The organism is Micromonospora sp. SL1-18 (genome assembly GCF_047921505.1).
Taxonomy (GTDB): domain Bacteria; phylum Actinomycetota; class Actinomycetes; order Mycobacteriales; family Micromonosporaceae; genus Micromonospora.
Genome location: NZ_JBLROA010000022.1, coordinates 1 through 53,830 on the forward strand (window position 1 = coordinate 1; position 53,830 = coordinate 53,830).

Sequence of the window (53,830 nt, forward strand, 5' to 3'; positions counted from 1 at the left end):
TGAGTGACCGCCTCTGGGCTGAGCGCTCCCGAACGGTTCCGATAGAGGGTTGCCGGCCCCGTCAGGTCGGCAGGTCGCCTCCGCCCGATCCACCGGTTCCGCGCCCACCTACGCCACTTCCACAACATCCGTACCTCCCTTTGTTCCGGCCTCGTCATCAACCGTAGACCTGTACGTCTATAGACGTCTAGTACGTACCGCAAGTCTAGGCCGTCCAGAACGTCAAAGAGGGTGGTGTCATGGTCGATCCGCTGTCGCCGACACCGCTGTACGTCCAGGTCGCCGATCTCGTGGCGAAGCGCATCGCGGACGGCGAATTGGCGCCACTTCGCCCGATCCCGAGCGAGTCCCAGCTACAGCAGGAGTACGGCGTAGCTCGGGGCACAGTCCGGCAGGCGGTGCGCCTACTGCGGGAGCGCGGGCTGGTGATGACGGTCCCGCAGCGGGGCACTTACGTCGCCGAGAAGCCCGGGCAGTAGCTGCGGGCAAACGCGCGTCCACCCGTCCTTCCGGTCGGGGAGGTTCCCGTACAGTCGCCCGTCATGGTCGACAACGACGATGCCGCACCCGGCTGGGACGCGATCGACGCCGCCCTCGCCCCGCTCTATCCAGGCATCGAGCCGAAGCACTATGGCACGCTGCTGAAGTGGCGCCTGGGCGGGCCCGACCCGCTGGACGGCATCAGCGCGTACCGGCGCGCCGACCACTGGCACCTGGTCAGCTACGGCATGTCCGAGCTGTACGCGAAGGAGTCCGATGACGCCGAGGAGTCGGGCTGGGGCTTCGAGTTCACCTTTCGCGTCGCCCGCTCGGCCACCGAGAACGACCCACCGATCTGGGCGCTGAACTTCCTCCAGAACCTCGCCCGGTACGTGTTCGCCTCCGGCAACCCGTTCGCTTCGGGGCACCACATCGACCTGAACGGCCCGATCTCCGACGCGTCGCCGGAGACGGCCATCCGGGCGGCGGTGTTCGCCGAGGACCCGGAACTCGGTGCCATCGACACCCCGCACGGGCGCCTGCGATTCCTCCAGGTGGTCGGGCTGGCCCTCGACGAGTACGCGGCGATCGAACGCTGGAACGCCGAGGGACTGCTGGCCGCGCTGGCGCCGACGCTTCCGCTGCTCGTCACCGATCTGGACCGCACCAGCCTGACCGACGACCCCGCCGTGACCGCAGCGGTCGAGGACGGTACCCGGCGGGAGGGCTCCGCCACCGGCTCCCTCTTCGTACAGGAGGCGGGCTGGCGTACGGATCGAAGTGGCTGGGTGCGGACGAAGCAGACCACCACGCTGACGTTCGGGGCCAGCGCGGCGGCCCGCATCGGGCGAGTCCTGCATGCTCGGCTGCCGTTCGGCCGTGACCTCCTGGTCGAGGCGCACGACGGCGGCATCGGGTTCCGCCCTGGCGTTGAGGTCAGCGTCCGCGAGGTCGGCGGTGGCATGTTGGAGGTCGAGGTTCCGCCGGCCCTGCTCGACGAGCTGACCGAGGTGCTGCGCCCGGTGACGGGGAGCCACCACCTGGCGAGCGCACCGGAGCTGGCCGTTGAAATCGTCCAGTCCCGGATCCGGGACCAAGAGGGCAACGTCGTCGCCGAGATGGGCTGAGTCGGTCACACCCGCTGCACATAGGCAGCCCGCCACTCTGGCGACGGGTCCGAGCCCAGACACGTCCAGTACTCCCGACCGTCAACGATCTTTCCGTCCCGCACCTTCCAGAACGACGCCACCCGGTGTACCCCCATCGTGTCGTGAGGGACTTCCACCTCGGACACCACCACCTCGCCGTCTGCCACGATCCGGAGCACTTTGATCGCCCACCCCTCCGGATACTCCGCGTTGATCCTCACGTAGTTCTCGCGACCCACGATCCGCTCGGCGCTGACCGGCCACTCCACCACCAGGTCATCAGCCAGCAACTCGCCGAGCCCTGCCCAGTCACGGGCCTGCATGCGATCCCACAACTCCTGAACGATCTTCGCCGGTTCCATGAGCGCATCCTGACAGGGCCCGCTGACATAACCCGCCCGAGCGCGGTCCTACAGCCACCTCACCGCACGTGCTCGGGGCGTACGCCGATGCCGGCCAGCCGGGCGGGGAGGGCCTGCAGCGTTGGGAACCGCTTCAGCAGGCGGATCGGTGCCGGGGCCTCGATCCGGCCGGTGGCGTGCAGCAGCGGGTCGACGATGCGCCGCTGCGCGGCGCGCTGGACGTTCTGGGTCACCACTGCCGGGAAGCGCCGGCGCTTCTGCACCGCGGCGAGGTCCGCGTCGGTCACCGGCTGTCCGGCGGAGAGCTTCGGGCCGAGGATCCGGGCGGTCGCGGCGGCGTCCTGAACGGCCAGGTTGATGCCGACGCCGCCGATCGGGGACATGGCGTGCGCGGCGTCGCCGATGAGCAGTGCGCCGGGTACGTGCCACCGCTCCAGCCGGTTGACCTTCACCGTCAGCAGCTTGACGTCGTCCCAGGTGGCGAGCTCGCCGACCCGGTCGGCGAGGACCGGGTGTCGCCGCGCCACCCGCTCCCGCAGCGCTTCCAGGCCGGCCGCGCGGATCTCGTCGTAGCCACCCTTGGCGATGAGGTACGCGCACTGGTAGTAGTCGCCGCGGTCGACGGCGAGCATCAGCCCTCCGGAGCCGATCCGCATCGCCAGGCCGTCGCCGTCCGTGGGCCGGCGCGAGATCCGGAACCACAGCACGTCCATGGGCGCGCCGTAGTCGACCGGCCGCAGGCCGAGCTCCCGGCGTACCACCGAATCGCGGCCGTCGCAGGCGACGGTGAGCGAGGCCTGGATCTCCAGCTCACCCTCCGGGCCCACGGCCCGCACGCCCGCGACGGCGCCGGACGCATCGCGGAGCAGGCCGGTCACGGTGGTGGAGCGGAGCAGCGTGAAGGCCGGGAACTTCGCCGCCTCGGTCGCGAGCATTTCCAGGAAATCCCATTGGGGTACGAAGTACACGTAGTTGTGCGGCGCCGGCAGGCGCGTGAAGTCCGCGATCGGGTAGGTGCCATCGTCGAAGGTGGCGTACAGCCCACGGGCCTTGCGCCCGGGCAGTGCCGCCATCCGTTCGCCGAGCCCGATCTCGTCGAGCATGTCCAGTGTGGAGGGGTGAACCGTGTCGCCACGGAAGTCCCGGAGGAAGTCCGCGTGCTTCTCCAGCACCGTGACCTCCACCCCCTGCCGGGCGAGCAGCAGCCCGAGGACGAGACCCGCGGGCCCGCCGCCGACGACACAGACGCTGGTCTTCATGAGAGCCCTCCCAATCGCCACTGTCGTTGCTTTTATCAGCCTGACATGATGGGGTGCGTAACGCAACAGCCGGTGCGATAGAGGAGGTGTCCGATGTCCGTCGGGCAGCGACCGGGCGGGCGCAGCGCCCGCGTCCGGGCGGCGGTTCTCACGGCCGCCCGGGGCCTCCTCGTCGACGGGTACGCCGAGCTGACCGTCGACCGGATCGCCCAGGCGGCCGGCGTCAACAAGACGTCGATCTACCGCCGGTGGACCGACCTGGAAGGCGTCCTCGGCGATCTGCTCAGCGAGTACGCCAGTGAGGTCGTCCCGATCCCGGACACCGGCAACCTCGACACCGACCTCGAAGAACTGGCGTTGCTGATCCGGCGCGGCATGACCGGCGAACCCGGCGAGCTGGTCACGGCCCTGGCCGCGGCCGCGCCCCGCAACCCACGCGCCGCGCAGATCGTCCGCGGCTTCTTCGCCGAACGGTTCGGACTCGCCACGGCCGTCATCGACCACGCAGTCGCCCGCGGCGAGCTACCCCAAGACACCGACGCCCGGGCCGCGATCGAAGTCCTGGGCGCGCCCTTCTTCCTGCGGCTGCTCGTCATCGACGAGCCCATCGACGAGGAGTTCGCCCGGCGTACGGCGGCCGCGGCCGCCGCAGCCCTCCGCGCCGGAGTCTTCAGCCCCCCCGCGCGGGCCTCGTCCCGCCCCGGGCGCCAGTGCGATACTCCCCGCCAGCTGACACAGACGTCGCCGCGCTGAGATCAGCCGGCAATGCCCGCATCGATTCGCCTGCTGTCCGCACCCGGCGCATTTACCTCAGCGGCCTCTAGCCGGGGAGTGTCTGCACCCGTCGCTCGGCGAGATCCGGCAGGTGTCGTGCGGCGGTAACAAAATCGTTGTCGTCATGCAGGACCACGAGCCCACGGATGGCCGCACATGCGCAGACCAGGAGATCCACGCAGGACAGCGCTCGATGCGCCCCGGCCCGCAGTAGCCGGTATTGAGCCAACTCTACCCATTGCCACGCCGTCTTCGGGACCGCGACATCGGGATACAGATCAACGAACATCTCGTTCATCTGCTCGTACTCATCAAGGCTGCGAGCCGAGCGCCGAAACTCGGTGCGCTGCGGCTGGCAGGACCCGATCGCGTGGTCGGAGATCACGTCTGCCCAGGCTGCCCGCACGGCCGGCTCACGCAGCAGACGCCAGAGGGCCGACGAGTCGGCCAGGTATCGAATCACGCAGCCTGCGCTTTGCTCGCCGCGCGCATTTCCTGCCAGCCCTCGTAATCCCAGCCTTGCGCGACCGCCGCGTAGTGATCAAGCGCCGCGATGCGGCGATGCCGAGCCGCGTACTCGCGCAATGCGAGGTTCACCGTTTCCTTCTTGCTCTTCGCGCCGGACAGCCGCATCGCCTCCGCGAGCGCGTCATCATCAAGATCAATCTGAGTCACGGCCATCGAAACTCCCGTGGGCATGTATGCGCTGCTCCAACATTGCCAACATATCACGGGCCAAGCGCGCCGCAGCCGCGTCGAAGGGCAGCGGGTCGAACTCGCTTCGGCCTGCGGGCACGTGAGCCTGGCGGGCGGCGCAAGGCACCAGAAGTCGGTCGCCAGTTGCGGCCACCGCTGCTTGACTTCAGCGGGTGATCGCTGAGGAGAAGCTGCGATCGTGTCTGGCAGACGCGTGGGGCGTTGCTGACGCGACGGTGGAGACGCACAACGGTGGCATGAACTCGGCGACCTGGTTCATCGCCGCCGGGGACGAAAGTTGGGTCGCCAAGGCGGTCGTGCCGGCTTCGCGACGATCCTTCCTGGGCGGCCTCACCGTCGCCGGCCACATCGAGGCAGCGGGAATCCCGGCGGGCGCCCCGATAGCGACCAGGCAGGGGAAGATCGCCACGGACATCGAGGGAACTCCGCTCGCGCTACTGCGCCGGGTTGACGGGGACGAACTGTCCGGCGACACCCCTGATGGGCAGCGGTTGATCGGTCAGACTCTCGGCCGGGTGCACGAGGTGCTCCGGGATGTGTCGGTCGATCCCGCTGATCGATTTCATTGGGTCGATGTCCAGGCTGCGCATCTGGCGGTCCGTCCCTGGGTCCGGCCCGCGGTTGCCGCCGCTGTGGCGGCGTACGACGCTCTTGGTTCGTCGGCTCTCTCCTGGGGCCTGTTGCACACCGATCCTGCCCCGGAGGCCTTCCGGCTGGATCGTCGGACTGGGATCTGCGGCCTGATCGACTGGAGCGTGGCGATCACCGGTCCGCTGCTCTACGACCTTGCCTCGGCGGTGATGTACGTCGGCGGCCCACAGCGGGCAGGCTGCCTGATCGAGGCATATCTGACAAGCGGAACCGTCAGGCGGGCCGAGGTGGAGCACGGGTTGCTGACCATGTTGCGGTTCCGCTGGGCGGTGCAGGCCGACTACTTCGCCCGCCGCCTGGCCATCGGTGATCTGACCGGCCTCACGAGCAATGAGGGAAACGAAAAGGGCTTGGAAGATGCACGCCAGCAGCTGAGCCACGCTCAGCCGAACCCGTGACCCCAGCCGCCGGTCCGCGCGTTGTCAGCCCTGCACTGCGCCGAAGGTGGGTGCGCCGGCGCTGTCGTAGGTCAGCATCGTCACCCCGCTGGCCGAGGTGCGGGTGTCGGTCAGCCGCAGGCCGGCCGGCGGCACCCCGTCGGCGAAGAGCCGCTGTCCGCGCCCCAGGACCACGGGGAAGAGCAACAGGTGGTACGTGTCGATCAGGCCCTCGCGCATCAGCGAGCGGGCGAGCGCGCCGCTGCCGTGCACCTGGAGCTCGCGGCCGGGGCGATTCTTCAGCTCGGTGATCGCGGTGACCAGGTCGCCGTCGAGGCGCTGCGTCCCTGACCAGGTCAGCTCGTCCGTCCGGTTGGTGGCGACGTACTTGGGCAGCCGGTTGAGCGGGTTGTCGGGCCCACCCTCGGCGGGGTCGGTGACGTGGGGCCAGTAGGCGGCCATGATGTCGTAGGTGCGGCGGCCGAGCAGGAGGGCGTCGGCCCGGTCGAGGATCTCGCCCATGTACCCGCCGACGGTCTCGTCGAAGTGCGGCGGCAGCCACCCGCCGAGGTCGAACCCACCGCTGCGGTCCTCGTCGGGCCCACCGGGGGCCTGCATGACGCCGTCCAGGGTCAGGAACGTGGTGATCGTGAGTCGCATGATTGCTGCCCTCCTCGGTGGCCGGCCCCGCGCCGGCTCTCACCGTGCCGACGGCCGGGGTGCGACCGATTCGACAGCTCCAGCGGAGTTTGTGACCCGGCCCACATTAGCGGGATGGACGCACGGCATGGTGCGGGCACCATGATCGGGCGAACCGCGGCAGGCCACGTTGTCGGCGTACGTGCCGTATGCTGCGCCCCGCACCGGGAGGTGACATGCGACGGTGGTACGGGCTGGCGGCGGTGGCCGCCGTGATCGTGGTGGCGACGAGCGGGTGTGGGACGCCGGCCGGACTTGACGGTGACCTGACCAACGACTGGCCCCCGCTCGGCCGGGCCGAGCAGTTCGCCCCGAAGGCGGGCGACTGCCACCTGAGCGTCGACAAGAGCAGCTACCTGACCAGCTACCAGCCGGTCGACTGCGGGCGGGCGCACATGGTGGAGACCATCCATCTGGGCACGTTCACCGGTTCGCTCGCCGACCGGCCCACCCCGCCGCCGGCCGGTGCCGCGTTCGATGAGTGTGACGCCAGGGCGACGGCGTTCGTCGGCGGTGACTGGCGGGGGCGCCCGCCTGACGGTCCAGGCCGTGCCGCCGTCGCCCAACGGCTGGACGGGTGGCGCGCGCTGGTTCCGGTGTGACGTGTTCGAGCTGGACGACACGGCGGACGGCGGCACCTACCGGATCCACCCCTACGACAAGTCGATCGAGCGCACCGGCAGCCTGCGGGACGCGCTGAAGGGGTCGTCACCGCTGGCGTACGGCTGCCTGAACGAGGATGGGTGGGGCAACTTCCAGCAGATTGCCTGCACCAAGGCCCACGAGTTCGAGTACGTCGGCTCGTGGAAAGCACCGGACGGCCGGTACGCGGATGCCGACCGGGACGAGGATGCCATCCACGCGAAGTGTCGGACCCTCGTCGCCCGGTACGCGACGGTCCCGGTCGACGGCATGCTCCGCTACCGCACCGGCACCTCGTACCGGCTGCCGTCGGAGGAGGCATGGGCCCGGGGCGACCGGGGGATCCGCTGCTTCCACTGGTCGAGCGGCAAGAAGCTGACCCGCTCGATCAAGGGTGGCGGCACCAAGCTGCTGCCGGTCAACTGACCGGCGTCGTATGCCATGTTCGCAGAGTAGGGAGACGCCCAATTCGGAAACCCGGATGACCTCCCCGACATCGTCGTCGACCATCGACGAATGCCACAGCATCGACCGGCCGAGCCGGACATCCGGCGCTACTACACCGAGGTCTTCGCCGAGGCGGACCGGCTGCACCGCAAGCCGCAGGGGCGCCTGGAGGCGAGGCGTACCCGGGATCTGCTCACCCGCGTGCTGCCCGCGCCTCCCGCGGCGGTGCTCGACGTGGGCGGCGGCCCCGGCGCGTACGCGGGGTGGCTCGCCGGGGCCGGCTACCGGGTGCACCTGGTCGACCTGGTACCCGCGCACGTGGCCGCCGCCCGGGCGGCGTACCCGGAGGTGGCGGCGACCGTCGGCGACGCCCGCGACCTGCCGCTGCGCGACGACTCCGCCGACGCGACGCTGCTGCTCGGCCCGCTCTACCACCTGCCCGAGCGGGCGGACCGGGTGGCCGCTCTACGCGAGGCGGCCCGGCTGACCCGGCCCGGTGGCCCGGTGGTCGCGGCGGTGATCAGCCGCAACGCCGCTCTGATGGACCTGACGGCGCAGGGCCTGTTGGACGAGCACAGTCGACCGCTCCTGCTCGGGGCGTACGCCACCGGGGTCAACGACCCGGAGACCGGCTTCACCACCGCGTACTTCCACCGGCCCGAGCAGGTGGTGGCGGAGTTCACGGCTGCCGGGCTCCCCGCGCCCCGACTGTACGGGGTGGAGGGTCCCCTCTGGCCGTTGCTGGACGCGCTGGACACCGGCCCGGACGACCGGCTCTTCCACGACGCGGTGGCCTGCGCGGCAACGTTTGAGCAGGACCCGGCGGTGCTCGGAGCCAGCGCGCACCTGCTTGCTGTCGCATCGGCCTGAGCCACCAGGACATGGATCGACACAGCGACCCACCGCATACCGAGGGTGACCGGCCGCGGCCTGCCATGTTATTCTCCGGCGTCGATCTCAGGCCGCACGGACCCGATCGGGTCGCTGCCGGAAGGACCCTCCCCCGATGCCGGTCGTCGCCGCCACGACCTCGCCGCCGACCCCGCTGGACCGGCCGGGCGGCAGCGCGTTCACCCTCGTCTTCACCAACCTGCCGGCGCTGCTCCGGCTGACCTGCGGCATGGTCGGCGCGGTGGTGGCATTGACGGTCCGCACCCCACCGGTCCGGGTCGAGCTGCTGGTGCCGGCAGTCGCCGTGCTGACCGCCTGGTCCGTCTGGTACGCCGTCCGCGCGCTGCGGCACGGGGCCACCGGCCCGATGGTGGCGGGCGACGTCGCGCTCACCACCGCGACCGGGCTGGCGATCCCGTGGCTGGTAGCGCCGGAGGTGCTGCCGGGTGAGGGGAGCTGGATCGCGGTGCTCGCCAGCACCACCGTGATCAACGCGCAGGCCACCGCCCCGGCCCGCTGGTCGGTCCCGGCCGGGTTGCTGGTCACCGTCGGCTACGCGGCCGGCGCGACCGCCGCCGGCAACCCGGTCGAGGCGCGGGCGCACGCGATGACACTGCTGGTGCAGACCGGCATCACGGCGGTGCTGACCGGGGTGATGCGGCGCCGGATCGGCCGCGCCGACGCCGGCTTCGCCGGCTACCAGCGGTTGGCCCGAAAGGCAGTGGTGGCGCGTGCCGCCCGGGAGGCCGAGCGGCGGCAGAACCGGGATCTGCACGACACCGTCCTCGGCACGCTGACCATGGTCGGGCTCGGCGCGGTCTCCGGCCCTTCGGCGACGCTGCGTGAGCGGTGCGCGGCGGACCTGCGTACCCTCGCCACCCTGGCCGACGCCAGGTCGGCGCCGGCGATCGGTCCGGTGGCGCTGGACGACCGACTGCGGGCGGCCCTGGCCCGGCTGCCCGAGCTGCCGGTGGCCGCGACGCTCGCGCCGTGCGTGGTGCCGGCGGAGGTCGCCGGGGCGCTGACCGACAGCGCCGCCGCCGCGCTGGCCAACGTGGTCCGGCACGCGCCGGGCGCCGCCGCCACGCTGCGCCTGGCCAGGGACGCGAGCACCGTCGTGGTCGAGGTGGCCGACGACGGCCCCGGCTTCGACCCGGCGAGCGTCCCCGCCCACCGGTATGGGCTGCGCGAGTCGATCATCGGACGGATGGCCACGGCGGGCGGCCGGGCAGAGGTGACTTCCGCCCCTGGCGCCGGCACTCGGATTCGGTTGGAGTGGACCGGTGTCGACTGACCTGGGCGCGGCGCTCGACGACGTCAACCGCCTGCCCGGCCGGGCGGCGAGCGCGGTGGCGAGCGCCTCCGACCGGGCCGCCCGGATCGGGGTGGTCACCATCGCGCTGGTCTGGCACCTGGCGATCGACCTGCCGGCGCTGGTCGACGCCGGGATGTCGCCCGCCGCTTCGGCGGTGGTCGCCGCGGCCTGGCTGGTGACCGCGGTGGTCGGGGTGGCCGCCGGCGTACGCCTGCTGCGCGGTGGCCTGCCGCCCGCCCGGCGCCTGGCGGCGGTGCTGCTGGTGGTCGACGCGGCGGTCTTCGCGGCGGTCGGCGGCGGGCAGTTGTTCGCCGCGGCGAACTGGGCATGGGGCGGCCTGGTCTGGTTCTTCCTGCTGGTGCTCTGGCGACGGCCGGTCTGGTGGCTGCTGGCGCTGCTGGGTGCACACGCGATGATCGCCCTCGCCGTGGTGCTCGCCTACGGTGCGACCGACTCGGCCGACCTCGCCCGCTACACGATGTACGTCTACGGCACGTCCTCGCTGCCCGTCGCCGTCTTCGTCGGCGGCACCGCGCTCGCCGCCCTGGCCTGGGACCGGGCCGGCACGGCGGCGGCGACGCTGGCGGTGGAGGCGGAACGGGTGGCGGCGGAGCAGGCCCGGGCGGAGCGGCAGGCGCGGCTCGCCCTGGTCAGCGGCACCGCCGAGGAGATGCTGGCCGCCCTCGCCGCCGGCGACGCCGACCCGGCCGACCCGGAGGTGCGCCGCCGCTGCGTACTGGCCGCGGCACGGCTGCGCCGGCTGATCGCCGAGTCGGACGACGTGCCCGATCCGCTGCTGCACGAGCTGCGGGCCGCCGCCGATCTGGCGGAACGCGACGGCCTGCCGATCGAGCTGGTCGCCGTCGGCGTCCCACCGGAGCTGCCCGTCGAGATCCGGCGGGGGCTGACGGAACCGCTCACCGCCGCGCTCGCCGACGCCCGGAGGTGGGCCCGGCTGACCGTGGTCGCCGGCCCGGACGAGGTGGTGGTCAGCCTGGTCACCCCCGACCACGACGGGCCGGACACGGCCGGCCCACCGGGCGCGGACGGCGGTGGGGACGGGCCGGTGGAACTCGAGCACGAGCGGGACGGGGAGATCAGATGGACGCAGACCCGGTGGCGCAGGACGTGACGGACGGACCGCCGATCGGTGTGGCGATCGTGGACGACCATCCGGTGGTGATCGACGGGGTACGTGCCTGGCTGGCCGACCAGCCGCGGCTGCGCGTACTCGCCACCGGGGACGATCCGGACGTGGTGCTGCGGGCCGCCCCGGAGGCCGAGGTGGTCCTCCTCGATCTGCGACTGCACGGGCGGATGATGATCGACAAGCTGGCCGAGCTGAGCGCCGCCGGACGGCGGGTGGTGGTCTACTCCGAGCACACCGACCCGACCACCATGCTCGCCGCGCTGGACGCGGGAGCGGTGGCGTTCCTCGCCAAGCACGAGGGGCGCGAGCACTGCGTGGCCACCGTGCTCGCCGCGGCGAGCGACCGCCCGTACGTGCCGCCGGCGCTGGCCGGGGCGATCGTCGGCGACCCTCGGCCGGACCGGCCGGCCCTGTCCGACAAGGAACGCGAAGCCCTGCTGCTGTGGTTCCAGTCGATGTCGAAGGCGTCGGTGGCCCGCCGGATGCGGATCAGCGAACACACGGTCAAGCAGTATGTGGACCGGGCGCGGATCAAGTACACCCGGGCGGGCCGACCGGCCGCCACCAAGGCGGCGCTGCTCGCCCGGGCGATCGAGGACGGACTCGTCCGGCCGGAAGAGATCGGCATCTACCGGTCACAGGCATCCACCGACCGGCCGACCCCCTAACGGGTGTCATGACAGCCGGCGTCGCGTCGGCCACGCTCGGATCATCGCCAGCCGTTTCCGGGGAGGTCGTGACCGTGCAGGAGGACGCCGCACCCTTCTTCATCGGGCCGCACCGCTTCGACGCGGACGACGCCACCCGTCCAGTGCTCGACCGCCGGTACGCGCTGGTCCCCGAACCGGGCGAGCGGGTGCTCGCCCAGCACCGGCTCGGCGTGGCCGGTCAGCTACTCGGCCCCACGGAGAGCGTCCGCGCCTGGGAGCTTTCCGCCCCGGCGGAGGTCACCGTGACCGACCGGCGGCTCGCCTACGCCTGCCCCGACGCCGAACTGTCCCTGGTCCCCGGGCGGGACGGCCGGACACACGCCCGGCACCGGCGCCCGGTCCGGCTGTCCCGCCTGGTCAGCGGGCAGATCCGCTGGCAGTGGCCGTCCCGGCTGGAGCTGGCCGACGGCCCGGACGGCGACCTCGAACTGCGGGTGGTCTGCGACGCCCTGCGGACCATCCGGCAGCCGACGCTCGCCCTCGCCGGCGCGGACGCGCTGATCATCGCGCTGGCCCGGCAGGTACGCCGCGCGGTGGCCGCGTTCCGGCTGGTCCGTCCCGAACTGGTGGACCTCTCCCCGCCGGAGCGGGACACGCTGCTGATCCGGGTCGGTGGCACGCCCGGCCCGGCCCGGGGTGCGGTGACCCTGCCGGGGTCCCTGCCGGTGGAGTTCCTCTCCCGGGACGACTACTACCGCCCGGCGCGGGATGTCATCCCGGCCCGGCCGCGGCAGGCGTTCCCGGCGCAGGGCCGGCCGGGCTCCGCCTGCTGACTCCCACGCGAGACGCCGTCCCGGCGATCACGGGCGGGTGCAGAAATTCCGCTCTGCCCTGAGCAGACCGGGGTCGCGGGCCAGCCAGATGTCCGGCGATCATGACCGGATGACCGAACGCGCTGTCCTGCTCTGGATCCACGGCGGCGGCTGGCGGGCCCGATACCACGAGGACGGTGCCGCGCTGGCACCGCTGGGGCTGCGGGTGGTCGCGGCGACCTACCGGTTCGTGGCCGAGGCGCGCTGGCCGGCCCAGCTCGACGATGTACGTGCGGCCGCGCGGGCGGCCCGAGCCGCGGCGGACGGGCTGCCGCTGCTGGTCGGGGGCGACTCGGCCGGCGGGATGCTGGCCCTGCACCTCGCCCTGCGCGGGGTGGACCGGCCGGGCGATGTCACGGCGGGGCTGGCGTACTGGGCGCCGCTCGACCCGCTGGACCCGCAGTACCGGCGGATGCGCGCCCACGACGACCCGTGGACGGACCTGCTCGGCCACCCGCCCGCCGCGGGTGATCCGGGCACCGTCGACGCCACAGTCGCGTCCCACCTCGGATCGGGCGTACCGGTGCTGTTGGTGCACGGGCGCGCGGACGCGGCGGTGCCGGCCGGGCAGTCGGTGGAGCTGAGCGGAAAATTGCTCGCCGCCGCTCACCCGGTGCACAGCTGGATCACCCACGGCGGGCACGCCCTCGACCTGGCCCGTCCGGACATCCGAGCCGTCACCGCCGCGTTCCTGGACACCGTCCTGCCGGCCGCCTGACCCGACTTTTCGTCAGGCGGCCAGGCTTTGCAGGTCGAGCCGGCCCCGGGCGAAGGCGTCCACCTTGCCCCACCGGCCCGGGATGTCCAGCACCTCGATCCGCCCCATGCCGACCGGCAGCCGCGGTTCGACGGACAGGTGCCCCTCGTGCGGCTCCAGCCCCAGCATGGTCCGGATCAGCAGCAGCGGCGTCCCCGTCGACCAGGCCTGCGGGCTACACGCCGTCGGATACTCCACGGGGAACTTGGTCAGCTCCCGGTGGTAGCCGCCGAACGCCTCCGGGAGCCGGCCGTCGAAGTACCGCGCCGCGTCCAGGATGCCGTTGGCGATGGTGGCGGCCTCCTCGGCGAACCCGTACCGGCGCAGACCCCAGGCGATGAAGGAGTTGTCGAACGGCCAGATGGTGCCGTTGTGGTAGCCGATCGGGTTGTAGCGCACCTCCCCCTCGGCCAGGGTGCGTACCCCCCAGCCGGAGAAGAGCCGCGGGCCGACGAGGTGCTCGGCGATCTTCGCCGCCCGTTCCTCGTCGACGATGCCGCTCCACAGCAGGTGCCCGATGTTGGAGCTGAGCACGTCGCACTGCCGGCCGTCGGGGTCCAGCCCGAGGGCGTAGAACTCGCCGTCCGCCACCCACCAGTCGCGGTTGAACCGCTCCTTGAGCGTGGCCGCCTCGCGTTCCAGTTGGTCGGCGTAGTCCGGGTCGTTCCAGAACTCCCGGGCCAGCCGGGCGGCCCGCATCTTCGCGTCGTACGCGTACCCCTGCACCTCACACGTGGCCCGCGGGAACGGCGGCAGCTTGCCGTCGGAGTACGAGATGGAGTCCCAGGAGTCCTTCCAGCACTGGTTCTCCAGGCCTGTGTCAGTGTTGCGCCGTTCGTACCAGATGTAGCCGTTACCGACCAGGTCCGCGTAGTCGTCGACCCACTTCAACGCCGCCCGGCACTCCTGTTCCAGCTCCTTGACCAGCGCGGCGTCGCCGCTCCACTTCTCGTACTCGTCGAGGAGCACCACGAACAGCGGCGTCGCGTCCACCGAGCCGTAGTACGGCGAGTGCGGCTGTTCCTCGAAGGCGGCCGTCTCGCCGTACCGCATCTCGTGCAGGATCCGGCCCGGGTCCTCGTCCCGGAAGTCGTCGAACCGGGTGCCCTGCAATGCGCCGAGGATCCGCAGCGTGGTCTTGGACAGCGCCGGCGCGAACGGCAGCGCCTGCAGACAGGTGAGGATGCTGTCCCGGCCGAACATGGTCATGAACCAGGGCAGGCCGGCCGCCGGGAGCGTCTGGCCGCCGAGGGAGATCGGCGAGAAGCGCAGCGCCGCCAGGTCGATCAGGCTGCGCCGGTACGTCGACGCCAACTCGCCGTGCTCGCTGTTGACCTTCGGCGCCCGCGCAATCCACTCCTCCAGGTCCTGGCGGATGAGCCGCTCGGTGCCGATCGGTATCCCGATGCGCAGGTCCCGGCCGCCCGGGCCGATCGCGGTGGTCCGCACGCCGATTTCGGTGTCCCACTGCTCGTTGGGTTCCAGGTGGATCGTCCAGGAGAACCCGTCGCGGTCGTACCTGGCCGGTACGGAGGCGGAGATGATCGTCTCCCGCCGGAAGTTGCCCCGCCGGTAGCCCAGCCGGAGCCGGTCCTCCTCGGCCTCGGAGTAGATCTCGCCCTTCTTGTTCACGATCTCGTCCTTCACCTGGAACAGGTCGGCGAAGTCCGAGCCGGCGTCCATTCGTACTTCCAGATCGACGGCCTTCTCGTCGTGGTTGAGGATGGTCAGCGTCTCCCGGAAGCTGCCGCACACCGCCCGCTCCCGGATGATCGACAGCTTCGCGTCGACGTAGTGCGTGGCCAGCCCCGGTACCAGGAAGAACCGGGCCTCGAAGTACTGCAGATCGTCGTACGACAGCGAGTTGAGCCGTTCCCCGTTGACGGTCAGCACCCACTTGGACAGGAACCGGGTGTCGATGGAGAAGAGACCGGTCGGCTCGCTCGGCGTCGCCTCGATGTCGCCGGTGTTCTCGGAGACCACGAACGTGTTTCCGTCGAGGATCCGGATCGTGTTGCTGCCCGCCATCAGTGCATCTCCCTCCGGAACGTGCGCCGCGGGCCCTGCGAGTCCGCCGGGCCGGGCAACAGCCGTTCGACCTGGAGCAGCAACCGCAGGTCACCCGCAACGGTCATGTCGCCGCGGAGCAGGGCCGCGATGGCGTTCTCCCGGCCCGCGACCAGCTCATCGAAGAGCCGCGGCGCGCTGCCCACGATCGTGTCGGCCTCACGGTCCTCCTGCCGGACCTGGAGGTTGCCCCGGTCGATCTGCAGCAGCCAGTGTGTCGTCTGCGCCCCTTCGCGCAGATCGAAGCGCAGGGTTCCACGGCTCTTCACCAACAGGGGTTCGAACCCCCGCCGGTCCAACTCCTCGAAGAACCTCGTGGTCGCGTCCACCATGCGGTCCACTCCTCCCGCGATCCGCGGCGTTCGACGTCGGAGGAGGGGTCCCCGCCGGGTACGGCGTCAACCTCGCCCGGATCGGGTTAGTCGCCGTCCGGCGGCGTACCCGGACGACTGGCGCGGGACGGGCCGGGACCACGCGAGCGCCGGCCCCCGGACGGGAGGCCGGCGTCACCGCGGCGGACGGGTCAGTTGTTGGGATCGTCGGCGCTGATGTCGGCGAGCACCGACTGGGGTTCCCGCTCGACGGCAAGGTCACCCATCGAGATCAGCCCGATCAGGCGGCCGTCGTCGATCACCGGCAGCCGGCGCACCGCGTACGTCCGCATCAGGTCGGCGGCGGCCACCGCGTCGTCGTACTGGCTCACCGTCACCACGTCCTTGCTGGTGATCTGGTTGAGCAACGTCGTGTTGGGGTCCAGGTTCTCGGCCACGCCGCGGACCGTGATGTCCCGGTCCGTCACGATGCCGACCACGTTGTCGCCGTCGGTCACCACCACATCGCCGATGGCTTTGTCCCGCATCTCCTGAGCGGCGGCGGTGAGGGTGTCGTTGCCGTCCATCGTCACCAACCGGGTCGTCATGAACTCTCCGACCGTTGTCATGGTGCTCCCCTCTCGGTGTCGGCACGCACCGCCGTCTACCGGTGTCGGCACGCACCGCCGTCTACCCGCCGGCCCGCCCGGGGTAACCCGGGCCGGGTTCAGCGGTGGTCAGCGACGCGGGGGCGCGCCGTGGACGCGCTCGACGTGCAGCCGCGGCACGAGCCGGCGCTCGGCGACCATGGCTCGCCGGAAGTCGCCGGAGGGGGTCAGCGGCTCTCGGCGGCGACCAACTCGGCGAGCTGGACGGCGTTGAGCGCGGCACCCTTGCGCAGGTTGTCGTTGGCGCAGAAGAGGGCCAGGCCGTGCTCGACGGTCTCGTCGGCCCGGATCCGCCCCACGTACGTCGGGTCCTGGCCGGCTGCCTCGAGCGGGGTCGGCACGTCGGCCAGCGCCACACCCGGCGCGCCGTCGAGCAGCTCGCGGGCGCGGGCCGGGGTGATCGGGCGGGCGAAGCGGGCGTTGAGCTGGAGCGAGTGCCCGGTGAAGACCGGCACCCGGACGCAGGTGCCGGAGACCTTCAGCCCGGGGATCTCCAGGATCTTGCGGCTCTCGTTGCGCAGCTTCTGCTCCTCGTCGGTCTCGAGGGAGCCGTCGTCGACGATCGAGCCCGCCAGCGGGAGCACGTTGAAGGCGATCGGCCGGGCGAACGAGCGCGGCGCGGGGAATTCGACGGCCGACCCGTCGAAGGTGAGCCCGGTGGCGTGCTCGGCGACCTTGCGGACCTGCTCGTCCAGCTCGGCCACGCCGGCCAGGCCGGCGCCGGACACCGCCTGATAGGTGGCGACGACCAGGCTGACCAGTTCGGCCTCCTGGTGCAGCGGACGCAGCACCGGCATCGCGGCCATGGTGGTGCAGTTCGGGTTGGCCACGATGCCCTTCGGCCGGTCCGCGATGGCGTGCGGGTTGACCTCGGCGACGACCAGCGGCACCTGGGGATCCATCCGGAAAGCCGACGAGTTGTCGATGACCACCGCACCGGCCTCGGCGACCCGGGACGCCAACTCCCGGGCGGTGCCCTTGCCCGCCGAGAAGAGCACGATGTCCAGCCCGCGGTAGTCGGCGGTGGCCGCGTCCTCGACGGTGACCTCGCCGTCCCGCCAGGGCAGGGTGCGCCCGGCCGACCGCGCCGAGGCGAACAACCGCACCTGCTCCGCCGGGAACTCGCGCTCCGCCAGCACCTGCCGCATCACGCCACCGACCTGGCCGGTGGCTCCCACAATGCCGATCCTCATGCCCGCGAGGCTACCCAGCCGGGCGGCCCGGCCGGCACGCCTTTCCCACCGCGCGGGCGCCACGCCTCCCGATTGCCGGCCGTACCACCTGCAGCGACAGCGCTCCGGGAGCGCTCGGCCCGGAAGATCACCCGCCGTCGGCCCGCTCCGCCGGAGCATCCGCGCACCGGCCCGGAGGCCCGCCGGCGACCGGACGCGACCGAAATCACACCCGCTGGCGCGGCCCCGGCCCGGAGGCCGTACCCGGAGCCGTGCCGGCGCGGGCGGCGGACCTTCAGGGGGTGTGGTTGACGACCTCGCCCAGGCCGGTGGCGACCAGTTCGTCCCGGATGACCGCCGAGTCGCCCTCCACCACCAGGGTGAGCGACTCCGGGTGCAGGTGCGCCGCGGCCGCCGCGGAGACCTGCTCCACGTCGGCGGCGAGCAGCGACTCGCGCAGCCGGGCGTGGTAGTCGTCCGGCAGGTCGTGTACCACCAGGGTGGTCAGCGCCGACGCGATCGCCCGCGGGGTCTGCAACTCGACCGAGAGCTGGCCGGCCCGCCACGAGCGGGCCACCGCCAGCTCCTCCTCGGTCACCCCGGTCATCTGGGTACGCGAGACCTCGCCGACCGACTCCACCAGGGCCGGCGCGGTCACCGCGGTCTGCACCCCGGAGCTGATCGCGAAGCGGCCGAACCGGCGGGACGAGGCGAAGTCGCCCCGGATGCCGTACGTGTAGCCGTGCACCTCGCGGATCAGGTGGTTGAGCCGGGAGGTGAACGCCCCGCCGAGCACCGTTCCGGCGAGCGTCGTCGGCACGTGGTCCGGGTGGGCGCGGTGCGGGGACGGGTGCCCGAGGCGGAGCGTGGACTGCACCGAGCCGGGGCGGTCGACCAGGATGATCCGCCGCTGGTCGTGCAGCGGCACCTCGATCGGGCCGCCCTTCTCCACCGGCCCGCCGGCGGTGCCGGCGAACGCCGCCGCGCCCAGCGCGTCCAGGTCGACCCGGTCCAGGTCGCCCACGACGATCAGCGTCCCCGGGCGGATGAACCACTCCGAGTGGAAGACGGTCACGTCGTCCACGTCGAGGGCGGCCACGCTGTCCGGGTCGCCGTACATCGGGCGGCCCCAGCGGTTGCCGGCGCCGAACAGGTCGGCGCGCAGCGCGGCGTCGGCCCGGGGACCGGGGTTGGCCCAGTCCATCCGCAGCGCGGTCACCTCGTCGTCGCGGACCCGAAGCACGTCGGCGGGGTCGAGCTTCGGGGTGCGTACGGCCTCGGCGAGCAGCGCCACGGCCGTGCTCAGCCGGTCCACCGGCACCTGCACGCTGACCTGGAAGGAGTCCCAGTCCAGCCCGGTCACCAGCTCGGTGCCGAGCGCCTCGATCGCCAGCGCGTACGCGGTGGCGTCGCGCTGTGCGGTGCCTTCCTCCAGGGCCTTGGCGAGCACCGCGCCCAGCCCCTCCTTGCCGACCGGCTCCCGGCCGGCGCCCCCGTCGAGGAGCAGCAGCGCGACCGCGAGGTTCTGCCCGGGCAGGTGCGCGGCGACGACCTGCCCGCCGGCGACGGCCCGGCGGACCACCTGCGGGAACCGGTACGGGCGGGCGGCACCCGGCCCGGGACGGGTGGTGATCAGCGTCATGACTTCTCCTCGGGCTGGTAGCTCAGGGTCACCCGGTCGGCGGCGCCGAGCAGCTCGGCGGCCTGCTCGGCGATCTGCTCGGCGGTGACGGCGAGCCAGGCGGGCAGCCGCTCGCCGGCCTTCGCCGGGTCACCGAACTGGGTGGCGTACCGGCCCAGCGTGTCGGCCCGTCCGTCCACCGTGGACATCTGCCGCCACCACAGGGTGCTCAGCAGCGCCTTGGCGCGGTCCAGCTCGGCAGCGGTCACCGGCACGGTGGCCAGCTCGTCGACCACCTCGGCCAACCCGTCGCGCAGCCGCTCGGCGGTTACCCCGGGACGGGCCGTGACGGTGGCGATCAGCGGGGCCGGACCGTGCGCCAGGTCCACCCCGTACGCCCCGACCAGGTCCGGCTGGGCGATCCGCTCCCCGTCGGCGAGGCGCTGGTAGAGCCGGCTGCCCCGGCCGCTGCCCAGGACGGCGGCGAGCACGGTGGTGACGTCGTACCCGGGGGTGCCGAACGGGTGGGTGCGGTGTGCGACGTACACCCGGGGGGCGGGCACGTCGGCGGTGACGGTGTCCACCGCCGGCCGCCCGGTCGCCGGCACGGTGCGTCCGTCCGGCGCGGCCGGAATCTCGGCGCGGGGCGGGACGGCGCTGAAGTATTTGTCGGCCAGCGCGAACACCTCGCTGGCCGTGGTGTCGCCGACCACGGTGAGCACCGCGTTGTTCGGCGCGTACCAGGTCGTGTGGAACGCCTGGAAGGTGGGCAGGTCGGCGGCGTTCAGGTCGGCCATCGACCCGATCGTCGCGTGGTGATAGGGGTGGCCGGGCGGGTAGAGCAGCGGCAGCAGCCGCAGCCAGGCATCGCCGTACGGAACGTTCTCGTACCGCTGGCGGCGCTCGTTCTTGACCACGTCCCGCTGGTTGTCCAGCGTCTCCTGGGTCAGCGCCGGCACCAGACCGCCCATCCGGTCGGCCTCCAGCCAGAGCGCCAGCTCCAGATGTTCGGCCGGGACGGTCTCGAAGTAGTTGGTCCGGTCCGGGTTGGTGGTGGCGTTCAGCGAACCGCCGGATCCCTGGACGAGCCGCATGTGCTCGGTCTTCGCCACGTTCACCGAGCCCTCGAACATGAGGTGCTCGAAGAGGTGGGCGAAGCCGGTCTGTCCCTCCGGTTCGTGCCGGGAGCCCACGTCGTACCAGAGGTTGACGGCGACGGCGGGGGCGGTACGGTCCTCGCTCACCACCACGCGTAGGCCGTTGTCCAGTCGGGTCGTCTCGATCGGCCAGGGGTAACCGCTGTCGGGCATGGCACGACGCTATCCGATCTCGCGGTCGGAAAGGTGACGAGCGGGGAGCATCCTCGGCCCGTGCCGCTTCGCGCCGGGCCCGCGGCGGTCCGCTCAGTCCGGCGGCTCGCTCGGGGTCACGGTCTGGTCCGACGTGCGGTGCTCCAGGGTGGTGTCCTGGGCCACGTTGGTGTCCTCCCGGATGTCGGATTCGGTGAGGATCGCGTCGGCCTGGGCCTCCGGGTTCTCGCTGCCCGCCGCGGCCTCCTCGGGCAGCAGGCGGGCGCGGGACTCGATTCGCTCCTGGTCACTCTGCTCCTGGCTCATGCCGTCCACATACCCCGCGTACCGCAATGCGGAACGGAGCGGGACTTCCCCGTCGCCGTCGGGGTACGCTGGCCCGCGTGACGTGGTCGTATCGATGGTTTAGGCAGCCGGCTGGAGGAGCCGGTGACCTCACCATGAGCTGACGTCACTCCTCTTCGAGCCGGCCGGGCAGGGATCGTTCCCTGCCCTTCGCGTACGAGCAGCCGGCTCGGCCCCGGGCGCCGGCCCCGGGCACGGTCGGCGGAAGGAACCCCACCGTGACGACCCCGGACGCCCATCGGGTCATCGACCAGCGGATCGACCGTGTCGTGCCGCTGACCACCCCGGCCCTGCTGCACCACCATCTGCCGCTGGACGCGCCGCTCGCCGAGGCCGTGGTGGCCGGCCGGCGCGCCGTCGGCCGGGTGCTGGACCGCACCGACGACCGGCTGCTGGTCGTGGTCGGCCCCTGCTCGGTGCACGACCCCGCCGCCGCGCTCGAGTACGCGGGCCGGCTGCGCGAGGCCGCCGACCGGCTCGCCGACGACCTGCTGGTGGTGATGCGGGTCTACTTCGAGAAGCCACGCTCGACGGTGGGCTGGAAGGGCCTGATCAACGACCCGGGGCTGGACGGATCGGGCGACGTCAACACCGGCCTGCGTACCGCCCGGGCGCTCCTGCTCGACGTGCTGCGCCTCGGCCTGCCTGTGGGCTGCGAGTTCCTCGACCCGATCACCCCGCAGTACATCGCCGACACGGTGGCCTGGGGGGCGATCGGCGCCCGCACGGTGGAGAGCCAGGTGCACCGACAGCTCGCCTCCGGCCTGTCCATGCCGATCGGCATGAAGAACCGCCCCGACGGCAGCATCTCCACCGCGGTGGACGCGATCCGGGCGGCCGGCGTGCCCCACGTCTTCCCCGGCATCGACGTCTCCGGCACCCCGGCGATCATGCACACCCGAGGCAACGCCGATGGGCACCTGGTGCTGCGCGGCGGGGGCGGCCGGCCGAACTACGACGCGGAGTCGGTGGGCGGCGCGCTCGACCTGCTGCGCGCGGCCGGGCTGCCCGAGCGGGTGGTGATCGACGCCAGCCACGCCAACAGCGGCAAGGACCACCGCAACCAGCCGCTGGTCGCCGCCGACGTGGCCGCGCAGCTCGCGGCCGGGCAGCGCGGCATCGTGGGCGTCATGCTGGAGAGCTTCCTTCAGCCCGGCCGCCAGGACCTCGACCCCACCCGGGAACTCGAGTACGGAAAGTCCATCACCGACGCCTGCATCGGCTGGGACGCCACCGTGCAGGTCCTCGCCGACCTGGCCCAGGCCGTCCGCACCCGCCGCGCCACCCTCCCCACCCCCGCCTGACCCCCCACCCCGCCACCCCCCACCCCCGCGGGCCACCCCCGCGGGGGCGGGGCGGCGGGGAGGGGACGTTTGACCGGTTCGGGCCCGGGTAGCTGATCGGGCGTGACCGACGACGCGCCCGTGACCGAGCAACCGGACATCCGGCTGCTCGACGAACTGCTCGACGACATCTACCACGGCCAGGAGCGGATCAGCCAGGCGGACATCTACCGCCGGGCGGTCGCCGCCGAACTCCCCGCGGAGCTGCTGGCCAGGATCGCCGCGCTCCCCCAAGGCGAGTACGCGGTCGACGAGGCGGCCGACCTGCTGGGTGGGACCGTGGGCTGATCCGTCCCCGGCCGCGGGCACGTGCGGCGGAGTGGGCCGAGCAGGGCAGTACGACGGAGAGGACACTGGGATGACCGACCGCGGCCAGAGGCAGCAGCACCACATCGAGGCGCTCGACCAGCCGCCGACGGCACCGGACCCGAACGCCAACCCGGACTTCGCCAGGGAGCACGAGGAGACGGCAGTCGCGGACGAGATCATCACCGGCGCGGACGAGGGTGAGCGGGAGCCCGAGGCGTCGCGCGGCTGGGCCGGCGAGGATCACGGCACCTGGGCGACCTGAGGCCCAGACACGGGAACGGGACCGCTGCGCCTGCGTCGCCCGTGCCCTGGTCACGTGCCGTCCGGTCCACCCTCGGCCGCCCGCTGGGCGATCGCGTACCCCATCTGCAGGAAGTCGGAGGCGCACACCGCGGTCAGCGCGGTGGCGACCAGCCGGGTCAGCCGCGGTGCCAGCACCAGCCCCCCGGTAAGCCCGGTGGCGACCCAGACCGCCAGGCAGAACGGGCAGCTCAACAGCTCACCGAGGGCGTGCCGGGTGGCGCTGCCCTGGTCGCGCACCTGCTCCATCACCTCACCGCTGCCGATCGGTCGGTCGTAGCGGGTGAACGGGGCCCGCAGCGGGCTGGTGATGGCGTCCTTGGACAGCAGCCGGCTGAGCTTGTGGGTCGCGACGCAGAGCAGCACCACGTCACCCGCCGCGGGCCGCTCCGGCACGGTGCGGCCGGTCGCCCTGACCAGGCCGACCAGTGACGCGGTGACCGTCACGTACGTGCCCATCGCCGCCAGGTAGCCGCCCAGCGGCCGGGACTCGTGCGGCGCGTACGCCTGGCGCAGGCGCGCCACCTTCTGCTTCAGCCCACTCCCGGTCACCGGGCCTCCTCGGTGCTCGTGGTGCGGCCGACCTCAGCCGGCCTGCAGGTTGTCTGCCACCTCGCGGGCGAGGTTGGTCAGGGTCTCCTCGGCCAGCCCGGCGACGTCCGCGCCGGCCAGATCCAGCCGGACCCGGGCGCCGCCGGCGTCGACCGATTCCACCCGGATCTCCGCCGACCAGTCCGGCGCCGAGTCGCTGTACCAGGTGGCCCGCATCTGCTCGATGCTGACCAGCTCCGGGCGGCGGCTGCCGTCCTGCCGGAGCGGCTCGGGCAGCCACGCCGCCGCCCGGTCCGGGTCGATGGCCGTGTTGAACACCACCTCGGGTGGTGCGGACATCCCCCGCTCGGCGTGCGCCACCATCAGGCGTCCCGCAGCCGGCTCGGGTCGACCTCCCGCCCCGGGTGCCGGGCGAGGTATTCGGTCTCCAGCTCGGCGGTGCGGCGCAGGTGGTTGGCGAGCGCCGAGTCGGTGGCGTGCCGCAGGGTGTCCAGCCGGGTCCGGTGCAGGCTCTGCATCTCCCGGATCAGGTCCTCGTCGCCCAGCTCGGCGGGGTCCACGCCGAGCATCTCGCCGTCGACGTCGCCGAGCACGGGGTCGGTCCCGGCCCGGTCGCCGCCCCACTCGGGTACCCGCTGCTCCGGGCTGGCCTCACCGGTCCGGCGTACTGATTCGGTCATCGTCGCCCCCTCGTCTCGTTCGGGCTGGCGTCTAGACGGATGCCCACCCGGGATGCCACCAAACCCCGGCACCTACGACACCGCGTCGGAGAGGGCGGCCGACCCCGGTACCCTCGATGGCATGAAACGGCTTTGGACACCGGCGTGGGTCGCCCGCCACGTGGCCATGGTCGTGCTGGTCGTGGGCTTCCTCGGGCTCGGCTGGTGGCAGGTCACCCGGGCCACCGAGGGCAACACGCTGAGCTTCGGGTACGCGATCGAGTGGCCGGTCTTCGCCGGCTTCGTGGTCTTCGTGTGGTGGCGGGAGGTGCGGCACACGCTGCGCCGCACGCGCGCGGAACGCCCGGCGCCGGCGCCGCCGGCGGCTGCCCGGTCCGAGCCGGCCACCGCCACCCCGGCGGTACGCCGACCCGTACGGGTCAGCCGCGTCCTGTCGGCGCCGGTGGCGGGTGCCGAGGACGGCGAGCTCGCCGAGTACAACCGCTACCTGTCATGGTTGAACGCCAACCCGGGCGCCAGGCCCGGCGACTATCCCGGCTGAGGGCCGGTTCGGAAGGACGGACGACGGTGGGCGGAGCCTTTACCCGGTACCGGGTGATCGCCTGGATCGTGGGCGTGGCGCTGGTGGTGCTGGTCCTGATCGGCATGCCGCTGAAGTACTTCTTCGACAACCGGAGCGTGGTGGCCGTGGTCGGCACCGCGCACGGCTGGCTCTACATGATCTATCTGGCCCTCACCTTCGACCTGTCGCGTCGGGCCGACTGGCCGCTGAAGCGGATGCTGCTGGTGATGCTGGCCGGCACCGTGCCGTTCGTCTCGTTCTACGCCGAGCGCCGGGTGACTCACTGGCTGGCCGACGCCGACCGGTCCCAGACCCCCGAGCCGGTCGCCGGCTGAGTCGGCCGGCGGGCCGCGGACCGGGCAGCTGAGCCAGCTGACCCGGCCGGTGCGAATCGGCGGCCGGCTCAGGCGTTTCCCGGCTGGCCAGGTCAGCGCCTCGGCCGCCACGGATCGGCGGAGGCCGGCGGGTCCGCCCAGCCGCCGTGGCGAGCACCCTCCCGGGCCCGCTGGAGGGCCCGGGTGACCTGGCCGAACTGCCGCTCGTCGTCGCTGCTGAACAACAGCACCTCGGCTCCCCGGTGCCGCCCCCACAGCTCGTACGCCCGGGGTCGCCAGCGGTCGCCGATCACCAGCAGCAACAGCGGCAGCAGACCGACCGCGCCCAGCGCCAGGTACGCGGTCGCGGTGAGCCGTTGCAGCCCGCCGGTGAAGCCGAGCAGCACCCCGACCGCGCCGATCAGGGCGGCGGTGACCACGACCGCCCGGCCGGCGAGCCGGTCGTGCGGCCCGCGGGTGGTCCAGAGCTGGGTGAGTTCGGCGACCGGCCAGCTGTTACGGCCGACGGTGAACCGTTCGCCGGTGACCACGATGCCCGGACGGGCGTAGAGCAGGGTCGGGGCGGTCGCCCGCGGCGGCCGGGGTGGGCGGGTGGTGGAGCCATCAGTCTGCACGGCGTCCTCCAGGGGATCGCGCGCCGGGTTCTCCGCGCCCTCGACGAGCTGCGAGGATGCTGCTTGGCGAGATTCCCGGCTCCGCGCTTCATTGTGTTGGGGCCATGCCAGCCCGGCCGGGTTTTCTGCCGCGCCCCCGCGGCGCTGCCGGCAAGGATCGCGCCGGAAACAGAGGCAATTTCTGCACTTATCGTGACTTGGCGGCGCGCTGCCTGGCGACATACGCCCAGAACGACGAATCGGGCCAGCCGTGCGATCCGCTCATTCGGCGCGGCCACCGGGATCCACGGGTGGCGAACCGGTCACAATTTGTCACCAGCATCGGCGGGCACTTCCTGACACTTTGCCAACATTCGCCCCGGCTTCAACTGCCAGTCACTTCCGCCACGGGTTACGTTGGGCAGGCCGGACCGGTTGATCGTCATCCACCCGGATGGCCCCGGCCCGGTGTCGCCGGGTGCCGTGCGCTCCCGGCGACCGTCGGAGAGGAGCTTTCCGCTCTTGTCGTCCTTACGGATCCTGCTGCGCTCGCTGGCGGTCGCCGGCCTCTCGGCCATGCTGATCGCCCCGGCGTCGGTGGCTCGGGCCGAGCCCACCCCCGCCGAGCTGACGAAGCAGATCGAGAAGTCCTCGACTGAGCTGGAGCGAATCGTCGAGTCCCACAACAAGCTCAACGAGGAGATCAAGGCCAACAAGGCCACCGCGGCCACGTTGCAGGCCCGGATCGGCCCGTTGCAGACGCGGGCCGAGCAGAGCCGCGCCGACGTCGGCGTACTCGCCGTCACCGCGTACAAGACCGGTGGGATGCGCACCGCCCGTGCCCTGCTCGAGCCGGGCGGGCAGACCTCGCTGCCGGAGCGGCTGGGCACTCTGGACCAGTTGACCCGCCAGCATCAGCAGGTCATCGACGGCTTCACCACGAGCCAGCGCAAGCTGATCAGCGAGAAGACCAGGCTCGACGCCACGCTGGCCAAGCAGGCCGCGCAGGCGAAGCAGCTCACCGCCGGCAAGAAGAAGATCGAGGCGGACCTGGCCCGCCTCTACGAGCTGCGCCGGCAGGCCTACGGGCGGGCCACCGAGGCGCCGGTGAAGGCCAGCTCCGCCGGCAGCCCCCCGGCCATCTCCGGCTCCGCGGGAGTGGCCGTGCGGTACGCGTACGGTGTGGTCGGCAAGCCGTACGTCTACGGGGCCGACGGCCCCAGCGGCTACGACTGCTCCGGGCTCACCCTCGCTGCCTGGCGGGCGGCCGGAAAGTCGTTGCCGCACAACGCGGCGATGCAGTGGGACGCCACCAGCCGGATCAGTCGCAGCTCCCTGCAACCCGGTGACCTGGTCTTCTATTCAGGCCTCGGCCACGTGGCGCTCTACGTGGGCAGCGGTCAGATCATCGACGCGCCCAGCGCGGGCCGCAACGTCAGCAAGCGGGGCATGAACATCATGTCCATCGCCGGCTACGGCCGGGTGCGCTGACCCGAAGAGCCCGCGCGGGCTCTTCGACGGCGAACGGCCGGCGTCCCCCTATCGGACGCCGGCCGTTCGTTCGTCATTACTACCAGCTCAGGCCGCCTGGAGCCCCTCGGCCCGGGCCAGCTCACGGAGCCGGCCGAGGGCCTGGATCTCCAGCTGGCGGATCCGCTCGCGGGAGAGCGAGAACCGCGAGGCGACCTCGGTCAGCGAATGCTCCCGGCCGTCCTCCAGGCCGTAGCGGGCCCGCATGATGCCGGCCGAACGGTCGTCGAGGTGGTTGAGCAGACCCTCGATCCGCTGCCGCTCCAGGCCGGTGAGGACGATGTCCTCCGGCGACGGGGCGTCGGTGTCGGCGACCAGGTCGCCGAGGTTGGTGTCCCCGTCGTCGCCCACCGGGGTGTCCAGCGAGACGGTGTCCTGCGACCAGCGGACCAGCTCGCTGACCCGCTCGACAGTGACGCCGAGCGCCGCCGCGATCTGCTCCGGCTCCGGGTCGGTGCCCAGCTCGCGGGTGAGCTGCCGGGTCACGTTCCGCATCCGGTTGACGTCCTCCACCAGGTGCACGGGCAGCCGTACGGTCCGCTCCTGCTGGGCGATCGCCCGGCTGATGGCCTGACGGATCCACCAGGTCGCGTAGGTGGAGAACTTGTAGCCGCGCTCGTAGTCGAACTTCTCGACCGCCCGGACCAGGCCGGTGTTGCCCTCCTGGATCAGGTCCAGCATGGGCATCCCGGAGCGCACGTAGCGGCGGGCGATCGAGACGACCAGTCGCAGGTTGGCGCGGATGAAGAGATCCTTCGCACGCTCACCCTCGACGACCAGCCGCTCCAGCTCCTCCCGCTCGACACCGGCCGGGACGCGGTCCTCGCCAAGCAGGTGCTCGGCGTAGAGCCCGGCCTCGATGGCCTTCGAGAGGTCGACCTCCTTGGCGGCGTCAAGCAGCGGCGTCCGGGAGATCTCGTGCAGGTAGACGCCGACCAGGTCCCGCTCCTCGGCGACCTCGTCGGTACGCATGCCGATGTTCTTGTCCACGATTGCCACGGTCCCCTCGCTCGCGCCGGTTGCCCGGTTCCTTGCCATCCCCACGTCCATCAGCCCTCCCCGTAAACCTCCGCTGTGCCCGTCGGTGCTGACACCTACACAACAGATGGGACGCGTCGGGGATTCCATGTCGTGAGTCGAAACTGTCACGAATGCCTGAGTAGTAGCTGAGAGGCCGGTCCATGTTTGCTGTCAGGACCCCTGCTCGGGCGCCTCGCGTACGCCCTGCTCAACAGGCGGCCGGAGCAGCGGACCCGCCCTCCGCCAGGGAATCGCACCATTGCGAATTCCATGAACACAGCGACCCGCGTCACCGCGACCTTGCGATCCTGGTCACTGCGAGATACGCGTCAGCGGACCGGGCGGTTCAGTCACGGGTGAGGATTACCCCACCCCCAGATGAACAATCCGCAGCGCGGAAGGCGTCCCGGCCACGGCGTGACGTGCGTCGCAGCGGGCGGCTCGCCCCGCCGGGCGGGTCAGGAGGCGAGCAGGGCCAGCGCGCCGCGTACCTGGTCGGCGGAGCGGGCCAGGGCGGCCCGGGCGGCGGCGACCTCCGCGCCCGACACCAGCGAGACCAGTGCGGTCTTGAGGTCGCCGTCGGCCTCCTGCAGCGCGGCCTGGCAGACCTCCTCGGCGCAGCCGGTGGCCTCCATCAGGATCGAGATCATCCGGCCGCGCAGCTTGGCGTTGGTGGCGACCATGTCGATCATGAGGTTCGAGTAGACCCGGCCGAGGCGCACCATCACGGCCGTGGAAAACGTGTTGAGCACCAGCTTCTGCGCGGTGCCCGCCTTCATCCGGGTCGAGCCGGTGACCACCTCGGGTCCGGTGTCCACCCCGATGAAGACGTCCACCGACGAGGCGGCGTCGGCCTCCGGATTGGCGCACAGCAGCACGGTCGAGGCGCCCTGCGCCCGGGACGCGGCGAGCGCCCCCAGAACGTACGGGGTGCGTCCGCTGGCGGCCAACCCGACCACCAGGTCGCCGGGGCGTACGCAATCGGCGGCCTCGGCGACACCGGCGCGGTCGTCGTCCTCGGCGTCCTCCACGGCCCGCCACATGGCGTCCGGGCCACCGGCGAGGTGGGCGCAGAACCAGTGCCCCGGCGAGTTGAAGGTGGGCGCGAGCTCGGCGGCGTCCAGCACGCCGAGCCGGCCGGAGGTGCCGGCCCCGAAGTAGTGCACCCGGTGCTCGCCGCGCAACGCGGCGACCGCCAGGTCGACGGTCTCCGCGATCTCGTCGAGGACGGCGGCCACCGCGGCCGGCACCCGCCGGTCCGCCTCGTTGATGACGGTCAGCACGTCCCGGGTTGACATCAGGTCGAGGTCGACGCTGTCCGGGTTGCGGCGTTCGGTGGGTGCGCCCACCCGCACCACGGGCCGCACCGCGGCTACCTCGTCCCGCTCCACCCGGCCGGTCGTCATGCCCGCCTCCGCCCGGCGCCCACCCGGTGCGACCGGACGGCCTCGGCGGTCGTCTCGAGAGCCTTCCTGGTCCTGGCCCGGCTCCGCGCGGCCACCCCGACGAAGAGGCAGTCGACCACGGTGAGCTGGGCGAGCCGGCTGGCCGTCGCGCCGGAGCGGTACGTGGTCTCCCGGGCGGCCGTCGTGAGCACGAAGTCGGCGACCTCGGTGATCGGCGAGCGCGGGAAGTTGGTCAGCGCGACAGTGGTGGCGCCCCGCGCCCGGGCCTGCTCCAGCACCTCGATGACATCCAGGGTGGTGCCGGTGTGCGAGATGCCCACCGCGACGTCGCCCCGGCCCAGCAGGGCCGCCGAGGTGAGCGCGGTGTGCACGTCGGGGAAGTAAAAGGCGGTCCGGCCGATGCGGTGCAGCTTCTGCTGGAAGTCGGAGGCGACGAAGCCGCTGGCGCCGGCGCCGTAGACGTCGATCCGGCCGGCCGCGCCGATCGCCTCGACCACCTGCTCGCAGACGGCCGGGTCGAGCTGCTCGGCCGTCTCCTCGACGGCCCGCGCGTCGTTGAACGCGATGGTCGCGATAATCTGCGCCAGGTCAGCGCCGGGCGGGATGTCCCCGCCGACCACCCGCGCGTCGGGCGGCTCGACCCGGCGGGCGGCCTCGGCGGCGAGCCGGATGCGCAGCTGTGGGTAGCCGTCCATGCCGACCGACCGGCAGAACCGGATGACGGTGGCCTCCGAGGTCTCGGCGGCGGTGGCGAGGTCGGTGATGGTGCGCCGGGCGGCGTCCGCCGGGTTGGCGACGACCAGCCGGGCGACCCGCTGTTCGGCCGGGGACAGCGACGGGAGCAGGCCACTGATGTGGACGATCAGTCCACCCGGCTCGTGACTCGCAGAAATCTTCGGACTCTTCGCCACGGATGAAACTTACTTTCACGAGGCGTGACCGTCAACCATCACGGCGCGTATCCGGAGCGTATCGGGAAAAGTACCGCCATCCGCGCGGGACGGTCACGGCGAGGGTCCCATTCCCGCAGCCCCGCCGCCTCCTCCGCACCGGTCGACTCGCCCACGCCGGCCGGCCACCTCCGCTGCCGTCGTACCGGTGGAACCGGCCGGACGGACCGGGCGGGACCACCGGACGGATGGCCCGTGACCGGCCAGCATCGACGCGGCCGGATCGCCCCGGCGATCGCGGGACGGGACGGGCGGCTAGCGTGTGCCCATGGCGGAGCGCACGGTGCTGGTAACCGGAGGCACGGGCGGGCTGGGCGGCGCGGTCACCGCGGCCTTCCTGAAGGCCGGCTGGCGGGTGGTCGTACCCGAACGGGAGCGCGGCGCGACGGCGCCCGCGCCGTCCGGACCGGTCCGGGTCACTGCGGATCTGCTGGAACCCGCCGGGGCCGCGCACGCGGTGGCGGCGGCCACCGCCGAGCCGGCGGCGCCGTTGCGCGCGGTGGTCAACCTGGTCGGGGGGTACGCCAGCGGCGGCCCGGTGCACGAGACCCCGGTCGAGGAGTTCGACCGGATGCTGCGGATCAATTTGCGCCCGACGTACCTGGTCACCCAGGCGGCGCTGCCGCACCTGGTGGCGGCCGGCGGCGGCGCGGTGGTCTGCGTCTCGGCGCGGGCCGCGGTGACGCCCTTCCCCGGCGCGGCCGGCTACGTCACGGCCAAGGCGGCGGTGCTCGCGTTCGCCAACGCGGTCGCGGTCGAGTACCGCCAGCACGGGATCCGGTGCAACACGGTGCTGCCGAGCGTCATCGACACCCCGGCCAACCGGGCCGCGCAGCCGGACGCCGACCACCAGCGCTGGGTGCCGCCCGCTGAGATCGCCGAGGTGATCCGCTTCCTGGCTTCCGACGATTCCGCCCCGACCAGCGGGGCGAGCATCCCGGTCTACGGGCGGGCCTGAGGCGACAGCGGGCCACCGCGGCCCGCGCCGCCCGGTGGCCCGGCCGTCGACGACGGCGGGTCGTCGGGGAGCCACTCGGCGAGGTGGGCGCGGATCCGCCGGGACACCTCGTCCGGCGGGCCGTTCGCGTCGACCACCACGAAGTCGGCGTACTCGGGCAGCGCCCGGTAGGCGGTGGCGGCGGAGGTGAGCCACCGCATGCTCTCGTGGTCGGTGCCGCGCCGTTCGATCCGCCGGTACGCCTCCGCCGGGTCGACGGTGAGCAGGATGGTCACCCGGGGCGCGGGGAAGACCCGGTAACCGGCCCGGGCCAGCCGCTCCCAGCGCTGCCCACCGTGTACCCGGATGCTCGCGTACTGGCAGGCGGAGTAGCGGTCCATCACCGCCGTACGGCCAGTCACCAGGCAGCTCAGCAGCGCGAGGCCGATGGCGAGCCAGCGGAGCACCGACTCGACCGCGAGCAGCCCGTTGCGCCCGACGAGACGTTGGGCGTCCGGCCGGCCGAGCCGGTGAGCGAGCCGGCCGAGCCAGCGCCGGCCGCCGGCGTTGCGGTGGTAGGCAGCCGGGTGACCGGCGGCGGTAAGCGCCTCAGCGAGCCGGTGGGCCTGGGTGGTCTTGCCCGAGCCATCGATGCCGATCAGGGCAACGGTGCGCAGCCGGGGGCTGCCGCGACGCCCCCACAGTGACCTGGCCACCCTCCCGAGGCTATCCGACGCGCCCGCCCCTCAGGGGTTTGTCCGTTTCATCCCGGCCACGCCCGGGGCGCGCCGACAACAGGTGTGGCCGAACGGCTCGCCGGGTACGCAACTTCAATCCCACCGCCATCCACGACGACGGGAGACCCAGATGGCCGAGCGCGGGGACGAGACCCTGCTGCACACGCTCAAGAAGGTCGCCGCCGTGCTCAAGCAGTCCGAGATCCCCTTCGCGCTGGGCGGGAGCTTCGCCGTGTACGCCCACGGCGGCCATTCCAGCGAACACGACGTGGACTTCCTGATCCGGGCGCAGGACGTCGACCGGGCTCTGGAGGCGCTGGTCGAGGCCGGCTTCGCCGCCGAGCGCCCGCCCGAGGACTGGCTGGTCAAGGTCTACGACGAGGGGCGGATGGTGGACCTGATCCACCGGCCGATCGAGACCCCGGTGACGGAGGAGACCTTCGCGGACACCATCGTGCGTCCGGTCGACGCGATCCACATGCCGGTGCTCTCGGCCACCCAGCTGATGGTGCACAAGCTGCTCAGCTTCTCCCAGCACTACTGCGACTTCGCCCGCGCCCTGCCGCTCGCTCGCTCGCTGCGGGAACAGATCGACTGGGAACGGGTACGGAAGGAAACGCAGCACTCGCCGTACGCCGAGGCGTTCCTGGTGCTGCTCGACCGGCTGGACGTGCTGCCTGGCGGCCCGTCCGGTGGAAGGGAGACACCGTGACCGAGCAGCAGGGCGGCACCCCGCCGGACGCATACATCGAGGCGGAGATCCACCGCCTGTTGGCCGAGGACCCCTCCGTCGCCGAGCAGGGCATCACCGCGGTCCACCGCGAACGGGGCCTGGTGCTCTACGGCGAGGTGGAGAGCCCACACCGGCGCGAGGAGATCCTGCGTCGGGTCGCCGAACGCTTCCCCGACGTGCCGATCACCAGCGACATCGGGGTGATCCGTACGCAGGCGCCCAGCCAGGCCGAGGAGCTGCCGTAAGGGAGGCACGATGATCCGGATCGCCGCCGTCGGCGACGTGCACATGGACGAGGACCTGGTCGGCCGGTTCCGGCCGGCCCTGGAGGAACTGCCCGACTGCGCCGACGCCCTGCTGCTCGCCGGGGACCTGACCCGGCACGGCACCGAGGCCGAGGCGCGCTGCGTCGCGCGGGAGTTCGGGAACCTCGGCGTGCCGGTGATCACCGTGCTCGGCAACCACGAGCACCAGTGCGACCAGGTGCCACAGGTGCTGAAGGTGCTGGAGGACGTCGGCATCACCGTGCTGGAGGGAAACGGGATCGTGCTGGAGTGCGCCGCCGGGCGGCTCGGGGTGGCCGGGGTGAAGGGCTTCGGCGGCGGGTTCGCCGGGCGGTGCGCCAGCGACTTCGGCGAACCCGAGATGAAGTCGTTCGTCCGGACCACCAACGAGAGCGCCGACGCGCTCGGCCGGGCACTGCGCGAGCTGGACTGCGACCTGCTGGTCGCGCTCACCCACTACTCCCCCGTGCCGGACACGCTGGCCGGCGAGCCGCTGGAGATCTACCCGTTCCTCGGCTGCTACCAGCTCGGCCAGGCGATCGACTCGGCGCCCACCGCGCTGGCCCTGCACGGGCACGCCCACCATGGGACCGAGCGCGGCACCACGCCCGGCGGGGTACGCGTCCGCAACGTCGCCCACCCGGTGATCAAGCAGGCGTACAGCATCTTCCACGTGGGAGATCACCTCGACCCGCACCAGGTTTCCCGGATCGGACAGTCGGGTACCGGGCCGCTATGGCGCTGATTCTCTGGATTGTCGCGGTCGTACTGGTGGTTGCCGGCGTCCTCGCGCTGTTCCGCCGGCAGATCCTGTGGGGCATCGTCCTCATCATCCTCGGCCTGCTGGTCGGTCCGGGCGGCGTCAGCGCCCTCAGCAGCTAGCCGCCGAGTCCCTACCCGCCCGTGACCCGTCGGGGTCGCGGGAAAAGGTTTGTCGATTGTGGGAGCGCGTCCACTTGCGATGAACAGGTTCCGGGATTGTTACCGGGCCGTGTCCGTTACGGGGTGGACCGTGCCGGATGCAAGCGCTTACATGTGGAAACGACCATCGGACCGGCGCAGATCGAATTCCCCCACGCGCCGGCAAGGAAGGAGATCGGCATGGCGTTTGCCAGATCGCGCCAGGCTCTCGCGATCGCCGGCGTTCTGGGGCTGGCGCTCGGCGTCACCGCCTGCGGCACCGGCAGCAGCGACAAGAAGAGCGGCAAGGCGGGCTCCGCGGAGTGTGCCGCGTACGAGAAGTACCAGGGCCACTCGGGCAAGAAGGTCTCGATCTATTCGACGAACACCGACGTCGAGGCCGACAAGCTGCAGGAATCCTGGAAGCAGTTCGTCGACTGCACCGGCATCAAGATTGACTACGAGGGCAGCCGCGAATTCGAGGCGCAGCTGCCGGTGCGGGTGGACGGTGGCAACGCGCCGGACCTTGCGACGATTCCGCAGCCCGGCCTGTTGAAGCGGTTTGCCGACGCCGGCAAGCTGAAGCCCCTCGCGGGCGACACGAAGGCGATGGCCGAGCAGAACTACTCGGCCGACTGGCTGAAGTACGCGACCGTCAACGGAACCCTCTACGGCGTGCCGCTGGATTCGAACGTCAAGTCGTTCGTGTGGTATTCGCCGAAGATGTTCAAGGAGAAGGGCTGGACCGCTCCGACCACCTGGGACGAGCTCATCAAGCTGAGCGACACGATCGCGGCGAGCGGCACGAAGCCGTGGTGCGCCGGCATCGAGTCCGGTGAGGCCACCGGCTGGCCGGCCACCGACTGGATTGAAGACCTGATGCTGCGGACGCAGGGCCCTGAGGTCTACGACCAGTGGACCACCCACGGCATCCCGTTCAACGACCCGAAGGTCGTCGAGGCCGTGGACCGGGCCGGCACCATCCTGAAGAACGAGAAGTACGTCAACGCCGGCTTCGGCGGCGTGAAGAGCATCGCCACCACCTCGTTCCAGGAGGCGGGCCTGCCGATCCTGCAGGGCAAGTGCGCGCTGCACCGGCAGGCGTCGTTCTACGCGAACAACTGGCCGCAGGGCACCAAGGTGGGCGAGGACGGGGACGTCTTCGCCTTCTACTTCCCGGCGATCGACCCGGCCAAGGGCAAGCCGGTGCTAGGCGCCGGGCAGTTCACCGTCGCCTTCGCCGACCGGCCGGAGGTGCAGGCGGTGCAGACGTTCCTGGCCTCGGGTGAGCACGCCAACGCCCGGGCCAAGCTGGGCAGCTGGGTGTCGGCGAACAACAAGCTGGACCTCGCCAACGTGGAGAGCCCCATCGACAAGCTCTCGGTCAACATCCTCCAGGACAAGAGCGCGGCCTTCCGCTTCGACGGTTCCGACCTGATGCCGGCCGCGGTCGGCGCCGGGACCTTCTGGAAGGGCATGGTCGCCTGGGTGAACGGCAAGGACACCGCGTCGGCGCTGAAGGACATCGAAGGCAGCTGGCCGAAGTGATCTGGGAAGGTGGGCCGGCCTGTGACCACGGGCCGGCCCACCGGCACAGTCGACACCCGTGGGAGGGTTGATGAACTTCGACTTCGCGGAGGAGTCGCCGAAGCTGTTCATGTTGCTCTGGGGGCTGGTGGCCTTCGTCGCGGTGGTGGGCGGCCTGCTCCTGTTGCTGGACGTGGTGCCGTCGTGGTTCGCCCGGCGCCGCGAGGCTCAACTGGTCGCCGCATCGGCCGGCGGCGCACCGCCGCCTCGGCGGCGGAAGCCCCGCGAAGGGCTTTTCGCGCTCTTCTTCCTGCTGCCGACGCTGCTGCTGCTCCTCGTCGGCCTGGTCGTCCCAGCGATCCGCACCACGCTGCTGTCGTTCATGGACGGCGGCAGCCAGAGCTGGGTGGGGCTGGCCAACTACCGGTGGATGTTCGCCGACGACGCGATCGTCCGAGTGCTGCTCAACACGCTCACCTGGGTGATCCTGGTGCCGCTGGTGGCCGCCTCGATCGGTCTGCTCTACGCGGTCATGGTCGACCGGGCCCGGTTCGAGGCCCTCGCCAAATCACTGATCTTCATGCCGATGGCGATCTCATTCGTGGGTGCCAGCATCATCTGGAAGTTCATCTACGCCTACCGGGGCGAGGACCAGGAGCAGGTCGGCCTACTCAACCAGATCCTGGTCAGCCTCGGCGGCAAACCGCAGCAGTGGCTGCTGGAGTCGCCGCTGAACACGCTGCTGCTCATCGTGATCATGATTTGGATCCAGGCCGGCTTCGCCATGGTGGTGCTCTCCGCCGCGATCAAGGCCATCCCGGCCGACATCGTCGAGGCGGCCCGCCTGGACGGGGTCACGCCGTGGCAGATGTTCTGGCAGATCACCCTGCCGAGCATCCGGCCGGCCCTGATCGTCGTGGTCGTGACCCTGTCGATCGCCACACTGAAGGTCTTCGACATCGTCCGGACCGCCACGAACGGCAACTACGACACCAGCGTGATCGCCAACGAGATGTACAACCAGGCGTTCCGGTACGGCGAGAACGGGCGGGGCTCCGCGCTGGCGGTCTTCCTCTTCGTCCTGGTCATCCCGATCGTGATCTACCAGATTCGCAACCTGCGTCAGCAGCGGGAGGGCTGAAATGACCACCAGCACGCCCACCCTCGCCACCGGCACCAAGCAGGATGAGCGCCGCGGCACCGCCCGGCGGGTCCGCAAGCGGCTGAACACCCGGACCGCCACCGTGGTCTCAATCGTCATCGCGCTGCTCTGGACCGTGCCGACCTTCGGCCTGCTCATCTCGTCCTTCCGGCCAGAGGCCCAGATCAAGACCACCGGCTGGTGGACGTTCTTCAGCGACCCCCAGTTCACGCTGGACAACTACCAGGAGGTGCTGTTCGGCACCTCCTCGTCGTCCGGGCAGTTGGCCAGCTACTTCATCAACTCACTGGCAATCACCGTCCCGGCGGTGCTGTTCCCGCTCGCGTTCGCCGCCCTGGCCGCGTACGCGCTGGCGTGGATCAACTTCCGCGGCCGGGACTGGGTCTACATCGCGATCTTCGCGATGCAGATCGTGCCGCTGCAGATGGCCCTGGTGCCGCTGCTCAGCTTCTTCTCCAAGGGAGTCAGCCTGGGCGGGTTCACCCTGCTGCCTGCCTGGGAACTCGACGGCGCCCAGAAGTTCGCCCAGGTGTGGTTCGCGCACACGTGCTTCGCGCTGCCGTTCGCGGTGTTCCTGCTGCACAACTTCGTCGCACAGCTGCCGCGGGACCTGATGGAGGCGGCCCGGGTCGACGGCGCCACCCACCCGAAGATCTTCCGTACCATCGTGCTCCCGCTGATCACGCCCGCGCTGGCCGCGTTCGGCATCTTCCAGTTCCTCTGGGTCTGGAACGACCTGCTGGTCGCGCTGATCTTCGCGGGCGGCACAAACGAGACCGCCCCGCTGACCGTCCGGCTCGCCGAGATGGCCGGCACCCGGGGCAACGAGTGGCAGCGGCTCACGTCCGGCGCGTTCGTGTCGATCGTCGTACCGCTGATCGTGTTCCTGTCCCTCCAGCGCTACTTTGTGCGGGGCCTGCTCGCCGGCAGCGTCAAGGGTTGACCCGCTGCTCCGCCGCCGCCAACTGGTCGGCGGCGGCGGACACGGGCCGGAGCGGGGAACAGCGATGACCAGGATTGACGATGTCGCCCGCCTGGCCGGGGTCTCCACGGCCACCGTCTCCCGTGCGCTGCGCGGCCTGCCCACGGTCTCGGCCGCGACCCGCCGCCGGGTCCTCGCCGCCGCCGAGCAGCTCCAGTACGCGGTCTCGCCGAGCGCCTCCCGGCTGGCCGGCGGCAAGACTGGCACGGTGGCGATCGTGGTCCCCCGGATCACCCGCTGGTTCTTCGCCACGGTCGTGGAAGCCGTCGAGGACCATCTCCACCAGAACGGCTACGACCTGCTGCTCTACAACCTCGGCGGGCGGGAGCAGACCCGGCGGCGGGTGCTGCGCACCGCCAGCCTGCACAAGCGGGTGGACGCCCTCATCCTGGTCGCCACCCCGCTGCGCCCGGCGGACGTGACCGCGCTGACCAAGCTGGACCTGCCCGGGGTAATCATCAGCTCCGGTTCCGGGGTGCCCGGCTGGCCCTGCGTCCGGATCGACGACGTGGCCGCGGCCCGGACCGCCACCCGGCACCTGCTCGACCTCGGGCACACCCGGATCGCGCACATCTCCGGCGACCCGGACGACGAACTGGCGTTCACCACCCACCTGGACCGCCGCCGCGGCTACCAGGAGGCGCTGCGCGCGGCCGGGATCCGGCCCGATCCCAGCCTGGACGTCGAGTCCGGGTTCACCGTGGCCGGCGGCACCCGGGCCACCGCCGAGCTGCTGGCCCGGGGTGAGCCGCCGACCGCGATCTTCGCCGCCTGTGACGAGATGGCGATGGGCGCGATCACCGCGCTGCGCGACGCCGGGCTCCGGGTGCCGCAGGACGTCAGCGTGATCGGCATCGACGACCACGACCTGGCCGAGGTGATCGGGTTGAGCACCATCGCCCAACCGGCGGCGGAGCAGGGGTTGCTCGCCGCCCAGATCCTGCTCGACCCGCTCGGCGTACGCAGCCCGGACCCGTACCCCGGGCTGGCGCCCCCGCCGGGCGACGCCGACGCCGGCGCCGGCGCTGAACCGCCTGCGCCGGTGATCCTGCCCACTCGACTGGTGGTACGTGAATCGACCGCACCGCCCCGGGCACACTGAACGGATCCGGTCGCCCCCGGCGGCCGGGAACGACCGCCCGGCCGGCGGACGGCCACGGCTCGACACAGGGGAGAAGGCTCTGAACACGGACACGACGCGACCGGAACCGGCCGGCGACCCCGGCACCGGCTGGTGGACCGAGGCCGTCATCTACCAGATCTACCCGCGCTCGTTCGCCGACTCGACGGGCGACGGCATCGGCGACCTCCCCGGCATCACCGCCCGCCTCGACCACCTGGCCGAGCTGGGGGTCGACGCGGTCTGGCTGTCGCCGTTCTACCCGTCCCCGCAGGCCGACGCCGGGTACGACGTGGCGGACTACCGGGACGTCGACCCGCTCTTCGGCACCCTCGCCCACGCCGACACGATGATCGCCGAGGCGAAGGCGCACGGGCTGCGGGTGATCGTCGACCTGGCCCCCAACCACACCTCGTCGGCGCACCGCTGGTTCCAGGCCGCCCTCGCCGTCGAGCCGGGCAACCCGGAACGGCAGCGTTACGTCTTCCGGGACGGCCGCGGCCCGCAGGGCGCCGAGCCCCCGAACGACTGGCAGAGCGTCTTCGGCGGCCCGGCCTGGACCCGGGTGCCGGACGGCCAGTGGTACCTGCACCTGTTCGACCCCGGTCAGCCCGACCTGAACTGGGACAACCCCGAGGTGCGCGCCGAATTCCTGGACATCCTCCGGTTCTGGCTGGACCGGGGGGTCGACGGCTTCCGGGTCGACGTGGCGCACGGCCTGATCAAGCAGGCCGACCTGGCCGACTGGCAGGAGCCGCAGGAGATCCTCTCCGGCAACGAGATCGACAAGCCGCGCCCACCGATGTGGGACCAGGACGGCGTACACGAGATCTACCGCGACTGGCGGCGGCTGCTCGACTCGTACGACGGGGAGCGCATCCTGGTCGCCGAGGCGTGGGTGGAACCGGCCGAGCGGCTGACCCGATACGTCCGGCCCGACGAGATGCACCAGGCGTTCAACTTCGAGTACCTGCTCGCCGCCTGGACCGCCCCGGCCCAGTACGCGGTGATCACCCGCTCGTTGGCGGCCACCGACACGGTCGGCGCCCCCACCACCTGGGTGCTCTCCAACCACGACGTGGTCCGGCACGCCTCCCGGCTCGGCCTGCCGGTCGGCACCCCCCGGCCCTACGGCATCGGCATCGGCGATCCGCAGCCCGACGCGGCGCTCGGCCTGCGCCGGGCCCGGGCGGCCACCCTGCTGATGCTGGCCCTGCCCGGCTCCGCATACCTCTATCAGGGCGAGGAGCTGGGGCTGCCGGAGCACACCACGCTGCCCGACGAGGCCCGGCAGGACCCGACCTGGGAGCGCAGCGGCCACACCCAGCGGGGCCGGGACGGCTGCCGGGTGCCGATCCCGTGGGCGGCCGACGATCCGTCGTACGGCTTCGGGCCGACCGACGCGAGCTGGCTACCCCAGCCCCCGATCTGGGCCGAGTACGCCCTCGACCGGCAGCGCGGTGTGCCCGGCTCGACGTACGAGCTGTACCGGACCGCGCTGCGGTTGCGCCGCGAGCACGAGCTGGGCGCCGGGGCGCTGCACTGGCTCTCCTCCGGTGACGAGGTGCTCACCTTCACCAACGGCGGCCTCACGGTGCTGACCAACTTCGGCGCCACGCCGGTCCCCCTCCCACCCGGCGCCGAGGTGCTCGTGGCCAGCGCCCCGCTCGACGAGGCCGACGCCGTCCCGACCGACGTCACGGTCTGGTACTACGTGTAAGGAAGGGCCCCTTATTAACGCCTGGCGTTGTACAGGGGCCCCTTCTTAACACCCTCGGGCCGGCACCGCGCCTGTCGTGCCTCGGAGCAGCTCGCGGTGACGCTTGTTAATAGGGGGCCCCTGCAATGCACGAGGCGTTAATAGGGGGCCCTTCCTTGCAAGCGGGCGCGGGCGTGCAGGAGGTCGTGGACCTGCGCGATGTCCCGAGGGGACGTACGGGCGGCCAGCCAGTACATGAGGCCGGTCGGGATGAAGAAGAGCTGGAACGCGGCCAGGCCGACGGCGTAGTTCAGCGGCGGTGGGAAGACTGCCCGCAGCCCGTGGAAGACCAACCCGACCAGCCCGTTGCCGGCCGCCCGGCCGGCCCCGTTCACCAGGTTGCCCAAGCTGTAGACGGTGCCCCGGTGCTCGGGCGGGTTGACGTCGGCGATCAGCGCGAACCAGTTCGGCGAGTTGGCCGAGGTGAGCGCGAGCGCCAGCACGGCGGTCAACAGGCTCAGGCCGATCGTCGGCTCGCTGACCACGCTGGCCAGCACGGCGGCGATCACCGCGCCGGAGCTGCCGCCGTTCGGCACGTCGATCCGGATCGGCACCAGGAACAGCACCAGGTAGAACGGCACGGCCGCGAGGATGCCCACCGCCGCGACCAGGGCCCGCCCGCTCGGCGTACGCCGTTGGAGCGCGTCGCCGGCCAGCCCGCCCAGGATGGAGAACACCCCGCCGAGCTGGAACAGGGTGGCGAACACGCTGCCCACCACCACGGCGGTGGCCGACGAGTAGCCCTGCGTCTGTGCCCGCTGGGCGAAGAGCACCGGCAGCCAGACCAGCGAGCCAAACGCCGCCTGCGCCGTCAACCCCTGCAGGATCAGCCAGCGGTTGGTCCGCCGGGCCAGGATCCGGGGCAGGTCGGCGCGGCTGATCCGGTAGTCGTACTCGGCGCCGGTGTCGAATGCTGCGGCCAGCTCCGGCTCGCTCTGCCCGCGCCGGATGTCGTACGTGAACAGGTAGGCCACGGTGGCGGCCAGGCCCGCCACGGTGAGCAGCAGGAACGGCCGCCGCCAGTCGGTGGCGCCGAGGAGGCCGCCGGTGAGCGTGCCGGCGAGGGTGCCGACGCCCTGCGACAGCCCCCAGAAGCTCATCACCAGGCCTCGGCGGCGAGGCGAGATCAGATCGGTGACCACCGAGAAGCCGACCGAGCCGACCGCACCCAGCCCGACCGCGGCGACCAACTGGGCGGCCAGGAACGCGGGGTAGTGGTGCGCGAGGGCGCTGCCGCCGGTGCCGGCCGCCCAGATCAGCGTGCCGACCATGAGCAGCGGCTTACGGTTGGTCCGGTCGCCCACGTACGCCCAGCCCACCGCGGCCACCGCGCTGACCAGGAAGCTGACCGCGGTGACCAGGCCGAGTAGCCGCTGCGGCACGCCCAGCGCGCCGGAGATCGGCCCGTACAGCGGGGGCACCAGGCCGATCGCCACGTTGTCCAGCGAGGCGAGCACCACGAACACGACCACGCTGTAGAACCGGTGGGCCGCGTTGCCGCGCCGGGAGATCGTCGTGCCGCTCATTCCCGGCAGCCAACCAGTTACAGATCACGGCCGGATGACAGCCCCGCCGTCGTCAGAGGTAACCGCCGATCTCGACCGGCACCGCGCCGACCGGGACCGCCCCGGCGCGCAGCGCGTACAGCTCCGCCAGCGTGGCACCCTGCGGCGGGAGACCTGCCGAGGTGCCGAGCCACTCCGTCGCCTCGGCGTACGACAGCGGGCCGACCTCGATCCGAGCCAGGCAGCGTCCAGGCCGGACGACCGCCGGATGCAGCCGGGACAGGTCCTCGTTCGTGGTGATCGCCACCAGCACGTCCCGGCCCTGCCCGAGCAGCCCGTCCGTCAGGTTGAGCAGCCGGGACAGCGCCTGCCCGGCCGCCTGCTTGGCCTCGCCGCGGATCAGCTCGTCGCAGTCCTCCAGGATCAGCAGCCGCCAGCGGCGCCCCGTACCGCCCTCCTCGTCCTCGTCGCCCACCGCGATGTCGGAGAGGTAGGCCGCGTCGTTGAAGAGGACGTCCGGATCGAGGACGGCATCGACCTGGCACCAGTCGCGCCACTCCCGGGCCAGCGCACGCAGCGCGGTGGTCTTGCCCGTGCCGGGAGCGCCGTGCAGCAGCACCAGCCGCCCCGAGACGGCCTCCGGGGTGGCGGCCATCAACGCGTCCAGGTTGGCACGCGCCGCCGCGGCGTAGTTGCGCCGGATCGCGGTCCACTCCGGAGCGACGATCGACCGGAGGTCGCGCCGGGCACCCCGGCGCGGGTCGTGGTGCCAGAAGCCGATCCGGCCGGTGTCGGGGTCCTCGGGCTCGGCGGCGCCCTCGACCATCCGGTCCAGGGCCGCCTGCCCGACCTCGTCGTTCACCGCGGTCACGGTCACCTCGGCGTCCCGCCCGTTCCAGGTGACCACCCGGGCCGTCCAGCCCTCGCCGTCGAGCAGCTGGTACCGCCGCCGGTGCTCGACGGCGGTACGCAGGATCCGCGCGTCGGCGGGGGTCAGCGCGGCGTCGGGGCGTAGCCGGGACAGCCGGACGGTCCGCGCCCAGGGATGCCGGCCGGTGACGAAGTCCGCCAGCACCAGCGCGTCGACCACGTCGCAGGGGGTGTCGGCATCGTCGTACTGGAGGACCGAGGGCAGGTGGCTGTCACCGGAAGCGGTACGCATCATCCGATCATCGCCAGCGCCCGCCCCACCCGTACAGCCCTTTACCCTGCCTCAGAATCGAGGCGATCGACGACGAGGTCCCGGGCCTGGGCGTACCGCTCCCGGATGGCTCGGACCTCCGACGACTCCAGCTCGGCTGGCGGCCATAATTCGGCCTCCGCGCCGTTGGGCGGCGCTCCGGACCGAATGAAGGCCGGTCTGACGCCACGCCGCGACCTGGAGCCGTCGTCTGCCGCGTACTCCTCGGCGTCGCCGACCGTCCACGTTGGTGGCGTCGCGCCGCCGAGGGCGACCCAGGCGGCCTGGCGGGCGGCGCCGTCCGCGACGTACTCCCCGGGCGGCGGCACGACCACCGGCCGGCCGAAGACCTGCGGCGCGATCTGCCGCACCGCCGCCGAGCGGGCCCCGCCGCCGACCAGGATGATCCGGCGGGCGGTGGCGCCCTGCGCGGTGAGCGCGTCGAGCCCGTCGGCGAGCGCGCAGAGCATGCCCTCGACGGCGGCCCGGGCCAGGTGGGCCGGGCTGGCGGTACGCAGGGTGAGCCCGTGCACCGAGCCGGTGGCGGTCGGCCGGTCCGGGGTCCGCTCCCCCTCCAGGTACGGCACCATGACCAGCCCGTCCGCGCCGGGCGGGGCGGCCAGCGCCAGTTCGCTCAGCTCGTCCAGGTCGACCCGGAGCAGCGCCGCGGCGGCGTCCAGCACCCGGGCCGCGTTGAGCGTGCAGACCAGCGGCAGGAACCGGCCGGTGGCGTCCGCGAACCCGGCCACCGCGCCGGTGGGGTCGGCGGCGGGGGTGTCGGCCACCGCGAAGACCGTGCCGGAGGTGCCGATCGAGACGACCACGTCGCCGGGACCGGCGCCGACGCCGAGCGCGGCGGCGGCGTTGTCCCCGGTGCCGGGCCCGAGCAGGACCCGGCCGTCGGCCCCGGGCCCGAGCGGCACGCCGCCGGCCGTGGTGCCGGCGAGCGCCGCCGGATCCACCAGCCCCGCCGGCTCCGCGGGGCCGAGGACGGCGGGCACCCCGATCCGCCGACCGAAGGCGCGTTCCAGCAGGTCGAGCCGGTATTCGCCGGTCCGCGGCGACCAGTAGCCGGTGCCGCTGGCGTCACCCCGGTCGGTGCGCAGCGCGTCCAGGCCGGGGGCGCCGGCCAGCCGCCAGGTGAGCCAGTCGTGTGGCAGGCAGACCGCCGCCACCCGGTCCGCGTTCGCCGGCTCGTGCCGGGCCAGCCAGCGCAGCTTCGTGGCGGTGAAGCTGGCCACCGGCACGCTGCCCGTCGCCTCGGCCCAGAACCGCCGGCCGGCCTCGCCGCCGCCCGCCTCCGCGATCAGGTCGTGACCGGCCCCGGCGGAGCGGGTGTCGTTCCACAGCAGCGCCGGGCGGACCACCTGCCCCGCCTCGTCCAGGCAGACCATCCCGTGCTGCTGGCCACCGACCGACACGGCCGCCACGTCGGCCAGCCCGCCGGCCGCGTCGACGGCCGCCAGCAGGGCGGCCCACCAGGCGTACGGGTCGACCTCGGTGCCCTCGGGATGTGGCGCGCGGCCCTGCCGGACCAGCGCGCCGGTCTCCGCGTCCCGGACCACCACCTTGCAGGACTGGGTGGACGAGTCGACTCCCGCGACGAGCGGCATGCCGGCCCGCCTCAGCGCGCGCCGAGCAGGTGCTCGACGGCGAGCTGGTTGAGCCGGACGAAGCCGTAGCCCTTCGCCCCGGCCGCGTCCGGGTCGAACTCCTCGAACGCGGCGCGGTCGGCGAGCAGGTCGGCGTGGCCCTCGCCGGGGTTCAGCGTCGGCGCGCTCAGCTCGGTGACCTGGCTGGCGGCCAGCGCCTCGGCCACCTCCGGGTCGGCCCGGAAGGCCGCGGCCCGCTCCTTGAGCAGGAGGTACGTGCGCATGTTCGCCTCCGCCGACGCCCACACGCCGGTGATGTCCTCGGTGCGGGAGGGCTTGTAGTCGAAGTGCCGCGGCCCGTCGTACGCCTGGCCGCCGTTCGGGCCGCCGTGCTCCAGCAGGTCGACCAGGGCGAACGCGTTGAGCAGGTCGCCGTGGCCGAAGACCAGGTCCTGGTCGTACTTGATGCCGCGCTGGCCGTTGAGGTCGATGTGGAACAGCTTGCCCTGCCAGAGCGCCTGGGCGATGCCGTGCGCGAAGTTCAGCCCGGCCATCTGCTCGTGGCCGACCTCGGGGTTGAGCCCGACCAGCTCGGGGCGGGCCAGGGTGGAGATGAACGCGAGCGCGTGCCCGACGGTGGGCAGCAGGATGTCGCCGCGCGGCTCGTTCGGCTTGGGCTCGAGGGCGAACCGCAAGTCGTAACCCTGGTCGACGACATACTGGCAGAGCAGGTCGACGGCCTCCCGGTAGCGGTCCAGCGCGGCTCGGACGTCCTTGGCCAGGTCGTACTCGGCGCCCTCCCGGCCGCCCCACATGACGAAGGTGCGGGCGCCCAGCTCGGCGGCCAGGTCGACGTTGCGCAGCACCTTGCGCAGCGCGTACCGGCGCACAGACCGGTCGTTGCTGGTGAAGCCGCCGTCCTTGAACACCGGGTGGGTGAAGAGGTTGGTGGTGACCATCGGCACGACCAGGCCGGTCTCGTCGAGCGCCTTGCGGAACCGGGCCAGGTGGGCGTCCCGGGTGGCGGCGTCCGCGCCGAAGGGGACCAGGTCGTCGTCGTGGAAGGTGATCCCGTACGCGCCGAGCTCGGCGAGCCGGTGCACCGCCTCCACCGCGTCCAGCTCGGGGCGGGTGGCATCGCCGAACGGGTCGCGGGCCTGCCAGCCCACCGTCCAGAGACCGAAGGAGAACTTGTCCGCGGGGGTGGGACGGGGCGCCATGGCTGAACCTCCGGGGGTGTCGTCCGCAATTTGTTCAGTGGTTGAATTAAATGGCGGCGGTGTGGCAGTGTCAAGCGGTGAACAGCGACAGCACCACCGGGGCGGTCCGGCAGGGCAGCCTCCGCGAGCTCAACCTCGCGGTGGTGCTCCGACGGATCGCCGCCGCCGACCGACCGCCCTCCCGGGCCGAGCTCGCCGCCGGCACCGGCCTGACCCGGGCCACCGTCTCCGCCGTCGTCGACGGCCTGATCGCCGGCCGGCTGGTCGCCGAGGCGGCGCCCGCGCCGCGTACCGGGGCCGGACGGCCGGCCCGCGGCCTGGTGCTGGCCACCGACGGCCCAGCCGGGCTCGGGCTGGAGGTCAACGTCGACTACCTGGCCGCCTGCGTGGTCGACCTGAGCGGCGCGGTCCGCCACCACCTGGTACGCCGCGCCGACCTGCGCCCGCTCTCCCCCGCCGCCGCCCTGGACCGGCTCGCCGCGCTCGCCGCCGAGGCCCGCGCCGCGGCCGTACGCGACGGGCTGACCCTGGCCGGCACGGCGCTCGCCGTGCCGGGTCTCGTCGGCGAGGGCGGCCTGGTCCGGCTCGCCCCCAACCTGGGTTGGCGGGACGTGGACATCCCCGGGCTGCTGGCCGGGCACCCGCTCGCCGAGCCGGTCGACGGGATCCCCCCGTTGGTGGTCGACAACGAGGCCAACCTGGCCGCGCTCGGTGAACTGCACGCCGCTCCCCCGGGATCCGCCAGCTTCCTGCACATCTCCGGCGAGATCGGCATCGGCGCCGGGATCGTGCTCGACGGGACGCTCTACCGGGGCACCCGGGGCTGGAGCGGCGAGATCGGCCACCTACCGGTGCACCCGGAGGGGCGGCCCTGCCGCTGCGGCGGCCAGGGCTGCCTGGAGCGGTACGCGGGCCAGGAGGCCATCCTGGCCGCCGCCGGACTCGCCGGCGCGGACCTGCCCGCCGACACCGCCGCGACCCGGCTGGCGGACCTCGCCGAGGCCGGCGATCCGGCCACCCTGGCCGCCCTGGCGGGCGCCGGAACCGCCCTCGGAGTGGCCGTGGCGGGCGTGGTCAACCTGCTGGACCTGGACACCGTGGTGCTCGGCGGCGGATACGCCCCGCTCGCCCCGTGGCTCTCCCCGCCGGTGGTCGCCGAGGTCTCCCGGCGGGTGCTCACCGCGGCATGGGCGCCGGTGACGGTACGCCCGGCGGCGCTCGGCGCCCAGTCCGCGGCGGTCGGCGGGGCCGCCTCGGTGGTCCGCCGGATCGTCGACCGGCCCATCGGCTGGCTGACCCGGGCCGGCCCCACGGCCGGCCGCCGGCTCAGTACGCGCCGCGGCCGTTGATCACCGCGCCGAAGGTCTTCCAGAGGATGGCCAGGTCGACGGCGAGCGACCAGTTCTCCACGTAGTAGAGGTCGAGCCGGATGCCGTCCTCCCAGCTCAGGTCGGACCGGCCGCTGACCTGCCAGAGGCCGGTCATGCCGGGCTTCACCAGCAGGCGGCGAGCCACGTCCCCGTCGTACCGGGCCACCTCGGAGGGCAGCGGCGGACGGGGGCCGACCAGGCTCATCTGGCCGAGCAGCACGTTGGCGAGCTGGGGGAGCTCGTCCAGGGACCGCTTGCGCAGCAGCTTGCCGACCCGGGTCAGCCGGGGATCGTCGCGCATTTTGAACATCAGGCCGTCGGTCTCGTTACGCGCGGCCAGCTCGGCCAGCAGCGCGTCCGCGTTGACCACCATGGTGCGGAACTTGAAGACCCCGAACTCCTTGCCGCCCTGGCCGACCCGGACCTGGCGGAACAGCACCTGCCCCCGGCTGTCCAGCCGGACGGCGAGTGCGATCACCACGAGCAGGGGCAGCAGCAGGAGCAACGCCACCAGCGCCACCGAACGGTCGACCAGGCCCTTGACCAGCTTCCGCGCGCCTCGGAACTCGGGCGCCTCGACGTGGATCAGCGGCAGGCCGGCGACCGGGCGGGTGTGGATGCGTGGGCCTGCGACGTCGGTCAACGCGGGGGCCACCACCAGGTCGATCCCGGTGCCCTCCAGTTGCCAGCCGAGCCGGCGCAGCCGGGTCGCGGTCAGCTCACCGGAGGCGGTGACCGCCACGGTGTCCGCGCCGATCGCGCCGGCCGCCTCCGGGATGCCCTGGAACGAGCCGACCACCGGCACGTCGCCCAGCCGCTGCGGCACCGGGGCGAGCAGCGCGTCCGGGATGCACGCGCCGACCACCTGGTAGCCGGCGTACGGCTCGCGGCGCAGGGTGTGCACCAGCTCCAGGACGTGCGCGGTGTCGCCGACCACCAGTACCTTGCGGGCCCAGCCGACGCCCCGGTCGCGAGCCCGGTGCAGCCGCTTGCGCGCGGCGAACCGGGCCACCTCCAGGCCCATCGTGCCGGCCGCGAAGGAGATGGCCAGAAAGCCCCGGGAGACTCCCACGCCGGCGATGTACCCGGCGATCGCGATGCCGCCGGCCAGCCGCAGGCTCGCCGCGCTGACCCGCCGGTACTCGTCGGCGCCGTGGCCGAGCACCCGGCCGTCGTAGCAGCGCATCGCCCGCAGCGAGATCAGCCAGACGAGCAGCAGCGCGGGCACCACCAGCACGTACGGGATCTCCGAGCCGCTCGGCTGCTCGTCGCCGAAGCGGGCGACGTACCCGACCAGGATGGCGACCGCCAGCACGGCGGTGTCCAGCACCACCAGAACCCGGACGTAGGCCCGCTCGGCGGCGCGGGTCGTCGGGCCGGAACGGTCGCCGCCCGGCCGCGTCGCCGTGCTGGCGGGAGTCAACAGCGTCGCCGAGGTCACCGGCCCTCCCCACGTCGCTCAGGCCGCCGCGCCCCCGATCGGGAACCGACGGTCCGAAGCACCAGGCCATCTTGCCTCGATAATTATGGACGCCGATTGATTCGGACGTGTTGCCGTCACATTTCCCCTGCCCACCGGAGTCGGAGAGCATTCCGCCGCACCGACTTTCTCCGATGCGGCGGAAGGCGTGGCGCCGCCGTGCCCGCGTACCGGGCCGCCGCGCGCACAGTGATGAATCAGCGGGGCGCCGGCGGCCGCAGGGCGATCGCCTGCAGGAAGATCTCCCCGATCTTGGTCGGGTCGACGGTGACGAACGGCCGGCCGCCGGTGATCGCCGTGATCGGCTCGAGCTCCGCCTGGCTGACGTCGCTCCCGATACCAATGATGATCACCTGAATCGGCTGCTCCGGGTCGCGCAGCTTCTTCAGCTGGGCGAGCAGGTCCTTCTGCGAGATGCCGTCGGCGTCGTCGTTCTTGCCGTCGGTGAAGAGCACGACCGAGTTGACCTTGCCCGGCTCCCAGTCCTCCTGGACCTTCTTGTATGCCGCCAGCAGCGTGTCGTAGAGGCCGGTGTCACCGTTCGACGGCTTGATCGAGGCAAGGCCCTGCCGCAACGCGTCGCGGTTGCTCGACAACGGCTTGATCGGTACGACTTCCCGGTAGTCCAGCGGCCCGTTCAGGTTGGTGGAGAAGGTCCACAGCCCGATCGCCCAGGAGTCGTCGAACAGTTGGAGGCCCTGATTCGCCGCCGCGACGGTGACCTGCAACCGGGTGGCGCCGTTGGCGGTCGCCACCTTCTGCTTCATCGAACCGGAGACGTCGATGACACTGAGCATGCGGCCGGACTGGGTGGCGACCGACCAGGTGGTGGTGGCCTGCTGGATGGCGATCGGGTCCAGGCCGGCCGCGGCGCCCTGGCTGGCCGGCCCGTCGCCCGCCCGGCTCGGCGCCCCCTGCGGCGCCTGGAACCCCTCGCCCCAGGTGCCGTCGGGTCCGCGCAGCGCCTGTGCGGCGAGCCGGTTGCGGAAGCTCGGGGTGGTCAGCACCTCGAAGAGCACCTTCGCGGCCGACGCCTTGACCTGCTCGATGCCGGGCAGAACCGCGAACGGGTAGTCCAGCGGCATCGGCACCGGCTCCAGGTAGAGCGCGGCCAGCGGGATCGGCGGCTTGGTGCTGTTGTAGGCGATGACGTCCTCTTCGGACAGCGCCGCGGCGCCCAGCCCGGTGGCCATGGCCGCCGGGTCGGACGAACGCGGGAAGCGCGCCAGGAGATCCTGCCGCAGCGAGGAACGGTTGGTCGCCAACTGCCGCAGCGCCCCGATCGTCGCCGCCTGGGCCTGGGCCGACCCGGCGCCGCCGGCGCGGTCGGCCGCGGCGGCCAGCGCGAGCAGCCCGGACAGGCCGGCCGCGTCCTGGGTCGGCTCGACGATGCCGGCGCGCAGCGGCTTGCTGCTGTTGACCTGCCCCAGCAGGTCGGTCCAGGCGAGCCTCTTCTCCGCCCAGCCGATCCGGGCGGCCACCGGCTCGGGCATGGCGACCACCACCGGGCTGCGGGCGATCGAGGCGCCGGTGGTCGGGGCGAGGGCGGTGGCGCCGCCGCTCTTGAGCCGCAGCAGCCAGGTGGACGAGTCCGGCACCCAGATGTCCGGCGTCACCGCGGTGCCGCTGGCCTGCCCGACGCCGGCCAGCGTGGCGCCGTGCTTGCTGGCCACCGCGGCGGCCACCTCGACCGACTCGGCGGCGGTGACGTTCACCGCGATGCAGGTGCCACCCACCGCCGCCCCGTCGGCGACCCAATTGTCGACCGCGGCCTTGACGGCGGGCTGGATCTCCGGGGTGGCCGCGACGGACAGCTGGATCCGTCCCGAGCAGGACGGCCCCGCCAGCTGCTGGTAACCGAACCAGGAGCCGACGAGCACGAGCGCGGTGGCCGTTGCGGCGGCACCTGCCCCTCGGAGGCGTGAACGCATGCGATGGCGGCCAGACACGGTGACCATCCTGCGTATCTCGTGGCGTTACTGCCACAACCGTTCGGACGATAGTTACGCGGCAGCAACCGCTGAGCACCAAATCATTACGTTGAGTGAATGGTCAGTGATCTCTGGTGGCCGCCGTCCACTGGAGTGCCGGGCATCGCAGCCCGACCTCACGGCCGTACGCAGGCCGGGCTCGCCACCGGCACCGGCTCCCCCACCGGCTCCGGCACCCCGGTTTCGGGGTCCACCCGGAAGATCCTGATCATGTCGGCCCGCTCGTCGGCCACGTAGAGATACCCGCCCGTCAGGGCGAAGTGCCGCGGCCACTCCCCGCCGGTGTCGACCTCGGCCACCAGTTCGGGGGCCGCGCCGGCCAGCGCGAAGACTGCCACCGTGCCCACTCCCCGGTTGGCGACATAGAGAAAGCGGCCGTCCGGCCCGACCGCGACCTCGGAGGGCTGGACGTGCCCGACCCGCCCGCTCGCGTCCACCCGGATCCGCTGGTGCAGCCCGTCGGGGGTCAGGTCGTACCCGGTGACCGTCCCGTCCAGCTCGCCCACCAGCCAGCAGCGCCCACCGTCGGGGTGCCGGGCCAGGTGCCGGGGCCCGGTGCCGGCCGGCGTACGCAGCCGCGGGGCGCGCGGCACCAGCCGGCCGGAGGCGGTGTCGAGGCCGTACCGGTAGACCGAGTCGGTGCCCAGGTCGACGGTGAGCAACGGCCCGCCGTCCGGGTCGGGCGAGACCATGTGGCAGTGCGCCTGTTCCTGCCGCTGCGGGTCGGCGCCGTGCCCCTCGTGCCGGACCAGGTCGCTGTGCTCCCCCGGCACGCCGTCGTCGTCGAGGGGGAACACAGCCACGCTGCCGCCGCCGTAGTTCGCCACGAAGAGGTGGCGCCCGTCCGGGGCGACCGCCAGGTGGCAGGGGGCAGCCCCGCCGGTCGGGCGGACACCGATCGGCTCGAGGTCGCCGTCCGGGGCCACCCGGAACGCGCTGACCTGCCCTTCGGACAGTTCGTTGACCGCATAGAGCACGGGCGACGCCGGGTGCCGGACCAGGAACGACGGCGACGGGGTGACCGCCACCGTGCCGAGCGGGGTGAGCTCCCCCGACACCGGATCGCGGCGGGCGGCGACGATGCCCTCGGCCCGCCCGCCCGCCTCCGCCGTGTAGCCACCGATGTGGACGATCATGTCCTGCGTACGCACCGGTCCCACCTTCCGCCGAGTCCTCCGTCGATCCAACCAGAGGCTTGCCCGGATTCCGGCCAGTTGACCGTCTTTCCGGGCTCTGTTTCCGGCAGGCGCGCCGCGTCCGCCGGGCCGGCCGCGGCCGGCCCGGTCAACCCACCGGCACCGGCTCGCCGCGCTGCCGGGCGACGTGCTCGACCAGTTCGATCAGCACCAGCTTGCCGGACTGCCGGTCCCGGGCGTCGCAGAGCACCAGCGGCACGTCGGGGTCCAGGTCCAGCGCGTCGCGTACCGCCTCCAGGCTGAACCGCCGGGACCCGTCGAAACAGTTCACCCCCACCACGAACGGGATGTCGCGCTGCTCGAAGTAGTCGATCGAGGGGAATGAGTCGGCCAACCGGCGGGTGTCGGCGAGCACCACCGCGCCGAGGGCGCCGAAGGCCAGCTCATCCCAGAGGAACCAGAACCGGTCCTGCCCGGGGGTGCCGAAGAGGTAGACCTGCAGGTCATCGTTGATGGTGATCCGGCCGAAGTCCATCGCGACCGTGGTGGTGGACTTCCCCTCCACCCCGGAGAGGTCGTCGGTGCCGACGCCGGCCCCGGTCAACACCTCCTCGGTCTGCAACGGCCGGACCTCGCTCAGCGCGCCCACCAGCGTCGTCTTCCCCACGCCGAAGCCGCCGGCGATGAGAATCTTCAGGGCCAACGGGACCCGCGGCTGGGCCGCCTCCCGATCACAGCGCACGGAGTCCACTGACCACCGCCTTGAGGATGTTGTCGTCGGGCAGAGGCGCGGCGGCCGGCGGCTGGTGCACCGCGACGAGCCCGCGGGCGACCAGGTCGCCGAGGAGCACGCGGACCACGCCGACGGCGAGGTCCAGGTCGGCGGCGAGGTCGACCAGGACGGCGGGCTGCCGGGCCAGCTCGACCAGGCGCCAGTGCTCCGGCTGGAGAGCCGGCAGGCCGCCCGGGTCGGCCGCCTGGGTGGCCCGCACGAACGAAACCAGGTCGAAGCCGTCGACGGGCGGCCGCACCCGTCCGCCGGTGAGGGCGTACGGACGGACGACCGGGCCGGCGGCGTCGTCCAGCCACTCGTGCTGCGGGCCGGGTGAGTCAGTCCGCATCGACCGCACCCGCCGTCGCCCGGACCGGAGCGGTCAGGTTCTCCCCGACCCGGATCACCAACATCGCCATCTCGTACGCCACCAGGCCGATGTCGGCGTCGGCGTCGCTCACCACCGCCAGGCAGGCGCCCTGCCCGGCCGCCGTGACGAACAGGTACGCGGACTCCATCTCCACCACGGTCTGGCGGACCGCACCGCCGTCCAGGTGCCGGGTGGCGCCCTTGGCCAGGCCCGAGAAGCCGGAGGCCAGCGCGCAGAGGTGCTCCGCGTCGCTGCGCCCGAGTTCGGCGGAGGCGCCGAGTAGGAGCCCGTCGGCCGAGAGCATCACCGCCTCGCGGGCGGCCGGTACCCGCTCCACCAGGTCGTCGAGCAACCAGTCGAGATCGGCGTTCTGCCGCGTCGTGTTCACCACTAGGCGTCCCTCTCAGTTGCGATGGGGGGTTCCGGAGCCGGCGCCGGCGGGGACGGCTCGGCGGCCCGGGCGGTCGCGGCCGCCGGGGTGGTCCCCCGGAGCCGGTCGGCGGCGGCGCGTGCGCCGTCCCGGCGGCCCCGGGCGGTGCCGGCCTGGAGCGCGGACATGGCCCGCCGCGCCTCGTCCGGCGACCAGTGCGCCGGGGTGTCCGCGACGGCCGGCCGCGGACGGTTCGCGGGCCCGCGCCGGCGGACCCGGCGGGGCAGGCCGTCGCCGTCGACGGGCGGCTCGACCGAGGAGCCGCGGCCGGCGGAGACCGGCACCACCGCCGACTCGGGGCGTTCCCGAGAGGGCCGGGCGGTACGCGGCCGGGGCAGCGTGCTCAGTCGGGTCACCCTGGCCATCCGTCGCTCGTCG

General features: G+C 72.4%; 60 protein-coding genes and 1 pseudogene (1 of these 61 cut by a window edge). 29 read left to right on the forward strand and 32 right to left on the reverse strand.

All coding sequences use genetic code 11. The features are described 5' to 3' along the window. Positions 1–239: 239 nt before the first annotated feature. Together ACNAW0_RS13235 and ACNAW0_RS13240 are read left to right on the forward strand one after the other, a co-directional pair. Positions 240–479 (forward strand): GntR family transcriptional regulator, encoded by a 240-nt coding sequence (locus ACNAW0_RS13235; protein WP_416288119.1) that lies wholly within the window; start codon positions 240–242, stop codon positions 477–479. A 63-nt stretch (positions 480–542) separates the two neighbouring features. Then, positions 543–1,607 carry a suppressor of fused domain protein gene (locus tag ACNAW0_RS13240; protein ID WP_416288120.1) on the forward strand — a complete coding sequence of 355 codons (1,065 nt, stop codon included), beginning with the start codon at positions 543–545 and terminating at the stop codon, positions 1,605–1,607. 5 nt (positions 1,608–1,612) lie between these two features. On the opposite strand, the gene ACNAW0_RS13245 is transcribed toward ACNAW0_RS13240, so the two are convergent. Both ACNAW0_RS13245 and ACNAW0_RS13250 read right to left on the reverse strand, forming a co-directional pair. Then, the gene (locus tag ACNAW0_RS13245; RefSeq protein WP_416288121.1) at positions 1,613–1,990 is read right to left on the reverse strand and encodes a nuclear transport factor 2 family protein; all 378 of its coding nucleotides are present in this window, start codon (positions 1,988–1,990) and stop codon (positions 1,613–1,615) included. 59 nt (positions 1,991–2,049) lie between these two features. Next, the gene (locus tag ACNAW0_RS13250) at positions 2,050–3,249 is read right to left on the reverse strand and encodes an FAD-dependent oxidoreductase (protein WP_416288122.1); all 1,200 of its coding nucleotides are present in this window, start codon (positions 3,247–3,249) and stop codon (positions 2,050–2,052) included. 93 nt (positions 3,250–3,342) lie between these two features. On the opposite strand from ACNAW0_RS13250, the gene ACNAW0_RS13255 reads away from it, so the two are divergent. Beyond that, entirely contained in the window at positions 3,343–4,002 is a 660-nt protein-coding gene (locus ACNAW0_RS13255; RefSeq protein WP_416288123.1) for a TetR/AcrR family transcriptional regulator, read from the forward strand. Positions 4,003–4,069: 67 nt separating this feature from the next. Here ACNAW0_RS13255 and ACNAW0_RS13260 read toward each other — a convergent pair whose 3' ends face one another. Both ACNAW0_RS13260 and ACNAW0_RS13265 read right to left on the reverse strand, forming a co-directional pair. Next, positions 4,070–4,486: a hypothetical protein gene (locus tag ACNAW0_RS13260; RefSeq protein WP_416288124.1), complete on the reverse strand. Its 417-nt coding sequence runs from the start codon at positions 4,484–4,486 to the stop codon at positions 4,070–4,072. Next, positions 4,483–4,704: a type II toxin-antitoxin system VapB family antitoxin gene (locus tag ACNAW0_RS13265; RefSeq protein WP_416288125.1), complete on the reverse strand. Its 222-nt coding sequence runs from the start codon at positions 4,702–4,704 to the stop codon at positions 4,483–4,485. The genes ACNAW0_RS13260 and ACNAW0_RS13265 overlap by 4 nt, the downstream gene beginning before the upstream one ends. Positions 4,705–4,892: 188 nt before the next feature. Between ACNAW0_RS13265 and ACNAW0_RS13270 the strand changes: the two genes are divergently transcribed. Then, entirely contained in the window at positions 4,893–5,789 is an 897-nt protein-coding gene (locus ACNAW0_RS13270; protein WP_416288126.1) for a phosphotransferase enzyme family protein, read from the forward strand. A 24-nt stretch (positions 5,790–5,813) separates the two neighbouring features. On the opposite strand, the gene ACNAW0_RS13275 is transcribed toward ACNAW0_RS13270, so the two are convergent. Continuing rightward, a complete protein-coding gene (locus ACNAW0_RS13275) occupies positions 5,814–6,428 on the reverse strand; it encodes a dihydrofolate reductase family protein (RefSeq protein ID WP_416288127.1) in 615 nt (204 codons plus the stop codon). Between the two features lie 215 nt (positions 6,429–6,643). On the opposite strand from ACNAW0_RS13275, the gene ACNAW0_RS13280 reads away from it, so the two are divergent. The 8 genes from ACNAW0_RS13280 to ACNAW0_RS13315 all read left to right on the forward strand — a co-directional run bounded on the left by ACNAW0_RS13280 (position 6,644) and on the right by ACNAW0_RS13315 (position 13,152). Then, positions 6,644–7,069, forward strand: coding sequence for a septum formation family protein (locus ACNAW0_RS13280; RefSeq protein WP_416288128.1), 426 nt, complete (start codon positions 6,644–6,646; stop codon positions 7,067–7,069). Next, positions 7,017–7,535, forward strand: a complete 519-nt coding sequence (locus ACNAW0_RS13285) for a septum formation family protein (protein WP_416288129.1) — start codon at positions 7,017–7,019, stop codon at positions 7,533–7,535. Before ACNAW0_RS13280 ends, ACNAW0_RS13285 begins: the two co-directional genes overlap by 53 nt. A gap of 90 nt (positions 7,536–7,625) precedes the next feature. After that, complete coding sequence (locus tag ACNAW0_RS13290) at positions 7,626–8,426, forward strand: class I SAM-dependent methyltransferase (RefSeq protein ID WP_416288130.1); 801 nt, start codon at positions 7,626–7,628, stop codon at positions 8,424–8,426. A gap of 136 nt (positions 8,427–8,562) precedes the next feature. Continuing rightward, positions 8,563–9,741 (forward strand): sensor histidine kinase, encoded by a 1,179-nt coding sequence (locus ACNAW0_RS13295; RefSeq protein WP_416288131.1) that lies wholly within the window; start codon positions 8,563–8,565, stop codon positions 9,739–9,741. After that, complete coding sequence (locus ACNAW0_RS13300; protein WP_416288132.1) at positions 9,731–10,894, forward strand: hypothetical protein; 1,164 nt, start codon at positions 9,731–9,733, stop codon at positions 10,892–10,894. The genes ACNAW0_RS13295 and ACNAW0_RS13300 overlap by 11 nt, the downstream gene beginning before the upstream one ends. Beyond that, positions 10,864–11,580 carry a response regulator gene (locus ACNAW0_RS13305; RefSeq protein ID WP_416288133.1) on the forward strand — a complete coding sequence of 239 codons (717 nt, stop codon included), beginning with the start codon at positions 10,864–10,866 and terminating at the stop codon, positions 11,578–11,580. The genes ACNAW0_RS13300 and ACNAW0_RS13305 overlap by 31 nt, the downstream gene beginning before the upstream one ends. A 74-nt stretch (positions 11,581–11,654) precedes the next feature. Continuing rightward, complete coding sequence (locus ACNAW0_RS13310; RefSeq protein ID WP_416288198.1) at positions 11,655–12,395, forward strand: hypothetical protein; 741 nt, start codon at positions 11,655–11,657, stop codon at positions 12,393–12,395. A gap of 109 nt (positions 12,396–12,504) precedes the next feature. Then, complete coding sequence (locus ACNAW0_RS13315; RefSeq protein ID WP_416288134.1) at positions 12,505–13,152, forward strand: alpha/beta hydrolase; 648 nt, start codon at positions 12,505–12,507, stop codon at positions 13,150–13,152. 12 nt (positions 13,153–13,164) lie between these two features. Here the strand turns inward: ACNAW0_RS13315 and ACNAW0_RS13320 are convergent, their stop codons facing one another. From ACNAW0_RS13320 to ACNAW0_RS13355, 8 genes and pseudogenes are all read right to left on the reverse strand, one after another. Further along, complete coding sequence (locus ACNAW0_RS13320; RefSeq protein WP_416288135.1) at positions 13,165–15,219, reverse strand: glycogen debranching N-terminal domain-containing protein; 2,055 nt, start codon at positions 15,217–15,219, stop codon at positions 13,165–13,167. Next, the gene (locus ACNAW0_RS13325) at positions 15,219–15,590 is read right to left on the reverse strand and encodes an SCP2 sterol-binding domain-containing protein (protein WP_416288136.1); all 372 of its coding nucleotides are present in this window, start codon (positions 15,588–15,590) and stop codon (positions 15,219–15,221) included. Before ACNAW0_RS13325 ends, ACNAW0_RS13320 begins: the two co-directional genes overlap by 1 nt. A 191-nt stretch (positions 15,591–15,781) precedes the next feature. Then, complete coding sequence (locus ACNAW0_RS13330) at positions 15,782–16,198, reverse strand: CBS domain-containing protein (RefSeq protein ID WP_416288137.1); 417 nt, start codon at positions 16,196–16,198, stop codon at positions 15,782–15,784. A gap of 108 nt (positions 16,199–16,306) precedes the next feature. Beyond that, positions 16,307–16,393 (reverse strand): annotated as a pseudogene (locus ACNAW0_RS13335) (PPOX class F420-dependent oxidoreductase); the annotation flags it as partial. 11 nt (positions 16,394–16,404) lie between these two features. Then, a complete protein-coding gene (locus tag ACNAW0_RS13340; RefSeq protein WP_416288138.1) occupies positions 16,405–17,430 on the reverse strand; it encodes an aspartate-semialdehyde dehydrogenase in 1,026 nt (341 codons plus the stop codon). Between the two features lie 274 nt (positions 17,431–17,704). Beyond that, positions 17,705–19,051, reverse strand: coding sequence for a M16 family metallopeptidase (locus ACNAW0_RS13345; protein WP_416288139.1), 1,347 nt, complete (start codon positions 19,049–19,051; stop codon positions 17,705–17,707). Beyond that, a complete protein-coding gene (locus ACNAW0_RS13350; RefSeq protein ID WP_416288140.1) occupies positions 19,048–20,340 on the reverse strand; it encodes a M16 family metallopeptidase in 1,293 nt (430 codons plus the stop codon). The genes ACNAW0_RS13345 and ACNAW0_RS13350 overlap by 4 nt, the downstream gene beginning before the upstream one ends. A gap of 93 nt (positions 20,341–20,433) precedes the next feature. Then, positions 20,434–20,646, reverse strand: coding sequence for a hypothetical protein (locus ACNAW0_RS13355; protein WP_416288141.1), 213 nt, complete (start codon positions 20,644–20,646; stop codon positions 20,434–20,436). Between the two features lie 257 nt (positions 20,647–20,903). Between ACNAW0_RS13355 and ACNAW0_RS13360 the strand changes: the two genes are divergently transcribed. The 3 genes from ACNAW0_RS13360 (at position 20,904) to ACNAW0_RS13370 (ending at position 22,599) form a co-directional block, all read left to right on the forward strand. Beyond that, the gene (locus tag ACNAW0_RS13360) at positions 20,904–21,989 is read left to right on the forward strand and encodes a 3-deoxy-7-phosphoheptulonate synthase (protein ID WP_416288142.1); all 1,086 of its coding nucleotides are present in this window, start codon (positions 20,904–20,906) and stop codon (positions 21,987–21,989) included. 102 nt (positions 21,990–22,091) lie between these two features. Beyond that, on the forward strand, positions 22,092–22,316 hold the full coding sequence (locus ACNAW0_RS13365; RefSeq protein WP_416288143.1) for a hypothetical protein: 225 nt from the start codon (positions 22,092–22,094) through the stop codon (positions 22,314–22,316). Between the two features lie 70 nt (positions 22,317–22,386). Next, complete coding sequence (locus tag ACNAW0_RS13370) at positions 22,387–22,599, forward strand: hypothetical protein (RefSeq protein ID WP_416288144.1); 213 nt, start codon at positions 22,387–22,389, stop codon at positions 22,597–22,599. A 50-nt stretch (positions 22,600–22,649) separates the two neighbouring features. Here ACNAW0_RS13370 and ACNAW0_RS13375 read toward each other — a convergent pair whose 3' ends face one another. The 3 genes from ACNAW0_RS13375 to ACNAW0_RS13385 are packed head-to-tail and all read right to left on the reverse strand — an operon-like array spanning position 22,650 to position 23,869. Then, positions 22,650–23,189: a DUF1360 domain-containing protein gene (locus ACNAW0_RS13375; RefSeq protein ID WP_416288145.1), complete on the reverse strand. Its 540-nt coding sequence runs from the start codon at positions 23,187–23,189 to the stop codon at positions 22,650–22,652. 33 nt (positions 23,190–23,222) lie between these two features. After that, positions 23,223–23,549: a hypothetical protein gene (locus tag ACNAW0_RS13380; RefSeq protein ID WP_416288199.1), complete on the reverse strand. Its 327-nt coding sequence runs from the start codon at positions 23,547–23,549 to the stop codon at positions 23,223–23,225. A gap of 2 nt (positions 23,550–23,551) precedes the next feature. Further along, on the reverse strand, positions 23,552–23,869 hold the full coding sequence (locus ACNAW0_RS13385; RefSeq protein WP_416288146.1) for a DUF6158 family protein: 318 nt from the start codon (positions 23,867–23,869) through the stop codon (positions 23,552–23,554). A 121-nt stretch (positions 23,870–23,990) separates the two neighbouring features. Between ACNAW0_RS13385 and ACNAW0_RS13390 the strand changes: the two genes are divergently transcribed. Both ACNAW0_RS13390 and ACNAW0_RS13395 read left to right on the forward strand, forming a co-directional pair. Beyond that, positions 23,991–24,410 (forward strand): hypothetical protein, encoded by a 420-nt coding sequence (locus ACNAW0_RS13390; RefSeq protein WP_416288147.1) that lies wholly within the window; start codon positions 23,991–23,993, stop codon positions 24,408–24,410. 26 nt (positions 24,411–24,436) lie between these two features. Next, a complete protein-coding gene (locus tag ACNAW0_RS13395; protein WP_416288148.1) occupies positions 24,437–24,766 on the forward strand; it encodes a DUF3817 domain-containing protein in 330 nt (109 codons plus the stop codon). A gap of 92 nt (positions 24,767–24,858) precedes the next feature. Here the strand turns inward: ACNAW0_RS13395 and ACNAW0_RS13400 are convergent, their stop codons facing one another. Further along, entirely contained in the window at positions 24,859–25,380 is a 522-nt protein-coding gene (locus tag ACNAW0_RS13400; RefSeq protein ID WP_416288149.1) for a DUF6232 family protein, read from the reverse strand. A gap of 501 nt (positions 25,381–25,881) precedes the next feature. Between ACNAW0_RS13400 and ACNAW0_RS13405 the strand changes: the two genes are divergently transcribed. Beyond that, on the forward strand, positions 25,882–26,850 hold the full coding sequence (locus ACNAW0_RS13405; RefSeq protein ID WP_416288150.1) for an NlpC/P60 family protein: 969 nt from the start codon (positions 25,882–25,884) through the stop codon (positions 26,848–26,850). Positions 26,851–26,937: 87 nt separating this feature from the next. Here ACNAW0_RS13405 and ACNAW0_RS13410 read toward each other — a convergent pair whose 3' ends face one another. The 3 genes from ACNAW0_RS13410 to ACNAW0_RS13420 form a co-directional block, all read right to left on the reverse strand. Beyond that, complete coding sequence (locus ACNAW0_RS13410; protein WP_416288200.1) at positions 26,938–27,927, reverse strand: RNA polymerase sigma factor RpoD/SigA; 990 nt, start codon at positions 27,925–27,927, stop codon at positions 26,938–26,940. A gap of 440 nt (positions 27,928–28,367) precedes the next feature. Further along, positions 28,368–29,315, reverse strand: a complete 948-nt coding sequence (locus tag ACNAW0_RS13415) for an N-acetylmuramic acid 6-phosphate etherase (RefSeq protein WP_416288151.1) — start codon at positions 29,313–29,315, stop codon at positions 28,368–28,370. Continuing rightward, the gene (locus tag ACNAW0_RS13420; RefSeq protein ID WP_416288152.1) at positions 29,312–30,226 is read right to left on the reverse strand and encodes a MurR/RpiR family transcriptional regulator; all 915 of its coding nucleotides are present in this window, start codon (positions 30,224–30,226) and stop codon (positions 29,312–29,314) included. Before ACNAW0_RS13420 ends, ACNAW0_RS13415 begins: the two co-directional genes overlap by 4 nt. Before the next feature lie 307 nt (positions 30,227–30,533). On the opposite strand from ACNAW0_RS13420, the gene ACNAW0_RS13425 reads away from it, so the two are divergent. Further along, entirely contained in the window at positions 30,534–31,223 is a 690-nt protein-coding gene (locus tag ACNAW0_RS13425) for an SDR family NAD(P)-dependent oxidoreductase (RefSeq protein ID WP_416288153.1), read from the forward strand. Here the strand turns inward: ACNAW0_RS13425 and ACNAW0_RS13430 are convergent. Next, positions 31,208–31,918 carry a dTMP kinase gene (locus ACNAW0_RS13430; RefSeq protein WP_416288154.1) on the reverse strand — a complete coding sequence of 237 codons (711 nt, stop codon included), beginning with the start codon at positions 31,916–31,918 and terminating at the stop codon, positions 31,208–31,210. The two genes, ACNAW0_RS13425 and ACNAW0_RS13430, sit on opposite strands and share 16 nt — an antisense overlap. On the opposite strand from ACNAW0_RS13430, the gene ACNAW0_RS13435 reads away from it, so the two are divergent. The 9 genes from ACNAW0_RS13435 to ACNAW0_RS13475 all read left to right on the forward strand — a co-directional run bounded on the left by ACNAW0_RS13435 (position 31,854) and on the right by ACNAW0_RS13475 (position 40,367). Next, on the forward strand, positions 31,854–32,651 hold the full coding sequence (locus tag ACNAW0_RS13435) for a nucleotidyltransferase family protein (RefSeq protein ID WP_416288155.1): 798 nt from the start codon (positions 31,854–31,856) through the stop codon (positions 32,649–32,651). The two genes, ACNAW0_RS13430 and ACNAW0_RS13435, sit on opposite strands and share 65 nt — an antisense overlap. Then, positions 32,648–32,917: a hypothetical protein gene (locus ACNAW0_RS13440; protein WP_416288156.1), complete on the forward strand. Its 270-nt coding sequence runs from the start codon at positions 32,648–32,650 to the stop codon at positions 32,915–32,917. The genes ACNAW0_RS13435 and ACNAW0_RS13440 overlap by 4 nt, the downstream gene beginning before the upstream one ends. Before the next feature lie 10 nt (positions 32,918–32,927). Continuing rightward, positions 32,928–33,701: a metallophosphoesterase family protein gene (locus ACNAW0_RS13445; protein ID WP_416288157.1), complete on the forward strand. Its 774-nt coding sequence runs from the start codon at positions 32,928–32,930 to the stop codon at positions 33,699–33,701. After that, complete coding sequence (locus ACNAW0_RS13450; RefSeq protein WP_416288158.1) at positions 33,692–33,838, forward strand: GPGG-motif small membrane protein; 147 nt, start codon at positions 33,692–33,694, stop codon at positions 33,836–33,838. The genes ACNAW0_RS13445 and ACNAW0_RS13450 overlap by 10 nt, the downstream gene beginning before the upstream one ends. Before the next feature lie 219 nt (positions 33,839–34,057). Beyond that, positions 34,058–35,404 carry an ABC transporter substrate-binding protein gene (locus ACNAW0_RS13455; RefSeq protein WP_416288159.1) on the forward strand — a complete coding sequence of 449 codons (1,347 nt, stop codon included), beginning with the start codon at positions 34,058–34,060 and terminating at the stop codon, positions 35,402–35,404. 70 nt (positions 35,405–35,474) lie between these two features. After that, positions 35,475–36,524: a carbohydrate ABC transporter permease gene (locus tag ACNAW0_RS13460; protein ID WP_416288160.1), complete on the forward strand. Its 1,050-nt coding sequence runs from the start codon at positions 35,475–35,477 to the stop codon at positions 36,522–36,524. Between the two features lies 1 nt (position 36,525). Further along, a complete protein-coding gene (locus tag ACNAW0_RS13465; RefSeq protein WP_416288161.1) occupies positions 36,526–37,488 on the forward strand; it encodes a carbohydrate ABC transporter permease in 963 nt (320 codons plus the stop codon). Positions 37,489–37,552: 64 nt separating this feature from the next. Next, the gene (locus tag ACNAW0_RS13470; RefSeq protein ID WP_416288162.1) at positions 37,553–38,629 is read left to right on the forward strand and encodes a LacI family DNA-binding transcriptional regulator; all 1,077 of its coding nucleotides are present in this window, start codon (positions 37,553–37,555) and stop codon (positions 38,627–38,629) included. Positions 38,630–38,708: 79 nt separating this feature from the next. Next, on the forward strand, positions 38,709–40,367 hold the full coding sequence (locus tag ACNAW0_RS13475) for a glycoside hydrolase family 13 protein (RefSeq protein ID WP_416288201.1): 1,659 nt from the start codon (positions 38,709–38,711) through the stop codon (positions 40,365–40,367). 137 nt (positions 40,368–40,504) lie between these two features. On the opposite strand, the gene ACNAW0_RS13480 is transcribed toward ACNAW0_RS13475, so the two are convergent. Genes ACNAW0_RS13480 through xylA form a run of 4 tightly spaced genes read right to left on the reverse strand, consistent with a single transcriptional unit; the run spans position 40,505 to position 45,903 of the window. After that, on the reverse strand, positions 40,505–41,932 hold the full coding sequence (locus tag ACNAW0_RS13480) for an MFS transporter (RefSeq protein WP_416288163.1): 1,428 nt from the start codon (positions 41,930–41,932) through the stop codon (positions 40,505–40,507). 52 nt (positions 41,933–41,984) lie between these two features. Next, positions 41,985–43,073, reverse strand: coding sequence for a DUF5925 domain-containing protein (locus ACNAW0_RS13485; RefSeq protein ID WP_416288164.1), 1,089 nt, complete (start codon positions 43,071–43,073; stop codon positions 41,985–41,987). Between the two features lie 41 nt (positions 43,074–43,114). Next, positions 43,115–44,704: a xylulokinase gene (gene xylB, locus ACNAW0_RS13490; protein ID WP_416288165.1), complete on the reverse strand. Its 1,590-nt coding sequence runs from the start codon at positions 44,702–44,704 to the stop codon at positions 43,115–43,117. 11 nt (positions 44,705–44,715) lie between these two features. After that, positions 44,716–45,903, reverse strand: coding sequence for a xylose isomerase (xylA, locus tag ACNAW0_RS13495; protein ID WP_416288166.1), 1,188 nt, complete (start codon positions 45,901–45,903; stop codon positions 44,716–44,718). A gap of 50 nt (positions 45,904–45,953) precedes the next feature. Between xylA and ACNAW0_RS13500 the strand changes: the two genes are divergently transcribed. Then, positions 45,954–47,252: an ROK family protein gene (locus tag ACNAW0_RS13500; protein WP_416288167.1), complete on the forward strand. Its 1,299-nt coding sequence runs from the start codon at positions 45,954–45,956 to the stop codon at positions 47,250–47,252. Here the strand turns inward: ACNAW0_RS13500 and ACNAW0_RS13505 are convergent. The 7 genes from ACNAW0_RS13505 to ACNAW0_RS13535 all read right to left on the reverse strand — a co-directional run. After that, positions 47,230–48,714 carry a sugar transferase gene (locus ACNAW0_RS13505; protein WP_416288168.1) on the reverse strand — a complete coding sequence of 495 codons (1,485 nt, stop codon included), beginning with the start codon at positions 48,712–48,714 and terminating at the stop codon, positions 47,230–47,232. The two genes, ACNAW0_RS13500 and ACNAW0_RS13505, sit on opposite strands and share 23 nt — an antisense overlap. A 236-nt stretch (positions 48,715–48,950) precedes the next feature. Next, positions 48,951–50,684 carry a VWA domain-containing protein gene (locus ACNAW0_RS13510; protein ID WP_416288169.1) on the reverse strand — a complete coding sequence of 578 codons (1,734 nt, stop codon included), beginning with the start codon at positions 50,682–50,684 and terminating at the stop codon, positions 48,951–48,953. Positions 50,685–50,860: 176 nt separating this feature from the next. Next, complete coding sequence (locus tag ACNAW0_RS13515) at positions 50,861–51,880, reverse strand: lactonase family protein (protein WP_416288202.1); 1,020 nt, start codon at positions 51,878–51,880, stop codon at positions 50,861–50,863. 148 nt (positions 51,881–52,028) lie between these two features. Beyond that, complete coding sequence (locus ACNAW0_RS13520) at positions 52,029–52,631, reverse strand: GTP-binding protein (protein ID WP_416288170.1); 603 nt, start codon at positions 52,629–52,631, stop codon at positions 52,029–52,031. Then, on the reverse strand, positions 52,612–53,001 hold the full coding sequence (locus ACNAW0_RS13525; protein WP_416288171.1) for a DUF742 domain-containing protein: 390 nt from the start codon (positions 52,999–53,001) through the stop codon (positions 52,612–52,614). The genes ACNAW0_RS13520 and ACNAW0_RS13525 overlap by 20 nt, the downstream gene beginning before the upstream one ends. Next, positions 52,991–53,413: a roadblock/LC7 domain-containing protein gene (locus ACNAW0_RS13530; RefSeq protein WP_416288172.1), complete on the reverse strand. Its 423-nt coding sequence runs from the start codon at positions 53,411–53,413 to the stop codon at positions 52,991–52,993. Before ACNAW0_RS13530 ends, ACNAW0_RS13525 begins: the two co-directional genes overlap by 11 nt. Then, positions 53,413–53,830, reverse strand: partial view of a nitrate- and nitrite sensing domain-containing protein gene (locus ACNAW0_RS13535; RefSeq protein WP_416288173.1) — the 3' portion only. Its footprint extends 1,901 nt past the window's final position; the window shows 418 of its 2,319 coding nt (coding positions 1,902–2,319); its start codon lies beyond the right edge, outside the window — the gene reads right to left on this strand; it ends in the stop codon at positions 53,413–53,415. Before ACNAW0_RS13535 ends, ACNAW0_RS13530 begins: the two co-directional genes overlap by 1 nt.

Coding starts and splice junctions, on each gene's coding strand:
- ACNAW0_RS13235 (WP_416288119.1), top strand. CDS start 240: ATGGTCGATCCGCTGTCGCCGACACCGCTGTACGTCCAGGTCGCCGAT.
- ACNAW0_RS13240 (WP_416288120.1), top strand. CDS start 543: ATGGTCGACAACGACGATGCCGCACCCGGCTGGGACGCGATCGACGCC.
- ACNAW0_RS13245 (WP_416288121.1), bottom strand. CDS start 1,990: ATGGAACCGGCGAAGATCGTTCAGGAGTTGTGGGATCGCATGCAGGCC.
- ACNAW0_RS13250 (WP_416288122.1), bottom strand. CDS start 3,249: ATGAAGACCAGCGTCTGTGTCGTCGGCGGCGGGCCCGCGGGTCTCGTC.
- ACNAW0_RS13255 (WP_416288123.1), top strand. CDS start 3,343: ATGTCCGTCGGGCAGCGACCGGGCGGGCGCAGCGCCCGCGTCCGGGCG.
- ACNAW0_RS13265 (WP_416288125.1), bottom strand. CDS start 4,704: ATGGCCGTGACTCAGATTGATCTTGATGATGACGCGCTCGCGGAGGCG.
- ACNAW0_RS13275 (WP_416288127.1), bottom strand. CDS start 6,428: ATGCGACTCACGATCACCACGTTCCTGACCCTGGACGGCGTCATGCAG.
- ACNAW0_RS13280 (WP_416288128.1), top strand. CDS start 6,644: ATGCGACGGTGGTACGGGCTGGCGGCGGTGGCCGCCGTGATCGTGGTG.
- ACNAW0_RS13290 (WP_416288130.1), top strand. CDS start 7,626: ATGCCACAGCATCGACCGGCCGAGCCGGACATCCGGCGCTACTACACC.
- ACNAW0_RS13295 (WP_416288131.1), top strand. CDS start 8,563: ATGCCGGTCGTCGCCGCCACGACCTCGCCGCCGACCCCGCTGGACCGG.
- ACNAW0_RS13305 (WP_416288133.1), top strand. CDS start 10,864: ATGGACGCAGACCCGGTGGCGCAGGACGTGACGGACGGACCGCCGATC.
- ACNAW0_RS13315 (WP_416288134.1), top strand. CDS start 12,505: ATGACCGAACGCGCTGTCCTGCTCTGGATCCACGGCGGCGGCTGGCGG.
- ACNAW0_RS13320 (WP_416288135.1), bottom strand. CDS start 15,219: ATGGCGGGCAGCAACACGATCCGGATCCTCGACGGAAACACGTTCGTG.
- ACNAW0_RS13325 (WP_416288136.1), bottom strand. CDS start 15,590: ATGGTGGACGCGACCACGAGGTTCTTCGAGGAGTTGGACCGGCGGGGG.
- ACNAW0_RS13330 (WP_416288137.1), bottom strand. CDS start 16,198: ATGACAACGGTCGGAGAGTTCATGACGACCCGGTTGGTGACGATGGAC.
- ACNAW0_RS13340 (WP_416288138.1), bottom strand. CDS start 17,430: ATGAGGATCGGCATTGTGGGAGCCACCGGCCAGGTCGGTGGCGTGATG.
- ACNAW0_RS13345 (WP_416288139.1), bottom strand. CDS start 19,051: ATGACGCTGATCACCACCCGTCCCGGGCCGGGTGCCGCCCGCCCGTAC.
- ACNAW0_RS13350 (WP_416288140.1), bottom strand. CDS start 20,340: ATGCCCGACAGCGGTTACCCCTGGCCGATCGAGACGACCCGACTGGAC.
- ACNAW0_RS13355 (WP_416288141.1), bottom strand. CDS start 20,646: ATGAGCCAGGAGCAGAGTGACCAGGAGCGAATCGAGTCCCGCGCCCGC.
- ACNAW0_RS13370 (WP_416288144.1), top strand. CDS start 22,387: ATGACCGACCGCGGCCAGAGGCAGCAGCACCACATCGAGGCGCTCGAC.
- ACNAW0_RS13385 (WP_416288146.1), bottom strand. CDS start 23,869: ATGACCGAATCAGTACGCCGGACCGGTGAGGCCAGCCCGGAGCAGCGG.
- ACNAW0_RS13390 (WP_416288147.1), top strand. CDS start 23,991: ATGAAACGGCTTTGGACACCGGCGTGGGTCGCCCGCCACGTGGCCATG.
- ACNAW0_RS13410 (WP_416288200.1), bottom strand. CDS start 27,927: ATGGCAAGGAACCGGGCAACCGGCGCGAGCGAGGGGACCGTGGCAATC.
- ACNAW0_RS13415 (WP_416288151.1), bottom strand. CDS start 29,315: ATGACGACCGGCCGGGTGGAGCGGGACGAGGTAGCCGCGGTGCGGCCC.
- ACNAW0_RS13425 (WP_416288153.1), top strand. CDS start 30,534: ATGGCGGAGCGCACGGTGCTGGTAACCGGAGGCACGGGCGGGCTGGGC.
- ACNAW0_RS13435 (WP_416288155.1), top strand. CDS start 31,854: ATGCCGATCAGGGCAACGGTGCGCAGCCGGGGGCTGCCGCGACGCCCC.
- ACNAW0_RS13445 (WP_416288157.1), top strand. CDS start 32,928: ATGATCCGGATCGCCGCCGTCGGCGACGTGCACATGGACGAGGACCTG.
- ACNAW0_RS13450 (WP_416288158.1), top strand. CDS start 33,692: ATGGCGCTGATTCTCTGGATTGTCGCGGTCGTACTGGTGGTTGCCGGC.
- ACNAW0_RS13455 (WP_416288159.1), top strand. CDS start 34,058: ATGGCGTTTGCCAGATCGCGCCAGGCTCTCGCGATCGCCGGCGTTCTG.
- ACNAW0_RS13460 (WP_416288160.1), top strand. CDS start 35,475: ATGAACTTCGACTTCGCGGAGGAGTCGCCGAAGCTGTTCATGTTGCTC.
- ACNAW0_RS13465 (WP_416288161.1), top strand. CDS start 36,526: ATGACCACCAGCACGCCCACCCTCGCCACCGGCACCAAGCAGGATGAG.
- ACNAW0_RS13470 (WP_416288162.1), top strand. CDS start 37,553: ATGACCAGGATTGACGATGTCGCCCGCCTGGCCGGGGTCTCCACGGCC.
- ACNAW0_RS13480 (WP_416288163.1), bottom strand. CDS start 41,932: ATGAGCGGCACGACGATCTCCCGGCGCGGCAACGCGGCCCACCGGTTC.
- ACNAW0_RS13485 (WP_416288164.1), bottom strand. CDS start 43,073: ATGCGTACCGCTTCCGGTGACAGCCACCTGCCCTCGGTCCTCCAGTAC.
- xylB (WP_416288165.1), bottom strand. CDS start 44,704: ATGCCGCTCGTCGCGGGAGTCGACTCGTCCACCCAGTCCTGCAAGGTG.
- xylA (WP_416288166.1), bottom strand. CDS start 45,903: ATGGCGCCCCGTCCCACCCCCGCGGACAAGTTCTCCTTCGGTCTCTGG.
- ACNAW0_RS13500 (WP_416288167.1), top strand. CDS start 45,954: ATGGCGGCGGTGTGGCAGTGTCAAGCGGTGAACAGCGACAGCACCACC.
- ACNAW0_RS13510 (WP_416288169.1), bottom strand. CDS start 50,684: ATGCGTTCACGCCTCCGAGGGGCAGGTGCCGCCGCAACGGCCACCGCG.
- ACNAW0_RS13515 (WP_416288202.1), bottom strand. CDS start 51,880: ATGATCGTCCACATCGGTGGCTACACGGCGGAGGCGGGCGGGCGGGCC.
- ACNAW0_RS13525 (WP_416288171.1), bottom strand. CDS start 53,001: ATGCGGACTGACTCACCCGGCCCGCAGCACGAGTGGCTGGACGACGCC.